This is a genomic window from Luteimonas qiangzhengi, from assembly GCF_039548515.1.
Lineage (GTDB): Bacteria > Pseudomonadota > Gammaproteobacteria > Xanthomonadales > Xanthomonadaceae > Luteimonas.
The window spans coordinates 1-55,164 of the sequence record NZ_JBCLVE010000014.1; the positions used below are offsets into that span (position 1 = coordinate 1).

The window sequence follows — 55,164 nt, forward strand, 5'->3', positions numbered from 1 at the left end:
CGTTCTTCTCTCCTTTCCTCTTCTTGCCGCTCTTTTTTTTTTTTCTCCCCCCCCCCCCCCCCCAGCGCGCTATCCGGTGCTGCTGCAATCCGTTGCCCACGGCACCGCCCAGGGGCAGTGGGACATGCTGCTGACTTCCAGCGGCGCCTGTCTGACTCTCGATGCCGATGGCCGCACCCGTGATGGCGCGGCAACGCTGCTGGACGTCCCTTTCCTGGACGCGCTGGATGCACAGTGGCGCGAGCTCCGGACCCCACGCGTGGAGCCTCGCTGGCCCTTCTGCGGCGGCTGGGCGCTGCTGCTGGGCTATGAGCTGGCCGGCCAGGTCGAACCGGTCCTGCGCCTGCCGCCGGCGCCAGGCAGCCTGCCGGCTGCCGTTGCGCTGCGCTGCCCAGCAGCGGTGCTGCGTGATCGGGGCAGCGGTGAATGCGTGGCGGTCGCCGAGCCCGGCCACGAAGACCTGCTCGAACAAATCGTGGCCGATGCCTCGACAGCTGCAGCACAGCCATTGCTGCAGCCGTGGGCGCCGCCGGTCGATCTGGTTGAAGACGATCCCGCAGCGTTTACCGCAGGGGTGGAAAGGATCCTGGCCTACCTGGCCGCTGGAGACGTGTTTCAGGTCAATCTTTCCCGCGCATGGCAGGCGCGCTTCGCCACCTCGCCGGAGCCAGCTGCCGTCTATGCGCGGCTGCGTGAAGCAAGCCCCGCGCCTTTTTCCGGCCTGTTCTGCGGTGAGGGCTGGGCGGTGGCCAGCGCTTCGCCCGAGCGCCTGGTTTCGGTGCGCGGCGAGGTGGTCGAGACCCGCCCGATCGCGGGCACCCGGCCGCGCCTGCCGGGTGACGACGATGTGCTGCGGGTGCAGGAGATGGTGGCCGACCCCAAGGAGCGTGCCGAACACGTGATGCTGGTGGACCTGGAGCGCAACGACCTGGGCCGGGTGTGTACCGCGGGCAGCGTGGAGGTCGACGAGCTGATGACGGTCGAAAGCTACGCCCAGGTGCACCACATCGTCAGCAACGTGCGCGGACGCCTGCGCGACGATGCCAGCCCGGGCCAGGTGATCGCCGCGGTGTTCCCGGGGGGCAGCATCACCGGCTGTCCAAAGGTGCGCTGCATGCAGATCATCGCCGAGCTGGAGGGCGTTGGTCGCGGTGCGTACACCGGGGCGATGGGCTGGTTGAACCGCGATGGAGACATGGACCTGAACATCCTGATCCGCAGTGCCGAGCTGGAAGGCGACACGCTGCGCTTCCGCACTGGCGCCGGCATCGTTGCCGACTCCACGCCCGACCGCGAACTGGCCGAAACCCGCGCCAAAGCCCGCGGCATGCTCCTCGCCCTGTCCCCCCGGCTGTCGGTATCCTGACGCGATGATCTTCTTCTCCAATACGTGGCAGGGACGCCGGTGAGCAGGCGCGGGTTTGGCATCGGGCTGTTCTTCGTGATTTCCGCGCTGCTGGCCGGCGTGCTGGCGTACCTGGCGTGGAACCACCACCAGGGCTTCGCCAACGGACCGCTGTCGGGCATCGACGAGGGCGACACCGTGATGGTCGAGCGCGGGGATTCGTTCCTGCGCGTGCTCGGCAGGCTGCGCGAAGCCGGCATCAGCGATGGCCACCGGGTGGAATGGCAGCTGCTGGCGCGGCGGCTGGAAGCCGGTGACCGGCTGCAGGTGGGCGAATACCGGCTCGATCCCGGCATGAGCGCAACGGATCTGCTGGTCAAAATGCGCGATGGCCGCGTCATCCGCCACCGCTTCACTATTGTCGAAGGCTGGAACATCCGCGAGCTGCGCGCCGCACTGAGCCGCGCCACGCCGCTGCTGCAGGAAACCGTCGACCTGGACGATGCGGCGCTGATGGACGTGCTCGGCCGTCCGGGCGTGCATCCGGAAGGCCGGTTCCTGCCCGAAACCTACCTCTACACCCGCGGTGACAGCGACCTGGACCTGCTACAGCGGGCCGCAGACGCGCTCGACACGGCGCTTGCACAGGCGTGGGAAAAGCGCGCCGATGGGCTGCCGCTGGAGACGGCCGAGGACGCGCTGGTCCTGGCTTCGATCATCGAGAAGGAAACCGGCATTGCCGGTGAGCGCGGCCAGATTGCCGGTGTGTTCACCCGTCGGCTGCAGCGCGGTATGCGCCTGCAGACCGACCCGACCGTGATCTACGGTATGGGCAGTGCCTACGACGGCAACATCCGTCGCACTGACCTGCGGACCGATACCCCCTACAACACCTACACCCGCGACGGCCTGCCGCCGACCCCGATCGCCATGGCCGGGGCCGACGCCATCCGCGCCGCCACCCGACCCGAGGCGGGAGATGCGCTGTATTTCGTGGCGGTCGGCGATGACAGCGGGCGCCACGTGTTTTCCCGCACCTATGCCGAGCATCAGGTCGCAGTGCGCGAATACGTGCGTCGTTATCGGGAGCGCTTCGGATCAGGGGCCCAGTCGCAATGAATCCCCTGCCGACCCACCCGCGCTTCGTCAGCCTGGAAGGCGGCGAGGGCGCCGGCAAGACCACGGTGCTGGGCAGCCTGCGCCATGCCTTGGCGGCCGGCGGCGACGAGGTGGTGCTGACCCGCGAGCCGGGCGGAACGCCGCTGGCCGAAACCATTCGCACCCTGCTGCTGGACCCCGGACACGAACCGGCTGCGGCGGAGACCGAACTGCTGCTGATGTTCGCCGCCCGAGCCCAGCACGTGCGTGAGGTGATCCGTCCGGCGCTGCAGCGCGGTGCCTGGGTGCTGTGTGACCGCTTCACCGACTCCAGCTATGCCTATCAGGGCGGCGGCCGGGGACTGGATGCGGACCTGATTGAAACCCTGGAACGCAGCGTGGTTGGCCTGCGTCCCGGCCTGACCCTGCTGCTGGATCTGGACGTGGTGACCGGACGAGAGCGCACCCGCGGCCGCGACCTGGTGCCTGATCGTATTGAGCGTGAGCGCGACGGCTTCTTCGAGCGGGTACGCGCGGTGTTCCGCGATCGTGCCGCGGCGGAGCCCGCACGGTTCCGGGTGATCGATGCCGCCCAGCCCGTGGAAGCCGTGGCCGCGGCCGCCCTGGCCGCGCTGCAGGGCTGGCGGGAGGCCCAATGAACAATACGCACGAGCAAGCACTGACGCCCTGGCAACAGCGCGTGTATGACCAGGCCGCTGCATCGCTGGATGCTGGCCGCATGGGCCATGCGCTGCTGTTCAGCGGGCCGGCCATGCTGGGCAAGCGCCGGGTGGCCGAACGCCTGGCTGCGCGGCTGCTGTGCCAGGCGCCCGATCACGGTGCGCGTCCCTGTGGGGGCTGCCGGGGCTGCAGCCTGTTCCAGGCGCGCTCGCAGAAGGAGCCGCTGGAACAGCGTCCTGATGGCTCCCTGTCCCACCCCTGGGGGCACCCGGCGCACCCGGACGCGATCTTCGTGGGCCATGCCTGGCGTATCACGCCGTCGCCGCCCAGGCAGATGACGGTGATCCCGGTGGACCAGGTGCGCGCACTGTCCGAGCGCCTGGCCACCACGCCGCAGTATGGCGGGGTCAAGGTTGCCATCATCGATCCGGCCGAGGACATGAACACCAACGCCGCCAACGCGCTGCTCAAAACGCTGGAAGAGCCCGTGCCAGGGCGTTACCTGTGGCTTTTGAGCGCCAATCCGGCGGGGCTGCCTGCCACCATCCGCAGCCGCTGCCAGCGGCTTGAATTCCGCCTGCCGTCCTTGGCTGAGGGCCTGGCGTGGCTGCAGCAGCAGGGCCATGCAGCGACCGCGGCGGCCGAAGCCCTGGATGCCGCCCGCGGCCATCCAGGGCTGGCGGACTCCTGGCTGCGCGACGGTGGCATCGAGCTGCGGCGTGAAGTGGCAGCCGACCTGGCGGGCCTGGCGCGCGGTGAGCTGGCGCCATCGGAGGCGGCCAAGCGCTGGGTCGACGACGACATGGGCGCCCAGCGCCTGCGCCATGCAGCCGACTTCGTCCTGACCCGGGCGGCGGGCTTGACCGACCCCCGGTCTGGCCGCAGTCTTGCTGACTGGTTTGATGAAGCCAACCGGACCCGTGACCTGCTGCGTACCACCGTGCGCGCGGACCTGGCGGTGGGCGCACTGCTGCTGCAATGGCATGACCTGACCGCGGCCCACCGCGAGCCGGGTAGGAGGAGGTAGACATGGGGGCAACCGTACCGGGCATGCGCCAGGGGATCCTGTCGCTGGTGCTCAAAGACAAGGCCGGGCTGTACAACGCCTACATGCCGTATCTCAAGCACGGCGGCATCTTCGTGCCGACGCCCAAGCGTTACTTCCTCGGTGACGAGGTGTTCGTGCTGCTGACCCTGCCTGAAACCCAGGACCGGGTGCCGGTCGCCGGCAAGGTGGTCTGGGTGACGCCTGTCGGTGCCCAGGGCAACCGGACCGCAGGCGTTGGCGTGCAGTTTGCCGACAGCAACGAGGGGGAAGCGGCCAAGGGCCGCATCGAGACCCTGCTGGCTGGCACTCTTAATTCGGATAAGCCGACCCACACGATGTAGGTCGGCTCCTGATGCCGGTGCCTAATCGGTGATCAGGCCACCGACGCTTCCCGCAGGGCCGGGTTGTCCCAGCCCGGACGCGGGGCGAAGCGGTCGCCGTAGCGGCCCTGCAGCGCCTTCAGCCGCTCCAGCAGCTTGTCGGCACCCACGGTGCGGATGTGCTGGATCGGTCCGCCGCGGAAGGGCGCGAAGCCGGTGCCGAAGATCACCCCCGCATCGAGCAGGTCGGCGTCTTCCACCACGCCCTCGTGCAGCGCCGCCACCGCTTCGTTGAGCATGGCCAGCACCAGCCGGTCTTCCAGGTCCTCGGGAGCCTGGAAGTCCTTGGGCAGTTCGGGCTTTTTGGCCTTGCCGTTTTCCCAGGCGTACAGGCCCTGACCGTCCTTCTTGCCGCGCTTGCCGGCTTCTGGAGGCGTCGCCAGCGCAGGCGGGATATCCAGTCCGAGGAACGGCGCCAGTTCGCGGCCCACGCCCGAGGCGATGTCCAGCCCGACGGTATCGATCAGTTCGATCGGACCCATGGGCATGCCGAACTTCACCGCGGCCTTGTCGATTGCCGCGCCCGGGATGCCTTCCGAGTACGCGGTGGCCGCTTCCAGCATGTACGGGAACAGCAGGCGGTTGACCAGGAAGCCCGGCGTGCCTGCCACCGGCACCGGCAGCTTTCCGATCGCGCGGCAGAACGCGGCCAGCCGTTGGGCAGTGGCCGGGTCCATCGCCTCGTGACACACAATCTCCACCAGCGGCATCTTTGCCACCGGGTTGAAGTAGTGCAGGCCGGCGAACCGTGCCGGCTGCTGCAGGCCGTTGGCCAGTTCCGCAAGCGGGATGGAAGACGTGTTACTGGTCAGTAACGCGCCCGGAGCGAGCTTCGGCTCCACCTGTGCATACAGACCGCGCTTGGCGTCGGCATCCTCGATGATCGCCTCGATCACCAGGTCCGCTTCGGCCAGCCCGGCACCTTCCAGGTCCGACTTCAGTCGTGCGGCCACTTCCGGCCGTTTGGCATCGTCCTTGACGCGCTTGGCAAACAGCTCCTGTGCGCGCTCAAGGGCCTTGTCGATGTACGGCTGCTCGCGGTCCTGCAGGGTCACCTGCATGCCGCGGTAGGCCGACCACGCGGCGATGTCGCCGCCCATGACGCCGGCGCCGATCACGTGCAGTCGCTGCACGTTGTGTTCGCCGCTGCCCTGGGCCTTCAGCCGCTCCTGCAGGAAGTACACGCGGGTGAGGTTGCGCGCGGTCGATGTGCCGGCCAGCTTGACCACCGACCTGCGCTCGGCATCCAGCAGTGACCCGGTTCCACCGCCGCTGCGGCGCCAGGTTTCGATCAGCGAATACGGCGCGGGGTAGTGGTCCTTGCGCGCCTTGCCGGCGACCTGCTTGACCAGGATCGGCGCCAGCACCTGGCGCACCGGCCACAGGTTGGTGGCCCAGCCCATGAAGCGCTGCTTGAACGGGCGCGTGGCGCCCTTGAGCGCCAGCCCGGCAGCCGTGTCCACCAGCAGCGCGGGTTCGGCCATCTTGTCCACCAGCCCGATTGCCCGCGCCGCTTTGGCCGACAGGGCGCGGCCGGTCAGCATCATGTCGAACGCGGACGGCGCGCCGACCAGTCGCGGCAGCCGCACGCTGCCACCCCAGCCGGGATAGATGCCCAGGTTGACTTCCGGCAGGCCGATGCGGGTTGAGTCATCGCTGCTGGCCACCCGGTAATCGCACGCCAGTGCAATCTCGGTGCCGCCGCCCATGCAGAAGCCGTGGATCGCAGCCACCGTGGGGCAGGGCAGCTCGGCCAGGCGCTGGAACACCTGCTGGCCGCGGCGGATCGAGTCGCTGATGGTGCCCTTCGCATCGAACTCGCGAAATTCGCGGATATCCGCGCCGGCGATGAAGCCCTTGGCTTTCGCCGAACGCAGTACCAGTGCCCTGGGAGGATCCAGGGCCAGGCGTTCCAGCAAGCTGTCCAGCTCGAGCAGCACGTCCTGGGAGAACGTGTTGACCGACTCGCCCTCGCGGTCGAGCGAGAGCACCAGCACGGCGTCTTCGCGCTGCTCGGCTTTCCAATGGCTGAAACGCAGTCCGTCGAGGCCTGCAATCATGCGACACCATCCGTCAGGGTATGGGAAACCCCCTATGATCCAGAGGTCGCTCACCCTGCGTCAAATCCTGCCATGCGATGGTAGGTCGGTGTTTCCCATCTGTCGGGGGTTGCCTGAGCGGTCCCGCGCCCCCAGTTTGAATCATTCACAGTAGGCGGACAGCCCCGTCCAGCCTGCTTTCCGGCCGCAGCGCCCGGCAGATTGCCGGTCAAGAAAGGAGCCCGGCCCGATGGCCGATAACGACACCCAGCAGTTGGACCAGGAACTGGTCAAACGCGTGCAGAGCGGCGATATGGCCGCCTTTGACCTGCTGGTGCGCAAATACCAGCATCGGATTGCTGGCCTGATCGGTCGTTACGTGGCGGACTGGAGCGAATGCCAGGACGTGGCCCAGGAAACGTTCATCCGCGCCTACCGGGCGATCGGCAGCTTCCGCGGCGATGCGCAGTTCTACACCTGGCTGCATCGCATTGCGGTCAATACCGCCAAGAACCATCTGGTCTCCCTTGGCCGTCGGCCGCCGGGCTCGGACATAGACGTATCCGATGCCGAACAGTTCGATTCGGGCGTGCGATTGCGCGACAGCGACACCCCGGAACGGGAAATGATGCGCCAGCAGATGGAACAAACGGTGCTGCACGCTGTCGAACAATTGCCTGAAGAGCTTCGGGTCGCAATCACACTGCGTGAGGTCGACGGCCTGAGCTACGACGAAATCGCCCAGAGGATGGGCTGCCCGGTTGGGACGGTGCGTTCGCGCATCTTCCGCGCCCGGGAGGCAATCGATGAGGAACTCAAACCACTGATGGACAGTGAAACCAGCTCGGAGCGCGCTACACGATGACGCAACACGAAGACAGCGACAGCATCCAGATCCTGCCGGATGCGGACAAACTCGATCGTTACCATCGCCAGCAACTGTCGGCGATGCTTGATGGCGAGCTGTCACCGGACCAGGCGCGCTTCATGCTGCGCCGTTTGCAGCATGACGTGGAGCTGGCCGAGCGCTGGGAGCGCTGGCAGATGTCCGGTGACGTGCTGCGCGGGCAGCGCAACGCGCTGCTGCCGGCAGATTTCGCCAGCCGCGTGTCCATGGCGATCACCGATGAGCAGTCACAGCCTGTCCAGCAGCCGGCCCGCAGCGGTGGGCAACGCGTGCTGCGCTGGGGCGGGGGAGCGGCGCTGGCGGCTTCGGTGGCCATGGCCGCACTGCTGGTCGGCCGCCAGGGCGGACCAATGCCCGAACAGGCGCCCGTGCAGGCCGTGCCCGCGCTGGCTGCCAGTGCCGAGGCTGCCCCGCAGGAGCCGGCTCCAACCCGGACCGGGCCCATCCTGGCCGAAGCGCCGCGCAGTGACGCAGACGCGCTCGACGTGCAGCAGCAGGCGGAACCTGCAGTTGCGGCGTCGCGCGCCAGCGCTCGTGCGGCCAGTGTGCCGCCACAGCAAATGATCGCAGCGGCCGCTCCGGCTGCAGCTCCCGCACCGCTGGATATGCCCACTCCGCGCGAAGCCGTCGTGGTGCCATTCCCGGCAATGCGGGACAGCGCTGTGGCCCTGCTGCCCGCGGCGTCGGATGGAATTGGTGCGGATCCGTTCCAGTCACTGCCAATGACCGTCGGCAGCCGGCCCTGGCCGCGCGCGGCAGTGTCGGGCACCGGCAATGCCTACGCGGTGGGCCTGGGTCAGGCAATTCAGCCCGCAGCGACCTGGCTGATGCCGTCCCTGACGGAGCCGCAGGCCGCGGCAGAGCGGTTCGGACTTGCGCCGGACGTGGCGGCAAGCATGGTGGGCAGGCGCGCTGAGACGGCCATTGGCGCCGGTGCCGTTCGCGGTGCGCAGGCGCCGGTCGTGCCCGCGTCCGGGCAGCAGGTCGATCCCGATATCGGCCCGCGCTGAGCGGCTTCGCGCTGCGCCGTTTCCCTTACTGATTATTTGAGGACACTTCCAGGATGAAAGCCCGTATTCCTGTTTTGATGCTTGTGCTGGTCACCGCGGCGACAACCGCAGCCGTGATCCTGCCTTCTGCCACCGCCGAGCCTGCAGCCCAGGAGAGCACGAGCGCGCAGGTCACCCAGGCCGCGGCTCCCGAGCTGGTGACCGGTCTGCCGGACTTCACCCGGCTGGTCGAGCAGGTGGGGCCGGGCGTGGTCAGCATCGAGGCCACCATCACCGGCCGCACGGCCCAGCGCAGGGCGCCGAACCAGGACATGTTCCCGGAAATCTTCCGGCGTTTCTTCGGCCCGGGTTTTTCGATGCCCGATATGCCTGATGGCCCCCAGGCACCGGCGCCGCGCGGCATGTCCATGGGCACCGGCTTCCTGATCAGCGACGACGGCTACCTGTTGACCAATCACCACGTGATCGCCAATGCGGACGAGGTGCGTGTGCGCTTGCACGATCAGCGCCAGTACGACGCGGAGGTGGTCGGCAGCGACGAGCAGTCCGACGTGGCCGTGCTCAAGATCAACGCGGACGACCTGACCGTGCTGCGCCCCGGCGATGCCGGCCGCGTGCGTGCCGGCCAGTGGGCGGTGGCGATCGGATCGCCGTTCGGCCTGGAGCAGTCGGTCACCGCCGGCATCGTCAGCGCGGTCGGCCGATCCAACCGCTATGCGAACCAGCAGTACGTGCCGTTCATCCAGACCGACGTGGCGATCAACCGCGGCAACTCGGGCGGTCCGCTGCTCAACACCCGCGGCGAGGTCATCGGCATCAACTCGCAGATCTTCAGCAACAGCGGCGGCTACCAGGGCGTCAGCTTCGCCATCCCGATCGATATCGCCATGAACGTGGCCGAACAGATCAAGGACACCGGCAGCGTGCAGCGCGGCCTGGTGGGCGTGAACGTGGAGCCGGTGAGCAGGGAGGCGATGGCCGGCTTCGATCTGCCCGATACCCGCGGTGCGCTGGTAATCGGCGTGCAGCCGGGCAGTCCGGCCGAGGACGCCGGGATCGAGATCGGCGACGTGATCCGCGGCGTCGATGGCACGGCCATTGTCCAGGCCAGCGACCTGCCGCCGATCGTGGGCAACATGGCGCCGGGCACAAAGGTGCGCCTGGAAGTGTTCCGCGAAGGCCGGACGCGCAACTTCACCGTGACCCTGGCCGCGCTGGATGATGCTGCCTCGGCTGCCGCCGCTTCCGGCCCCGCACGTGGACAGGATGGGCGTGCGGACGCGACCGCATCCAGCAACCCGCTGGGGCTGGTGGCCAGTGACCTCACCGAGGCCCAGCGCCGTCAGGCGGGCCTGGCGGACGGCGAGGGCGTGCGCATCGTGCGGGTGGAAGGCTTGGCCGCGCGCAGCGCCGGCATCCAGCCCGGCGATGTGATCTCGCGGGTTGGCCGCACCGCGATTGGCAGCGTTCAGGACCTGGAGCGCCAGCTGCGTGACGTCAAACCCGGGCAGACGGTGATGCTGCTGCGCCATCGCGGCGGCGGCGCCGAGTTCGTGGCGGTGACCCTGCGCGACGCCGACGGCTGAACCCCGGTCTGGCGCTTCGGCGCCACGCTGTAACCAGCGCCCGTTCCTGTTGCAGGGACGGGCGCTTTGCTATGCGATAATGCTTCGTTTCCCCCGCCACCTCGCGACAGTGACGCCTGCCCAATGAGTGATCCGATGCGGAACATCCGCAACTTTTCCATCATCGCCCACGTTGACCATGGCAAGTCGACTCTGGCCGACCGCATCATCCAGCTGTGTGGAGGATTGACTGCGCGCGAGATGGAACAGCAGGTACTCGACAACAATCCGATCGAACGCGAGCGCGGCATCACCATCAAGGCCCAGTCCGTATCCGTGCCGTACACGGCCAAGGATGGACAGACCTACCACCTGAACTTCATCGACACCCCCGGGCACGTGGACTTCAGCTATGAGGTCAGCCGCTCGCTGGCGGCCTGTGAAGGCGCGCTGCTGGTGGTCGATGCGGCCCAGGGTGTGGAAGCCCAGTCGGTGGCCAACTGCTACACCGCGGTCGAGCAGGGCCTGGAAGTGATTCCGGTGCTGAACAAGATCGACCTGCCCACGGCCGATCCGGAGCGGGCCAAGGAAGAGATCGAGGCGGTGATCGGCATCGACGCCTCCGACGCGATCGCGGTCAGCGCAAAGACCGGCTTGAACATTGAAGACGTGCTGGAAGCCATCGTCACCCGCATTCCGGCGCCCCAGCGTGGCGATACCGACAAGCTGCAGGCGCTGATCATCGATTCCTGGTTCGACAACTACCTGGGCGTGGTGTCGCTGGTGCGGGTGGTGCAGGGCGAGATCAGGAGCGGCGACAAGCTGCGGGTGATGTCCACCGGACGCAGCCATCAGGTGGACGGCGTGGGCGTGTTCACCCCCAAGCGCAAGGTCACCGGCAAGCTGTCGGCGGGCGAGGTGGGCTGGGTCACGGCCAGCATCAAGGATGTGCACGGCGCTCCCGTCGGCGACACTCTGACCCAGGCCGGTGATCCGGCCGAAAAGCCGCTGCCGGGTTTCCAGGAAATGCAGCCGCGGGTGTTCGCCGGACTGTTTCCAGTCGACGCCGATGACTATCCGGACCTGCGCGAGGCGCTGGACAAGCTGCGCCTGAACGACGCGGCCCTGCGCTTTGAGCCCGAGAGTTCCGAAGCGATGGGCTTCGGCTTCCGCTGCGGCTTCCTGGGCATGCTGCACATGGAAATCGTGCAGGAGCGGCTGGAGCGCGAATACGACCTGAACCTGATCACCACCGCGCCCACGGTGATCTACGAGGTGCTCAAGGTCGACGGCGAGGTGCTGCCGCTGGACAACCCGGCCGATCTGCCGCCGTCCAACCTGGTAGAAGAGGTTCGCGAGCCGATCATCCGCGCCAACATCCTCACCCCGCCCGACTACGTCGGCTCGGTGATCACCCTGTGCGAAGAGAAGCGCGGTAGCCAGATCGGCATCCAGTACCTGGGCAGCCAGGTGCAGGTGAGCTACGAGCTGCCGATGGCCGAGGTGGTGCTGGACTTCTTCGACCGGCTCAAATCGGTCAGTCGCGGGTATGCATCGCTCGATTACCACTTCCTTCGTTTTGACCCGGGTCCGTTCGTGCGCGTGGACGTCCTGATCAACGGCGACAAGGTGGATGCGCTGTCGCTTATCGTCCACCGCAGCCACGCCGACCGGCGCGGCCGGGACCTGACCGAGAAGATGAAGGAATTGATCCCGCGCCAGCAGTTTGACGTGGCGATCCAGGCCGCGATCGGTTCGCAGGTCATCGCCCGCACCACGGTCAAAGCGCTGCGCAAGAACGTGCTGGCCAAGTGCTATGGTGGCGACATTTCACGCAAGAAGAAGCTTCTGGAAAAACAGAAGGCAGGCAAGAAGCGGATGAAGCAGGTGGGCAGTGTGGAGATCCCGCAGGAGGCCTTCCTGGCCGTGCTCAACACCGGCCGCGATTCGTGATTGCTCCCAAGGAGCTCCAATGAAATGGTTTGAAATCGGCCTGGTTGTACTGACCTTCACAACCGGCATCATCTGGCTGCTGGACAAGCTGGTATTCGCCAAGCGGCGCGCGGCGAAAGCGGGGCTCCTGGAAGAGAGGGAGCCGATCGCGGTCGATTACTCCAAGGCGTTCTTCCCGGTGCTGATCGTGGTGCTGATCCTGCGCAGCTTCGTGGCCGAGCCGTTCCGCATTCCGTCCAGCTCGATGATGCCGACCCTGCTGATCGGCGATTTCATCCTGGTCAACAAGTTTTCCTACGGGCTGCGCCTGCCGATCAACAACAAGAAAGTGATCGCGATTGGCGAGCCCAAGCGCGGTGACGTGGTGGTATTCCGACCGCCTCACCAGCCCGAGCAGGACTGGATCAAGCGCGTGATCGGTATTCCGGGCGACACGATCGACTACGTGGACAACACCGTTTATGTGAACGGAACCGCCTTCGAATACGTGCCGGTCGGTGATTACCAGGGGCGTGGCCGTGGGCGCGATATGAACGGCGCGCAGCTGCTGGAGGAAACGGTCTCTGGCCGCGGGCGCAGCCACCAGGTGCTGGAAACCACCCTGCCGATCGCCGATCCGGCCGAGCGCGGCCCGTGGACGGTGCCCGAGGGTCACTATTTCGTGATGGGCGACAACCGCGACAGGAGCGATGACAGCCGCTTCTGGGGTACGCTTCCCGAGAGCCAGCTGCGCGGTAAAGCGTTCCTGATCTGGATGAACTGGGACGGCGATGCCGGGGGTGTCGGCTTCGATCGGATCGGTAACCGGATTCCGTGACAGCGCAAGGCAGCAACGCTTTCCTGGGGAGAGGAACAATGAAGCGCAAACAAAAGGGCATGACCCTGCTCGGGTTCGTGATCGTGTTGTCCGTGGTGGGCTTTTTCGCCTACGTGGCCATGCGGCTGTTCCCGATGTATTCGGAGTATTACAGCGTGCGTTCGGCGATGAAGGGGCTGGCCAACGAGCCGGGCATCGCCACCCAGGATCCGGCCAGGATCCACGACCTGTTTTTCCGCCGGCTGTACATCAGCTATTCGGAAAACGTGAAGAAAGAGCACGTGAAGCTCCGTCGGGTCGATAACGGCTGGGAAATGAACGTCGAGTACGAAGTGCGTCGTCCGCTGGTCGGCAACCTCGATGTGGTGGGCAAGTTCAATTCAGTGCAGATGCTGACGCGTGCCGGCAGCATCGATTGATTTCGCCGGACACCGCTTCAATGACCAGGGCCTGCTTTCGCAGGCCCTGACGCATCGCAGTGCCGGGGCGCCGCACAACGAGCGCCTGGAATTCCTCGGCGATGCGCTGCTGGGCCTGATCGCTGCCGAAGCGCTGTACCAGCGCTGGCCTCGGGCCGATGAAGGCGCCATGACCCGCGCCCGCGCCGAACTCGTACGCGAATCCACCCTGGCCAAAATCGCACGCAGGCTCGACCTGGGGCCGCGCCTGGTGCTGGGCCCCGGCGAGATGAAATCCGGTGGTCATCGCCGCGATTCGATCCTTTCCGACGCGCTGGAAGCGGTGATCGCCGCGATCTACCTGGATGCCGGGATGGACGCCTGCCGCGCCGTGGTGCTGGGCTGGCTGGAACCCGAACTCGGGGCGCTGGCGATGGGCAAGGTGGAAAAGGACCCCAAGACCAGGCTGCAGGAGTGGCTGCAGGGGCGACAGCATCCGCTGCCCAGCTACGAACTGCTTGGTGAATCCGGATCCGACCACGACAGGACCTTTCTCGTGCGCTGCAGCACAACGCAGCCGGCGGCCACTGCCGAGGGCGAGGGTGGCTCGCGTCGCGCGGCTGAACAGCAGGCCGCAGAAAATGTGCTCGCCCAGCTCGAGACCCGTCCTACAATGGGCGCATGACAAATCCAGCCCCCCATCGTGCCGGCCACGTGGCCGTGATCGGCCGCCCCAACGTCGGCAAATCCACCCTGGTCAACGCCCTGGTAGGGGCCAAGATCAGCATCGTCTCCAACCGCCCGCAGACCACCCGCCACCGGATGCTTGGCATTGCCACCTTCCCGGCCGGCCAGCTGGTGCTCGTGGACACGCCCGGGCTGCACCGCGACCACGGCAAATCCACCGCCAGCGCCATGCACCGCTGGATGAATCGTTCCGCGCGCGGAGCGCTGGAGGGCGTGGACGCCGCGATGCTGGTGGTGCACGCAGGCCGCTGGGAAGACGAGGACAGCGCGGCCTATGACACCCTGCGCCAGGCCGGCGTGCCGGTCATGCTGGTGGTGAACCAGGTCGACCGGATCCAGGACAAGGCGTCGCTGCTGCCGTACCTGGCCAAAGTCAACGAAGGGCGCGAGTTCTCCAGTGTGCATCCGGTCTCCGCGCTCAAACGCAAGGGGCTGGACGGACTGGTGGACAGTGCCCTTGCGCTGCTGCCAGAGCAGCCGGCGCTCTACGGTGAAGATGAAATCACCGACCGGAGCCAGCGCTTCCTGGCGGCGGAGCTGTTGCGCGAGCAGTTGATGCGCCAGCTGGGCGCTGAACTGCCCTATGCCACCACGGTGGAGCTTGAGTCCTTCGTCGAGGAGCCCTCGCCCAAGGGCGGCGTGCTGCTGCGCATTGGCGCGGTGATCTGGGTGGAGCGCGAAGGCCAGAAGGCGATCGTGATCGGCAAGGGCGGCGAGCGTCTGCGCGAGATCGGAACCCGGGCGCGCGAGCACATGGAGCGCCTGTTCGGCTCCAGGGTATTCCTGCAGACCTGGGTGCGGGTACGCCAGGGCTGGTCCGACGACGAGGCGGCGCTGCGGGCGTTCGGTTACGAGGAGCCGTAATTGCGCTACCTCGCCGAGCCCGCCTACGTGTTGCATGCGCGGCGCTGGCGGGAGACCAGCCTGATGGTCGAAGTGTTGAGCGCGAACCACGGCAGGCTGGGGCTGGTGGCGCGCGGGGTGACCGGGCCGAAGCGCCAGGCCCTGCGGGCAGCGCTGCAGCCGCTGCAATACATCAGGGTGAACGCCACCCAGCGCGGCGAGCTGGCGTGGCTCAATTCCGCCGAACAGATTGACAGCGCGCCGATGCTGGTCGGCGAGGCCAGCATGGCGGGTTTCTATCTGGGCGAACTGCTGCTGCGGCTGGTGCCGCGGCAGGATCCGCAGCCGCAGGTGTATGCGCTGTACGGACAGGTGCGCGAACGCCTGCGACAGCTTGAACCACTCGCATGGACGCTGCGCCGTTTCGAACGCGACCTGCTGGAAGCGCTTGGAGTCGGATTCGACTTCAGCGTGGATGCCGAGGGCGCCCCGCTGGATCCGGCAGGTCGCTACCGGGTTGAGCCCGAGGTCGGACTGTGGCGGGTGCGCGATCAGCGCGCCGGTGAGCGCAGCGATGCATCCGGGCGCGGCCTGCTGGCGCTGGCGGCCGATACGCTGCCCGAACGGGAAGACATGCCGGGCCTGCGTCGCGCGCTGCGCGAAACGCTCACCCACCACCTGGGTGGGCGCGGGCTCAAATCCTGGGAGCTGATGGGAGAGCTGGGGCGGATCAGCAGGCAGTGACTTCCGCCGCCTCGATGAAAGTCTGCAGGCGAGTGGGACAGTGGGGCGCGTCACGCAGCGCCTGCCCGGCAGCGTCCAGGCGCGCGGCGCCAACGAAACCGCAGCTGGCACGGAGCCTGTGCAGGGTGTCGTGCATGGCAGCGTGGTTGCCGGCCTGGGCCGCGGCCATGATCGCGTCGCGGGCGGGGGGCAGTTCGGCCAGAAACAGTCCGCGCAGGGCATCGACGTTGTCGCGGCTGCCGCCGAGTGCGGCGATCGCCGCCGCGTCGTCCCATACCGGCAGCTCGGTGGACCCGTAGCCGGCTGCGCTCTCGCCGATGGGCAGCGGTGCAGGAGCCTGGGCCAGCGCGGCGCTGACGGCCTGGCGCCATGCGCCGGCACTCAGGGGTTTGACCACCACGTTGGTAAAGCCCTGGGCCAATAAACGTTCGCGTTCCCCGGTCTCGACCGCGGCGGTATGGACCAGGGCCGGCGTGGACAGGCCGCGACTGCGCAGCTCGGCCAGCAGCCCGCCACCGGTACCGTCAGGCAGGTTGGCGTCGAACAGCCACAGGGCGTGACTGCCATCTGCGGCGAGCTCCCGGCCCTGAGCGATGGTTTGCGCGATGTCGATTTCCACGGGCAGTTCCGCCAGCGCGGTGGCCAGGAACATCCGGCTCGTGGGCTCATCCTCAAGCAGCAGCAGTCTCGGCTTCATTGTCCGCACCCGTTCCCTCGGTATGCTCGCAGCATGGTGCGTTGCATCCTACTACTGCTGGGAACAATCCTGCTGGCATGGGCGCCATCGGGGCAGGCGCGCGTGTTGGAAGCGCGGATCGATCGCATCGACAGTCCGGTCGCGGTGCTCGAGCAGGTGACCGCAAGGCTGGAGTGGCCGGAGCGGTCCGAACAGGGCCGGCTGCGCCTGACCGTGGGCCATGTGGCGGCAGCGGATCTGGGCTACGCGTTTCAGGACCTCACCTGGGAGTGTCCGTTGCAGCGGGACGCCAGCGGACAGGGCGGTTGGCTCTGTGAAGGCGTGCTTCGATCAGGGCCAGGGCCGGGTATGCGCCTGGCGGTGGACCTGGGTGCGACCGGGATCCATGCCGCGCTGGGCGCGGGTGATTCACGGATCGACCTGGCCCATGACACGCGTACCCCTGACCTGACCCGGATCGAGCTGGCCCGGGTGCCGTTGGCTTGGGCCCAGGCGCTGGTGGCGCAGGCGTGGGAGGCTGCGCAACTGGGTGCGGGCAGCCTGGATGGCAGCATGCGGATCAGCGCGCCGACCGGCGGGACGCTGGGGCTGGATGCGCAGCTGCGATTTGCCCAGGGCGCGTTCGAAACGGCCGATGCCAGCGCTGCCGGGGAAGGATTGGAGGCGCGGGTGGAAGTGGGCTTCCGCAGCCCCGGGGGCCGCAATCTCGTGGTGGTGGACGGTGAGCTGGGCGGCGGCGCACTGCTGTTTGGGAATGCGTTCATCGACTTGCCGGACACACCGGTGCCGTTGCGGGTGGCCGCGGCGCGGGAAGCGCCCTCATCCGGCTGGACGCTGGAGCGATTCAGCTGGCAGGACGGTACGACCCTGGCAGCGCATGGCTCGGCGGAATTCACGCCCGATGCCGGCCTGAAGACATTGGATGTGGAGCTGGTCAGCGACGACACGACCCTGCTGCCGGCGCGCTACCTGTCCGGCTGGCTCGCGTTGGCGGGCCTGGCCGATCTGCAGATGACCGGTGGGCTGGATGCGCGCGTTGGCCTGGACCCGCAGGGCGTCCGGCACGGCCGTCTGCGACTGGATGATCTGGATCTGCTGGGGCAGGGTGGCCGGTTTGCATTCGAGGGCCTGGATGGCGAAGTCGCACTGCCGTCTGGCACCCCCGCAGACAGCATGCTGCAGTGGCGTACGGCCGCGGTGAGTGGGCTGACGTTCGGACCAGCGCAGCTTGCGCTGCAGGGGCTCGACGGAGAGCTTCGCCTGCGCGAGGCGGCCAGGGTGGAACTGCTGGGCGGAAAGGTGGTGTTGGATCCGCTGTCCCTGCGCCTGCCGGTGGCGGGGCAGCGATTACGGCTGGATTTCGCCCTGGCAGTGGAGGATGTCGAGGTCGAGCAGCTTTCGGCCGCTTTCGGCTGGCCGGCCTTTGGCGGCAGGTTGAGCGGCCGGATCCCGACCGGGCGCTATGAGAATGAGCGGCTGGAGTTCGAAGGTGGACTGTCTGTCGATGTGTTCGACGGCCGGATCGACGTGGGCTCGCTGTCCATGGACCGGCCTTTCGGCGTCGCACCAACCCTGTCGGCGGACCTGAAACTGCATGAGCTGGATCTGTTTGCGATCACCGAGGTGTTCGATATGGGCCACATCACCGGTCGGCTGTCGGGCCACATGGACGGTCTGCGGCTGGTGGACTGGCAGCTGTCCGCGTTTGATGCCGAGCTGGGCACGGTGCCCCGGCGCGGCGTACGCCAGCGGATCAGCCAGCGGGCGGTGCAGAACATTTCCAGCGTGGGCAACGGCTCGCTGATGGGCGGCCTGCAGGGGCAGCTGATCGGGTTCTTCGATGACTTCGGCTATTCGCGCATCGGTCTCAGCTGCCGTCTGGCCAACGGGGTCTGCCGGATGGGCGGCCTGCGTTCAGCGGGCAACACATTTACTATCGTTCAAGGTGCCGGCATCCCGCGGCTGCAGGTGGTCGGCCACAACCGCAACGTTGACTGGCAGACGCTGGTGGAACGGGTTGCGGCGGTGATCGGCGGCGACGTGACGCCGGTGGTGGATTGACGCGGGCATTGATGCCCGCATCCTGGAATCGAATGGAGATGGATCAATGAAACGCTGGCTGGGTTCGGGTTTTGCCGCAGTGCTGTTGTTGACGGCCTGCGTGACCATCAACGTGCATTTTCCGGCGGTGGAGGCGCGCGAAGCGGCCCGCGAATTCGTTGATGACGTGATCGGACGCCCGGCTGAGGTTCCGGCCGATGACGACCTGCTGTTCCCCGACGGGCAGGGCGGTATGGCCCTGGCGCCGGTTCGGTTCGACCCGCTGGCATTGCTTGGCATTGGCACCGCACACGCGCAGAGTCCGGATATCACCGTCAGCACGCCGGCGATCGACGCGATCCGGGCGCGCATGCGCGACCGGTTCCGCAACACCCTGCGGCCACATTTCGACAGCGGTGCGCTGGGTTTTGGCAACGATGGTTCGGTCCAGGTGCGCGATGCTGGTGCGATCCCGCTGTCTGCGCGGGTGGCGGCAAACCAGGCGGTGGCGGAACAGAACCGTGATGCGCGTGCCGTGTACCGGGAAATCGCGGTCGCCAACGGCCGGCCGGAGTGGGAAGGACAGATCCGCGGTGTGTTTGCGCGGCAGTGGATCGAGCGCGCGCGGGCCGGGTGGTGGTACCAGGATTCAGGCGGAAGCTGGCGGCAGAAATGACCGGCTGCATGCGTCCGGCCCGACAGCGACACGGTGCTGGGTGAGACAATAGCGGGCCTTCCTTTATCCAAGTGACGCAGTGGCCCGCATAGACCAGACGCCGTTTGAAATCGAAATCATGGAGTTGGGCCACGACGGCCGTGGCGTAGCCCGTCGTGACAACGGCCGGACCGTGCTGGTCGCAGGCGCACTGCCGGGCGAGCGCGTGCTGGCGAAGCAGACGCGGCGCACGCGCGAGGCGGATCTGGCGACCACCGTGGAGGTGCTGCACGCTTCTCCCGACCGCGTAGAGCCGCGCTGCCCACATTTCGGCGTCTGTGGGGGCTGCGTGTTGCAGCACCTGGATGGAGCCCAGCAGATCCTGGTCAAGCAGGCCCGCCTGCTGGAGCAGTTCGGCGAGTCCGGCGTGACCCCGGAGACCGTGCTGGAGCCGCTGGTCGACGCGGCCTGGGGCTACCGCCGCAAAGGTCGGCTGTCCGTGCGCCGGGTGCGGAAGAAGGACAAGACCCTGGTCGGTTTCCGCGAACTGGATCCACGTTTCGTTGCCGATCTTGCCGAGTGCCATACCGCCATCCCGCAGGTGGGTATGAGGATCGCCGCGCTGTCGGTGCTGATCGAATCGCTGCAAGCGCGGCAGGTGATCCCGCAGGTCGAATTCATCGCCGGTGATGCGGCCGTCGCGCTGATCATCCGCCATATGGAGCCGCTGGTTGCGGACGACCTGACGGCATTGGAAGCGTTCGGCCGCGAGCACGATCTGGCCATCTTCCTGCAGCCGGGCGGCGTGGATTCCGTGCACCCGCTGTGGCCTGCGGTACCGCCGGAGCTGTCGTTCCGGCTGGAGCCCTGGGATGTGGAGCTTGGCTTCCAGCCGTTGGATTTCATCCAGGTCAACGCCGGGCTCAATCAGAAAATGATCGCGCTGGCGCTCGAGCTGCTGGACGTGGGGCCGGGGCAGCGCGTGCTGGATCTGTTCTGCGGCCTGGGCAACTTCACCCTGCCGCTGGCGCGCACCGCGGCCGAGGTGGTGGGCGTTGAGGGAGATCCCGGGCTGGTGGCGCGGGCACGCGCCAATGCGCAGCGCAACGGGCTGGGACACGTACAGTTCCATGCCGCCGATCTCACCCAGGACCAGAGCGCAGCCGAGTGGATGGTGCAGGGCTTTGACCGCCTGCTGCTGGATCCGCCGCGATCGGGCGCGATCGACGTGCTGAAGCAGCTGCCGCTGGAGCGCTTCGGGCGAATCGTCTACGTGAGCTGCCACCCCGATACGCTGGCCCGCGATGCCGCCTATCTGGTCAACGAGCGCGGCTGGAAGCTGCGCAAAGCCGGGGTGATGGACATGTTCCCGCATACGGCGCATGTGGAATCGATCGCAATGTTCGAGCGGGGTTGAGGAGTCCGCATGGCCATTGAAATCGAACGCAAGTTCCTGGTGACCGGCAGCGGGTGGCGCGAGGCCGCGGAGCGGTCCGAGGCTATGGCGCAGGGGTATCTCAACCAGGTCGACAAGCTGGCGGGCGGCGATCTGGCCAGCGTGCGGGTGCGTCTGGAAGGGCCGCGCGCGGCGCTCAACATCAAGTCCTGCGAAGCCGGGCGCAGCCGCCAGGAGTTCGAATACCCGCTGCCGGTCGATGATGCGCGCGCGCTGCTGGCGCTGTGCACCGGCGGCAAGGTGCAGAAGCAGCGCCACTATGTCCGCCACGGCGCCCATCTGTGGGAGGTGGACGAGTTCGAAGGTGACAATGCCGGGCTGGTGGTGGCGGAAATCGAGCTGGGCGGGGTGGATGAAGAGTTCCAGCGACCCGACTGGCTGGGTGCCGAGGTCACCGACTTCCATCGCTATTACAACATCGCCCTGTCCAAGCGTCCTTTCACTGCATGGAGCGACGCGGAGAGGCAGGGCCCCGAGGAGGATGGCGATGCGCGTTGATGTCTGGTCGGACCTGGTGTGCCCGTTCTGCTGGATCGGTATTACCCACTTCCGCCGCGGCCTGGCACTGCTGGGCAGTGACGCACCGAAGGTGGAGCTGCGCTGGCGGGCCTTCATGCTTGATCCTGACGCGGATGCGACGCCCGTGCCGTTGGCCGAGGCCTATGCACAGAAGTTTGGTGGCGAAGATCAGGCCAGGGCCATGTTCGAACGGGTGGAATCCGCCGGCCGCGAAGCCGGTCTGCCGATCGACCTCGGCCGGGGACAGGTGCGTGTCACGACCCTCCCTGCGCACCGGTTGATGTGGCTGGCGCGCCAGCAGCAGGTCGATGTCGACGCCGTTGCCGACGCCCTGTTCCACGCCCATTTTGCCGAAGGCCTCAGCCTTGCCGATCCTGCCACCCTGGTGAGGGCCGGAGCTGCGGGCGGGCTGGCGGAAGAATCCGTCCACGCCCTGCTGGCAGGAGCCGACGGCGAGCAGGACGTCCGCAACGACATGGGCCAGGCCCGGCAGATCGGCATTTCCGCAGTGCCTTTTTTCGTGCTGGACGGTCGGCTTGCCGTGCGCGGCGCGCAGCCGCCCGAAGCGTTCGCCGATGCCATCCGTCAGGCCCTGGCCCTGCCGCCGCCATCCCATCTGACACAATGACCACAGTGATGCCGCACCGGTATCAACGGAGGAAAACCGCATGCTCGTGATCGGCGTTGCCGGCACCGAATTGACCCCGGCAGAGCGCGAGTGGCTGCAGCATGACGCCTGCGCCGGCGTGATCCTGTTCACCCGCAATTTCGCCTCGCGCGCGCAGGTGGCCGACCTGGCCGCCGCGATCCGCGAGGCCGCTCCGCGCCCGCAGCTGGTCTGCGTGGATCAGGAGGGCGGCCGGGTGCAGCGCTTTCGCGAGGGCTATAGCGCGCTGCCCCCGCTTGAAGTCTTCGGCAGGCAATACGCCACCGATCCGCAGGCGGCACTGAGGGCAGCACGCGAGCATGCCTGGCTGATGGCCGGCGAGATCCTCGCCACCGGCGTGGACCTGAGCTTCGCACCGGTGGTTGATCTTGGTCGCGGCAACCTGGCCATCGGCGACCGCGCCTTCCACGAACGTCCGGAAGTGGTGGCCGAACTCACCCGTGCCTATGTCGAAGGCATGCACGCCGCCGGCATGGCCGCCACGCTGAAACACTTCCCGGGCCATGGGTCGGTGCGGGAAGACACCCACTTCGACCACGCCATCGATGACCGGCCGCTGGAAGTCATCCGTGCCGAGGATCTGGTGCCGTTCGCCGCCGGTATCCAGGCCGGTGCCGACGCGGTGATGCTGGCCCACGTGGTCTATCCGCAGGTCGCGCCGGAGCCCGCGGGCTACTCCCCGCGCTGGATCAACGGCATCCTGCGTGAGGACGTGTCCAAGGGTGGCCTGGGCTTCCGCGGCGTGGTGTTCTCCGACGACATCGGCATGGCTGCCGCCCACGGCGTAGGCGGAATCAAGGCCCGGGTGGATGCGCACCTGGACGCCGGTTGCGACGTGGTGCTGGTCTGCCACCCGGAGCTGGTGCCCGAATCGCTGGCGGCGGTGGAAGGCCGCAGCCTCAACACCATGGCGCTTGCCGGACTGATCGGGCGCGGCGCGCTGGGCTGGGACGGATTGATCGCCGATGCGCGTTACACCGATGCGCAGGACATGCTGACAGCACACGGGAGAAGCGTGGCATGAGCACCAAACAGTTGGCCGATGTGCTGCGCGATGCAGACCTGCTTTTCGACCAGCAGGCGCTGGACGACGCGATCGGCGAAATGGCCGATGAGATCGTGGTCGATTACGCCGATGACGAGGTCCCGCCGCTGTTCATTACCGTAATGAAGGGCGGGCTGCATTTCGCGGCCAAGCTCTCATTCGCGCTTGGCGAGCGTGGGCTGGATGTGGAGTTCGATTACCTGCATGCCACCCGCTATCGCGGCCGCACCTCCGGGTCGGGCCTTGCCTGGCTGCACCGGCCAGAGACGCCGATGCGCGGACGCCGGGTACTGCTGGTCGATGACATCCTCGACGAGGGCCACACCCTGCAGGCCGTGCAGCGCTGGTGCGAGGACCAGAATGCCGGGGATGTACGCATCGCCGTGCTCACCGACAAGGTGCATGACCGGCGGGTTGAAGGCGTGGAAGCGGACTACTGCGGCGTGGAATTGCCGGACCGCTACGTCTTCGGGTATGGCATGGATTATCAGGAGCAGGGGCGCAACCTGCCCGCGATCTACGCCGTGGCCGAGTGAGCGACATGACGGACAAGGCGCCCGTGCTGGCGGTGATCGGTGGCACCGGCCTTTATCGGCTGGACGGTCTGGAAGATGTGCGCACCGTGCAGCCGCACACGCCCTACGGCGAGCCGTCGGGGCCGGTGCGCATCGGCACGATCGACGGGCAGCAGGTCGTTTTCCTGGCCAGGCACGGCGAGGAGCATTCGGTCCCGCCGCATCGCATCAACTACCGGGCCAACCTGGCCGCGCTGCACGCCCTGGGCGCCCGGCGCGTGCTTGCGCTCAACACCGTAGGCGGGATCGGTGACGCGTACGGGCCGCGGGTGCTTGCCTGTCCGGACCAGATCATCGATTACACCTGGGGCAGGATCTCGACCCTGTGCGAAGAGCCCGGCACCGAGGTGCTGCACGTCGACTTCGGCGATCCGTATACGCCCGCCCTGCGGGAGAACGTAATGCAGGCGGCCCATCAAGCTGGCGTGCAGATGGTGGATGGTGGCTGTTACGGCGCCACCCAGGGACCGAGGCTTGAAACGAAAGCCGAGATCGAGCGCATGCGCCGCGATGGCTGTGACCTGGTGGGCATGACAGGCATGCCGGAAGCCGCACTGGCACGCGAACTGGGGCTGGATTACGCCAGTATCGCCATCGTTGCGAACTGGGCCGCCGGTTGCGGAGGTTCCGTGGACGAGATCACGCTTCAGGAGGTACTGGATAACGTGGAGGTCGCTTCGTCCTGCCTTCCGGATCTGCTGCGCGAGCTGTTGAAACAACATAGACGTTGATGTTGTCAACGTTGCTTTGCATACTCGGCTGGCGCGGCAGTGGGAAACGCGCGCGCATTCGTAATCCAGACGAGGTGGAAAGTTCATGCAATACGGCACAGTGAAGTGGTTCAACGACGCCAAGGGATTTGGCTTCATCGCTCCGGAAGATGGAAGCTCGGACGTGTTCGTCCACTACAGCGCCATCTCCTCCGATGGCTTCCGCAGCCTGCAGGAAGGCCAGCGCGTCAGCTATGAAGTCACCCAGGGCCCGAAAGGCGCCCAGGCCTCGGCGGTGACGCCGGTCGCTTGACCGGACCGCTTTCAGGTCACCTGGAACCCCGCATCCGTGCGGGGTTCTTTTTTGCTCAGAGCCAATCCTGCAGCGAGATGCCCAGGCCGATGTAGGTGGCCCTGTGGTTGTAGTCGATCATGCTTTCTCCATAGCCATTGAATACCTGCACGTGGCCGCGGAACGCGCGATGGATCGGGAAGCCCCAGTCGAACTGCAGCGCCCCGTGTGAGCGGTCGCCGCCGCGCAGTGAATGGCGTGCCATCAGCGTGTAGCGGTGACCACCCCGCGCATGGGTCAGCGTCAGGTCGCCGCGGCCCATGTAATCGGCCATGTCCGGGTTGTCGTCGTCGCTGCCATCGGAGATGCGTATCCACGGGCGAACCATCAGGGCCCAGTCCTCGCGGTCGAAGCCGAAGTTGAACATCACCCGGTTCCAGCTGCGGGACAGCGGGTCACCGCGACCATTGGACTGATGGTTGATGCCCACCGCCGCCATCCGTCCGCGCCAGCCGCCGGGCAGGCCATAGCCGTTGCGGAACACCAGCAGCGCCTCGGGCTCGTAGTTGGTCTCGCGGAACGGGCGCGACTGCTCGCTGTCGTAGACCTGCCAACGCGAGCTCTGGGTGTAGCCCAGCCACAGGTCGCCGTTGTTGCCGAAGATGTTTTCCAGCGCCTTGGTCTTGAAGCTGATCTGGAACTTGGCTTCCAGGCTGTCCAGATCCTGCGGGTCGGTGACCGTGTTTTCCGGGTTGGGTGATTGCGGTGTTGGATTGGTGCTGCTGGTCCAGAACGCAGGCAGCAGGTACACCGGCTTGTAGGCACGGAAGTTGAACAGTCCAAGCTTTGAACCTGCAGCCAGCTCCCAGCGCGTATCCAGCAACGAGCCCTGGCCCACGTTGGCGATCGCCTCGGCGCGTGGGTCGCTGCTGTCGTAGACGAACATGCTGTCGATCGCCTGGCGCGCGCGTTCGCGACGGGTCGCGTTGGATTCGGCAACGCCGGCCTCGGGCGCCTGCACCTGCTGCGCCTCTGCGGCAGCGTCCGCCGCCGCGTCTGCCAGGGCCACGCTGGGTGCCTGCCTGTTGGCGAACGTGTCATAGCAGGCCAGGCGCAAGGCATCGGTGCCGATCGCTGCGCAGGCCTCCAGGCTGGAGGGTGCTTCCTGGGCGGATGCAGGTGCGGCCCCAAGGGACAGGCCGATGGCGAGGGTGAGGCCGGAAACGGTTTTCATCGGTGTGGATCCTGAATGCAGAAAATGCGCTACGCCAACAGCCAGACCAGCGCGAAGATGCCGATCATCGCAAAGGAAAGGGTCAGCTTCAGCCCTATCGCGATCACGATGCCCACCCAGGTGCCAACGCCGACCCTGGCTGCCTGGCTGATCCCGTGCCGGTTCACGCTGCGCAGGTGCGCCAGCTCGCCAATGACGGCGCCGACGAATGGGCCTACGAATACGCCGATCAGGCCAAAGAACAGGCCGACAAAGGTACCGATCACAGCCCCGGCGAGCGCCTTGCCACTCGCCCCGACCCTGCGCGCGCCCATGGCGCTGGCCCACAGGTCCACCAGCAGAGAGAGCAGGGTCAGGGCACCCAGCACCACAAGGGTGACGACGCCGACCCGGGTGAATCCGTCGGCCCAGGCGGCCAGCAGCATGCCCGCGTACACCAGCGGTACGCCGGGCAGGGCAGGCAGCACGGCGCCGGCGAGCCCGGCCAGCGCCAGGATCGCCGCGATCACGTACCAGAGGAGAGTCAGATCCATCGCATGGATGGCGTGTCCGTTACTGGGCCCAGGCGCGGCCGTTCTGGATGCGCACGTAGGACCCCTCGCGCAGGCCATCCAGTTCGTCCTGGGTCACCACGGTGCTGCGCCCGTCATCCATACGCACGTGCACGCGATAGACCGCGCCGCCTTCAACGCGGTTCTGGATGGCGTTGCCTGCCACCGCGCCAGCGACCGCACCACCGGCGGTCGCCACGTTGCGCCGGCCGTCGCTGTCGGTATTGCGGCGTGCCAGTTCCTTGCCCGCCACCGCGCCAACCACGCCGCCCAGCACCGGCCCGACCACGTTGGGCGAGTTGGTGGTTCCGGCGCGCTCAATGCGGGTCACCGTGCCGCAGGAGTCACAGGCACGGCTGCCGTAACCGGGGGAGTTTCCGTATCCCGGTCCGTAGCTGCCGGCGGGGGTGGCGCAGCCGGCCAGGGCAAGGGAAGCGGCAACTGCGGCCGCGGCGCTGATGTGGCGGAAATTCATGGCAGGACTCCTCGTCTGTTCGGTCGACTTCGACGATAGGAAGTCGACGGTGAACGCCGCGCCAACCCCGTGCGCCGGGTCGATGACGTGCAGCCGGCATTCAGCACCCGGCCGCGGCATCCTCAGCTGCGGAAATCGCGGTGACAGTCACGGCAGGAGTCCTGCAGCTGCTTGTTGGTGGTCTGCAGGCCAGCGCAGTTCAGCGGTGGCGATTGCAGCGCTGCATCCAGGTTCGCGCGCATGCGGGCGGCATGGCGGACAAAGGGCTCGCGATGGGCCAGGCGCGGGAAGGCCGGCTCCAGGTCCTCCGCCAGTACGCGCAGTGCGCGCAGATGCGGCAGCACATCGGTCGCATTGCAGCGGTTCTCTTCTGCACGCTGGTGCAGCCGGGTCATGTGCCACTCCTGCACGTGCATCACGCTGGAAGCAAAGTGGTCGCTGCGTGCCTGTATCGCCCGGATCACCACCACGGTTGCAAAGATGCCCACCGCCAGGCCAAGTGCGAATACGACCAGATAACGCGTGGCGGCGGACGGCTTCCGGTCGGGCGAAGGCATGGGCAGGTTGGGCATGGAATGGTCCGGATGGTTGGCAGGTCGCCATAGTATGGCCAACGGATGCGACGGATCGCCCGGCAGCACTCTAAAATGTGCGCATGGAATCTGATTGGATGGACCGCTTCGGCGGCATTGACCGCCTCTACGGCAGCGGCACCGTGGCACGCCTCTCGCGAATGCAGGTGGCGGTGGTCGGCCTGGGTGGCGTCGGCTCGTGGGTGGCCGAAGCGCTCGCCCGCAGTGGGGTGGGGCGCCTGGTACTGATCGATGCGGATGATCTGTGCGTGTCCAATACCAATCGCCAGCTGCCGGCGCTGCAGGGTCAGTACGGGCGCGGCAAGGCCGAGGCAATGGCTGAGCGCTGCCTGGCGATCAATCCGTTGGCCACGGTGGAACCAGTTGCCAGCTTCCTGACGCCCGGCAACCTTGACGAGCTGCTTGATCGTGGCCACGACCTGGTCGTGGATGCCTGCGACAGCCTGCGCACCAAGGTGGAAGCCATCGCCTGGTGCCGGCGGCGCAAACTGCCGGTGATCACCGTCGGATCGGCCGGAGGGCGGATCGATCCGACCCTGGTGCGGATCCGGGATCTGTCGCGCACCGAGCACGACGCCATGCTGGCCCTGGTACGGAAAAAATTGCGGGGGGATTTCAACTTCCCGCGCGGCCCCAAACGCTACTTCGGGGTCCCGGCGGTGTACTCGCTGGAAAACGTCCGCTACCAGCAGGGCGATGGCAGCGTGTGCGGCCTGCGTCCGCAGCTCGATCCGGATGCCGCCCTCAAACTGGATTGCGGCACCGGGCTGGGGGCGGCTACCCATCTCACCGGCACGTTTGCATTCGCGGCGGTGGGCAAGGTGCTTGAGATCCTGCTCAGGCCGCCAGCGGAAGCTTGAACAGGCGCCGGGCGTTGGCGGTGGTGGCAGCGGCGATCTCTTCGCGGTCCTGATCGCGCAGCCCGGCGATCACGTCCAGCACGCGCACCAGCAGTGCCGGTTCGTTGCGCCCGCCACGGTTGTCGGCATCGGGCTGGTCCGGCGCGTCGGTTTCCAGCAGCAGCTGATCCAGCGGCATCGTTGCCACCAGCCGCCGCAGCCGACGTGCGCGCTCATAGGTGACCGGGCCGCCCAGACCGATCATGAAACCCAGATCCCACAGTTGGCGGGCCTGTTCCGGACTGCCTGAAAAGCTGTGCACCACCCCGCGCAGGTTTCCCACCCGGCGGATCGCGCCAATGGTGGCGTCCACCGCCCGCCGGGCGTGCACGATCACCGGCAGGTCATGGTCGCGCGCCAATTCCAGCTGGGCGTCGAAGTAGTACTGCTGGGCATCACGGTCCAGTTCTTCGATGAAGTAGTCCAGCCCGCACTCACCCACGGCCACGGGCTGGTCGCGCTCGATCCAGGTCGCCAGTGCGTCAAGGTGCGCGACCTGGTGCTGGTCCAGGAACACGGGATGCAGGCCGTAGGCCGGGTGCAGCCCGGGTGCGCTGGCGCACACCTCGCGCAGCTTGGGCCAGGCATCGGCGTGGGTGGCCGGCACCACCTGCTCGCCGACCCCGGCTGCCTGCGCGCGCTCGATCACGGCTCTGCGATCAGGATCGAATGCGTCTGCGTCCAGGTGGCAGTGGCTGTCGATGAGAAACGTCATGCCGGCTCTCAGCGCTCGCGTGTGGCCTGGCCGTCGATGGGTGGTTGGCTGCCACGGTCGGCGGGGCGTTTGCCGCGCCGCTTCCAGTTGGCCAGCAGCAGGGTCCCCATCCCCAGCAGCAGCTCATCGATCAGTGGGATCGGGTCGGGAATCAGCACGGACAGCGCAAACAGTGTTGCCATGACCATGAACAGTCGCGGGTAGCTGAGGCGGCCGAGCCAGCGCAGCAGTGGGGCCAGCAGCAGGTGACGCATGGCGGAGTTCTCCAATGCGGTTGATGGTGGTCACGCTATCACGCTGTGGTGGGTTCGAAATTCATGCCTGCGTCACTTTCAGCGCTCGCAGCCGTGTGCGGTTCAGGTTGGAAATGGTGGAATCGGACTGCATGCAACGCAGGCGATGTGTCTGCACGAATCACAAGGAGCGCGACATGAAAAACAACACCCTCGCAATCGCTTTGGCATCGCTGCTGGTGGGCGGCGTGGCCGTGGCCGCGTTCCAGAACAACACCCGCGACGAAGTCACGGGCGCCGACCTTGTGGGCAACGATGCAGCCGCCTCCGCGGACGCCATCGACACAGCGGCAGGTATTGATTCGATCCCGGTCTCCGGCCGTCTTGATTACGCCGACGTACTGGACGTGCGTGCGGTAACGGAGCAGCAGGACTTCTATGCCCAGGTGCTGGGCGTTGAGCCGGTGAGCGAAACCACTACCTCCAGTACGCCGCGCCAGGTGTGCCAGGACGTGGTGGTCCAATACGCGGCTCCGACCCGCGACCCCAACCGCGTTGCCGGCACCACGATCGGCGCGGTGGTGGGCGGCGCGCTGGGCAACCAGGTGGGCGGCGGCGATGGACGCAAGCTGGCCACGGTGGGTGGCGCAGTAGGCGGGGCATTTGCGGGCCGCGCCATCCAGGGTCGGCAGCAGGCCAACAACGTACAGACTGTGACGGAGCAGGAATGCCGCACCGTGCAGGACACCTCGCAGTCGTCGCGGGTGGTGGCCTACAACGTGACCTATCGCAACCCCGATGGATCCACCGGCACCATGCGTACCGGCAGCGAGCCGGGCGAGCGCATCAAGCTGGGTACGGAAGAGGTGCCGGTCGCGTGGGACGTCACCTATGACTACGAAGGCGATGAGCGCACGGTGCGCATGCAGCAGCAGCCCGGTGATCGGCTGCCGGTGCTGGATGGGCAGGTGGTGCTGCAGACCGCTGCCGCCAACCAGGGCGACGAAGGGACACGTCAGTAACCGTTTCCTGACGATGGCTGGACAGGACGGGGCTGGAGAAATCCAGCCCCGTTTTGGTGTGCGGGTACCCACCAAAGGCAGGGCCCAAAGGAAGGACGGATCGATACAATGGGCGTTTCCACCAACTTCCAGAGTGCCATGGCCCTGAATCCCCTTGATCTCTACGACGTCCGTTCCCTGCTCACCGACGAAGAGCGTGCGGTCCAGGACACCGTGGCACGCTTCACCGACGAGAAGGTGCTGCCGATCATCGGCGAATGCTTCGACGAGGGGCGTTTCCCGAAGGAGCTGATCCCCGAGATCGCGGGCCTGGGCCTGCTGGGCGCGACCCTGCCGGCCGAGTACGGCGGCTCGGAGCTGGGCGATGTCAGCTACGGCCTGATCTGCCAGGAACTCGAGCGCGGTGATTCCGGCCTGCGCAGCTTCGCCAGCGTGCAGTCCTCGCTGTGCATGTACCCGATCTTCGCCTACGGCACCGAGGAGCAGAAGCAGCGCTGGCTGCCTGACATGGCCGCGGGCAAGGTGATCGGCTGCTTCGGCCTGACCGAAGCCCACGGTGGTTCCGATCCGGCCAGCATGAAGACCCATGCCAGGCGCGACGGCGACGACTGGATCCTCAACGGCTCCAAGATGTGGATCACCAACGGCAACCTGGCCGATATCGCCATCGTCTGGGCGCAGACCGATGACGGCATCCAGGGCTTCGTGGTCGAGAAGGACTTCGCCGGTTACAAGGCGCAGGAGGTCAAGCACAAGATGAGCCTGCGCGCGTCGGTGACCAGCGCGCTGTTCTTTGACGAAGTGCGCGTGCCGGAAGCCAATCGCCTGCCGAACGTGAAAGGCCTGCGCGGCCCGCTGGGCTGCCTGACCCAGGCCCGCTACGGCATCACCTGGGGCCCGATCGGTGCGGCTGTCGCCTGCCTGGACGAGGCGCTGGGATATTCCAAAGAACGCATGCTGTTTGGTCGCCCGGTGGCGGCCACCCAGAGCGCGCAGATCAAGATGGCCGACTGGGCCCGCCGCATCACCGGCGCGCAGCTGCTGAGCCTGCAGCTGGGTCGCCTGAAGGAAGCCGGCAAAATGCAGCCGACCCAGGTGAGCGTGGCCAAGTGGAACAACTGCCGCATGGCGATCGACATCGCCCGCGAAGCCCGCGACCTGCTGGGCGGCGCCGGCATCACCACCGAGCACTCGCCCATCCGCCACGCGCTGAACCTGGAATCGGTGATCACTTACGAGGGCACCGAGACCGTGCACCAGCTGGTGGTTGGCCGCGAGCTGACCGGTATCAACGCGTTCTGATCCGTCGTCGCCGACGCCGGGCCGGCTGGTCCCATCGGGATCAGTCGTTCCGGCGCACGGTGGCGCCTGCCCTACGAGAGAGCACGATGTTCGCAAAGGTTCCCAATCCCATTCCCGCCCGCATGAGGGGCCTCAACCGCGCCGAGATCTGCGACGTGAACTTCCAGGAGTTCGTGCGCGATTGGGAGGGCAGCGCCGCGCGCGCGCCGTCGCCGGACGCTGCGGTGCTGGAGGGCAGCGCCCTTGATGCACGCGGCTTTCGCGAACTGTTCGAGTCGCAGCTGATCAGCCGCCACCTGGACCTGATGGCCCGCGTGCTGCGGGTGCAGAACAAGGTTTTCTACACCATCGGCTCGTCCGGACACGAGGGCAACGCGATGGTCGCGCGGCTGACGCGGCATACCGATCCGGCCTTCCTGCATTATCGCTCCGGCGGCTTCATGGCCGAGCGCTTCCGCAAGCTGCCCGGGATGGACCCGGTAATGGATTCGGCACTGTCGTTCGCCGCGTCCAAGGACGACCCCGCATCCGGCGGACGCCACAAGGTGTGGGGCAGCAAGCCGTTGTGGGTGCTGCCGCAGACTTCCACCATCGCCTCGCACCTGCCCAAGGCCATGGGCACCGCCGTGGCGATCGAACAGGGCCGGCGCATCGGCCACCAGCTGCCGGTGCCCGATGACAGCATCGTGGTGTGCTCGTTCGGCGATGCCTCGAGCAACCACGCGACCGCCCAGACGACGTTCAACGCCGCCGCTTGGACCGCCTACCAGGGCCTGCCGGCACCGGTGCTGTTCGTGTGCGAAGACAATGGCATCGGCATCTCGGTCAAGACGCCGGACGGCTGGATCGCACGCAATTTCCGCGACCGCCCGGACCTGGATTACTTCCACGCCGACGGCTTGGACCTTGCCGAAGGCTATGGGCAGGTGCAGCAGGCGGTGGAGCACTGCCGTCGTACGCGCCGGCCGACGTTCCTGCACCTGCGCACCACGCGGATCATGGGCCACGCCGGTACGGACTTTGAAATCGAATGGCGCAGCATCGAGGAGTTGTGCGGGGTGGAGGCGACCGATCCGCTGCTGCGCTCGGCCGTCATCGCGCTTGAATCGGGCCTGATGTCGAAGGACGAGGTGCTTGATCTCTACGAAGCGACCCGCGCCAAGTGCTTCGCCGCCGCCGAGGATGCCGATAGCAGGCCGCGGCTCGAATCACTTGAAGAGGTGATTGCTCCGCTGGCGCCGTTCACTCCGTCGGCGGTCCAGGCCGAGGCAGGGCGTGCCGATTATGGCGAGCGCCGGCTGCAGGCGTTTGGCAGCGAAGCCAAACTGCCGGAGAATCTGCCGCCCAAGCATCTGGCCATCCAGATCAACCAGGGCCTGCACGACCTGTTCGCCAAGTACCCGGAGAGCCTGCTGTTTGGCGAAGACGTGGCCCGCAAGGGCGGCGTATACACGGTCACCAAGGGGCTGCAGAAGGCGTTCGGGCCGCGCCGGGTATTCAACACCCTGCTGGATGAAACCATCATCCTCGGCCTGGCGCAGGGCTACGCCAACATGGACATGCTGCCGCTGCCCGAGATCCAGTACCTGGCGTACTTCCACAACGCCGGCGACCAGATCCGCGGCGAGGCGGCCAGCCTGCAGTTCTTCTCCAACGGCCAGTACCGCAACCCGATGGTGATGCGGATTGCATCGCTGGGTTACCAGCGCGGTTTCGGCGGGCACTTCCACAACGACAATTCGATTACCGCGCTGCGCGACATCCCGGGCCTGGTGATCGGCTGCCCGAGCCGCGGCGATGATGCGGTCACCATGCTGCGCACCCTGACCGCGCTGGCGAAGGTGGACGGCCGGGTCTGTGCGTTCCTGGAACCGATCGCGCTGTACATGACCAAGGATCTTTACGAGGCAGGAGACGGCGGATGGCTGACGTCTTTCCCGGCCCCGGGCGAGGCGATGGAGTTTGGCGCCGAGCGTGTCTACAACCCGGAAGCCACCGACTGCGTGATCCTGACGTTTGGCAACGGCGTGCCGATGAGCCTGCGCGCTGCCCGCGACATCGAGGCAAAGCGCGGCTGGAAGGTGCGGGTCGTTGATCTGCGCTGGCTGCTGCCGCTCAACGAGGAAGCCATTGCGCGCCACGTAGGCGAATGCGCGCGCACGATCGTGGTCGATGAAGGCCGGCGCAGCGCGGGGATCGGCGAGGGCGTCATTACTGCCATCACCGAAGCCGGGCTCGGGGATCGCCCGCTGCAACGCGTGGTGGGAGCGGACACGTTCACCCCGCTGGCGGGTGCTGCGTTCCTGGTGATTCCGTCCGAAGCCGATATCGTCCAGGCCGCTGACGAGCTTTTGTAGGAACGCGCCACGCGCGCGAAACCGCGTGACGCCTGTCCCCCGGCTGATCGCCGCAACATCGAGGGTCCGGTGGGTCAGCGCCTGTCAGGACTGTCGGCGACATGGACGTCGCCGACAAGCGTACATGGACGTATTCACAGCGTGTCCTGACAGGCGCTGACCCGCCGGACCGCCACCGGCAACCCAATCGTCACGCGGCTTCGCGCGCATGGCGCGCTCCTACAGCGGGGCTTCGAGGTATCTCGGGCCCCGCCTGGTGCTCAGTCGGCGAACTGCACCCGCACTTCAACCCTGCGGTTCGGGGCCAGACAATCGATCACCTGCTGGCCGCCGCGGCCTTCGCATTCAACCACCGGTTCGACCGCTCCGCGTCCGACCGCGGTGATCCGCTCTTCGGCAACGCCATGTCCGATCAGGTAGTCACGCACCGCATTGGCACGCTGGCTGGATACGGTCTGGTTGGCCACCGCGGTTCCCAGCCGGTCGCTGTGTCCGATCACGTGCACGATCTCCACCGGGCGTTCGGCCAGCCTGGTGGCCAGCTCGTCCAGAGCAACCCGGCCTTCGGGCCTCAGGTCTTCGATGCTGGACTTGCCAAAGGCGAACATGCCGTCAGCCGACAGTCGTTCCAGGAACGAGGACGGCAGCGGCTGCGTGTCCTGCACTTCCGGTGCCGGTTCCTGTTCCGGCGTGGTGCTGCAGGCACTCGCCAGTACCACGCAGCCAGCCGCTGCCAGCGTCAGCCAAGGCTTGATCGTCATAGTTCCTTCTCCCCCATTTCCATGTCTGTTTGAATCCCACCTGTCGGTCGGAGCATAGCAGCCACGGTTTGCGGTTTGGATAGCCCCGGAAAGGGCGAAGGGGATGGGCAGGCGGAGGTGTCAGCAGGGGCGTTTCAGCGCGCCAGACCGTCTTCCAGCGGCGCCGTCCGGCAGGTAATCCCGGCGATGGTGAGTGTGGCTTCTTCCAGCTCCAGCGGCAGGACCGCCAGGGCCTCAGTGCCGGTAGCGCACACCACCCGCCCGATCTCGCGTTCGCCCGACGTCACCGCATCGCCGGAAGCGACGGCTGAGTCAACTTGCAGCCGTACAAGCCCGCGTTTTGCCTGGCCCAGGAAGTGCGTGCGGGCAACGATCTCCTGGCCGGGGTAGCAGCCCTTCTTCACGCTGTAGGCGCGCAGGCGCTGCAGCGACAGCTGCTGTGGGGTCCACTTTTCGGTCTGGTCAGGATCAAGCCGCGGCCAGCCGTGGGCCAGGTCGAACCTGCTCCACCGGCCGGCTGTGTCATCGTTGGCCGGGGCGGTAGCCGAACCAAGGCGCAGGGTGCGGGTTCCCGCGGGAGTGCCCATGTCCAGGTCCACGCCGCTGTCGGCATCGCCGGCAAACGCAGCGCCTGCCGCCTGCTCCGGCGCAGTGAAAGCGGCGGCGGCATGGACTGCCTCCAGCGGGCGCAGCTTCACCTTGGTGCGGAATACAAAGCGCTGCAGCTGCTCGGCTAGCTCCGCCGGGTCAGCATCCGGCAGCACCAGCCACAGGCGTTCGGCATCAAAACGCAGCAGGGCGAACAGGGCCACGATGCGCCCCTTCGGGGTCAGCCATCCACTCCATTGCCAGTGTCCGTCAGCCAGTCCGTCCACATCATTGGTGAACTGGGCTTGGGCAAAGCTCGCTGCATCCCGACCTTCCAGGGCCAGTACGCGGTGCCCGGGCAGGGCGGAGAAATGATCAGGCAGTGATGGCGACTTGTCGGACATGGGGGCGGGACTTAGACTTGAAGAGGTGAAAGACCCGGCCATCATAGGCGATAGCAACGCCGCACCCGAACAGGACCAGCCCGTGGAACCGGTGCCTGAGCCTGAGCGGCCGCGGGAAATTGGCGGTCGGGGAGGGCCGGACCCGACCCGTTACGGGGATTGGGAAAAGAACGGCCGCTGCATTGATTTTTAAGGCGGCACCGTCCGCCACCTGCCACGCGGCCCGCGTTCCGGCGGCCGCCCAGCGAGGATCTGTCCTGCGATGAGTCACGATCAACGTCCGCTGTCCCCTTTCATGTTGGGGCAGACATACCGTTTCCAGATCACTACGGTGATGTCCTTTCTGCACCGCGCCACCGGCGTCGTGTTGTCCGTGGGGGCGCTGGGCATGGCCTGGTGGCTGCTGGCGGTCGCCCAGGGCGGCGAGGCGTACGCCACCGTCTCCGCTTGTCTCGCCTCGCCACTGGGCATGATCGCGCTTGCCGGCTTCTCGCTGTCGCTGGTGTATCACCTGCTCAACGGCATCCGTCACCTGTTCTGGGACATGGGCTACGGGATGTCGATTCCCGAACTCTACCGCTCCGGCTACGCGGTGGCGGGTCTGACGGTGGTGCTGACCGGCATCATCTGGTTCGTTGCAATGCGGGGTGGAGCATGAACAACAACAGGGTCGGCGTGGACGAGGGTCCGCGCGAGTTCCGTACGCCCCTGGCCCGCGCCCGCGGCCTGGGATCAGCCAAGTCCGGCACCAGCCACTTCTGGTGGCAGCGGGTGACCGCGGTGGCGATGATTCCGCTGGTGGCCTGGCTGCTGGGCACCTTCATCTCGCTGATCGGCGCTGACCTGGCCACCGTGCAGGAAGTGATTGCGCGGCCGTGGAACGCGATTCTGCTGGCGGCGTTTTCGCTCGCCATGTTCTGGCACATGCAGATGGGCCTTCAGGTAGTGATTGGTGACTACGTGCATTCCCGCGGCCCTGAGCGTGCCCTGCAGCTGATCGTCATTTTCGTCTGCGTGCTTGGCGCACTTGCCTCGCTGTTTGCCATCGGCCGCATCGCGCTGCTGGCCTGACCCCACTTTTTCGAAAGAGCTGCAATGACTACTGCCTATCCAATTACCGAGCACCATTACGACATGATCGTGGTCGGCGCCGGCGGCGCCGGACTGCGCGCCACCTTCGGCCTGGCCCACAAGGGCCTGAAGACCGCGTGCATCACCAAGGTCTTTCCGACCCGTTCGCACACCGTGGCCGCGCAGGGCGGGATTTCCGCTGCGCTGGGCAACATGGGCGAAGACGACTGGCGCTTCCACTTCTACGACACCATCAAGGGCTCGGACTGGCTGGGCGACCAGGACGCGATCCAGTACATGTGCCGCGAGGCCATCCCGGCGATCATCGAGCTTGAGCACCAGGGCGTGCCGTTCTCGCGCACCGAGGAAGGCAAGATCTACCAGCGGCCGTTCGGTGGCATGACCACCCATTACGGTAAGGGCACCGCGCAGCGCACCTGCGCCGCGGCCGACCGTACCGGCCACGCCATCCTGCATACGCTGTACCAGCAGTCGCTGGCCCACGACGCGGAGTTCTACGTCGAGTACTTCGCGCTGGACCTGATCATGGACGAGGAGGGCGCATGCCGCGGCGTGCTGGCCCTGGACATGTCCACCGGCACCCTGCACCTGTTCCGTGCCCACGGCGTGGTGCTGGCCACCGGCGGCTACGGCCGCGCCTACTTCTCGGCCACCTCGGCCCACACCTGCACCGGTGACGGCGGCGGCATGGCACTGCGTGCCGGGCTGGGCCTGCAGGACATGGAGTTCGTGCAGTTCCATCCCACCGGCATCTACGGTGCCGGCTGCCTGATCACCGAGGGCGTACGCGGCGAAGGCGGCATTCTGCGCAACGCCAGCGGCGAGCGCTTCATGGAGCGCTACGCGCCCAACGCCAAGGACCTGGCCAGCCGTGACGTGGTCAGCCGCTCGATGACCGTCGAGATCCGCGAAGGTCGCGGTGTGGGTGAGCACAAGGACCATATCCACCTCGACCTGACCCACCTGGATCCGGCCGACATCCACAAGAAGCTGCCGGGCATCGCCGAGAGCGCCCGCATCTTCGCCGGCGTGGACGTGGAAAAGCAGCCGATCCCGGTGATTCCCACCGTCCACTACAACATGGGCGGCGTGCCGACCAACTACCACGGCGAAGTGGTGCAGCTGAAGGACGGCAACCCGGATGCGGTGGTTCCCGGCCTGTACGCGATCGGCGAGGCCGGTTGCGTGTCGGTGCACGGTGCCAACCGCCTGGGCTCCAACTCGCTGCTCGACTTGGTGGTGTTCGGTCGCGCGGTGGCCAACCGCTGCGCCGAGACCATCAGGCCCGGCATGCCGCACAAGCGCCTGGCAGGTGACGCGTGCGAGCGCGCACTGTCCAACCTGGACCGTCTGCGCCACGCCAGCGGCAGCACCCCGACCGCCGTCATCCGCGACAACATGCAGCGCTCGATGCAGAGCCACGCCGCGGTGTTCCGCACCCAGGAAACGCTGGCCGAAGGCGTGAAACACGTGCGTGAGATCCGCGACTCGTTCGCCGACGTCAAGGTCAGTGACCGCTCGCTGGTGTGGAACTCGGACCTGATTGAAACCATGGAGCTGCAGAACCTCCTCGGCCAGGCGCTGGTGACCATCACCTCGGCGGAAAACCGCAAGGAATCGCGCGGCGCCCACGCCCGCGAGGACTTCCCCGATCGTGATGACGTCAACTGGCACAAGCACACCCTGTGCTGGCTGGAAGAAGACGGCAGCACCCGAATCGATTACCGCCCGGTGCACATGTACACACTCGACGACGAGGTCGAAGTGGTGCAGCCGCAAGCGCGCGTTTACTGACGGGAGAAAGAGACAATGGCTGAATTCACGCTCCCGAAGAACTCCAAGGTCCAGAAGGGCCGGCACTTCCCGGCAACGGGCGCCAAGCGCACCCGCACCTTCAAGATCTACCGCTGGAGTCCTGACGAGGGTCGCAACCCGAGCACCGACACCTACGAGGTGGATCTGGACAGCTGCGGGCCGATGGTTCTCGACGCGCTGATCAAGATCAAGAACGAGATCGACCCGACGCTCACGTTCCGCCGCTCCTGCCGCGAGGGTATCTGCGGCTCGTGCGCGATGAACATCGACGGCACCAACACCCTGGCCTGCACCCGCGCCATCGAGGACTGCGGCAAGCAGGAGGTTCCGATCTACCCGCTGCCGCACATGCCGGTGATCAAGGACCTGGTGCCGGACCTGACCCACTTCTTCGCCCAGTACGCGTCGATCAAACCGTGGCTGCGGACCCAGAGCAACCCGCCGCCGGACCGCGAGCGGCTGCAGTCGCCGGAAGAGCGCGACCGCCTGGACGGTCTGTACGAGTGCATCCTGTGCGCCTGCTGCAGCACCGCGTGCCCCAGCTACTGGTGGAATGGCGACCGTTACCTGGGCCCGGCGATTCTGCTGCAGGCCTATCGCTGGATCGCGGACAGCCGCGACGAGGATATCGGCGCACGGCTGGATGATCTGGAAGATCCGTTCAAGCTTTACCGCTGCCACACGATCATGAACTGCGCCCGCACCTGTCCCAAGGGGCTGAACCCGGGCAAGGCGATCGGTGAGATCAAGCGGCTGATGCTGGCTCGCCAGAGCTGAGTCGCCAGACGCCGTGACTCCTGAAGAGCAACTGGAACTGCGCCGGCTGCGCTGGCGCGCCCGGCGGGGCATGCGCGAGCTGGACGTGCTGTTCAATCGACATCTGGACCACGCCTGGGCGGCGGATTCCGAAGCCCAGCGCGAGGTTTTCCTACGCCTGTTGGCCTGCGAGGACGATAAGCTCTGGCGCTGGTTCATGGGCTACGAGGAAGTCCCCGATGCCGAGCTCAAGCAGTTCATCCAGCGGATCCTTGCATTGCCACATTGAGTGGCGGCCCTCGCGCTGGCTTTGCGTGGCCCTGATCCTGCTTGCGATGCTGGCTGCATTTGCAATCATCGCATCTGAAATGCCGCCCACGGCTGCCTGGCCGCTGGCGCTGCTGGCCTTGGCCTACGGGCTGTGGCTGGCTGCGCGGCACCATGCGCAGCCGGTGCGCCGTTTCGTGTTCGACGGACAGGATGGCCCCGTGCTGGTTGACGGCCTGCCCGTCGAGGAGGCCAGCGTGACCTGGCGCGGCGCGCTCGCTTTCGTGCGCTGGAATGACGCTACGGGGCGCACCTGGCGCATGGCCTGGTGGCCCGACACCCTGCCGGCGCCGCTGCGGCGTGAACTGAGGCTGGCCGCTCCGCTGAAGCGGGCTGCGCGAAAGGACGCTTCAGTGGCAACATAGCGGCTCTTGTGCCCGGCGCCGCCGTGGCATCCGACCTGCCTGCGAGAGCCGATGTTCAAGCCCGTCCCCGTCGCGATCGGCCTGCGCTACCTGCGCGCAAAGCGCCGCAATGGTTTTATCTCCTTCATTTCCCTGGCGTCGATCCTCGGGATCGCCATCGGCGTGGCGGTGCTGATTACCGCGCTGTCCGTGATGAGCGGGTTCCAGCGCGAGATCCGCGACCGCATGCTGGAAATGGCCGCGCACGCCACCATCAGCGCCTACGGCGAGCCGATGGAAAACTGGCAGGGCGCTGTATCCGAGGCAATGGTGGACACACGGGTGGCCGGTGCGGCGCCTTTTGTTGAAACCCAGGCACTCATCGCCGGGCCGCGCCGCGAACCCGCGATGGTGCAAGGCGTGGTGCCCGAGCACGAGCGCGAGGTCTCCAAAATCGCCGAGCGCATGGTGTCCGGTGACCTGGATGATCTTGCCCCGGGCAGCTTCAATATCGTTCTCGGCCGCGACCTGGCCCTGTGGCTGGGCGTGGGCGTGGGCGACAAGGTGGTGGTGACCACCGATTTCCAGACCACGCCGATGGGCGCCGTACCCCAGCTCAAACGCTTCACCGTCAGCGGGATCTTCCAGGTCGGCCATCAGCAGTTCGACCGCAGCCTGGCGGTGGCCAACATGGAGGACCTGCAGCGGGTGCTGCGCATAGGCGATGGGGTGACCGGGGTGCGCCTGCGCCTGCACGACATGGACCAGGCCTGGGAAGTGGCGCGCGATCTGGTGCTGCGCCTGCAGGGCCCGTACCAGGTCAGTGACTGGAGCAGCGAGAACGCCAACATGTTCCGCGCGCTGCGGCTTGAAAAAACCATGATCGCGATCCTGCTGTCGCTGATCATTGCCATGGGCGCGTTCAACCTGGTGTCTTCGCAGGTGATGCTGGTGACCGACAAGCAGGCCGACATCGCCATCCTGCGCACCCTCGGCCTGACCCCGCGCGGGGTGATGCAGACCTTCATGGTCCAGGGCAGCATGATCGGGATTTTCGGCACCGTGCTCGGGGTGGTTGGCGGCATCCTGCTCACCCTCAACCTGGAGCACATCCTGCGTGCGATCGAACGGACCTTCGACGTGGTGCTGATTCCGCCTGATGTCTACTACATCACCGGTTTGCCAACCGAGCTCAGTGCTCCCGACGTGGCGGTGATTGCAGTGGTGGCACTCGCCATGGCCCTGGTCGCCACCGTATACCCGGCCTGGCGCGCAGCGCGCACTGCACCGGCGGAGGCGCTGCGCTATGAGTGATTCCGTGATCCGGGCCGAAGCGCTGGGCAAGACCTATTCCGAAGGCGGCCTCAACACGGCGGTGTTCTCGGGGCTGGATTTTGAAGTGGCGCGCGGCGAGACCGTGGCCATCCTGGGCGCATCAGGGGCCGGAAAAAGCACGTTGCTGCACCTGCTGGGCGGGCTGGATACTCCCAGCACCGGAGAGGTGTTTGTCGACGGCCATCGCATGAGCGCGCTGTCGGATGCCGCCCGCGGCAAGCTGCGCAACCGGGCGCTGGGTTTCGTCTACCAGTTCCACCACCTGCTGCCTGAATTCACCGCGCTTGAAAACGTGATGCTCCCGGTGCTGCTTGCCGGCTCCGAGGTGAAAGAAGCCACGGCCAGGGCGCGCGCGCTGCTGGAGGCGGTCGGACTGGGACCGAGGCTTGGCCACAAGCCGGGCGAGCTGTCGGGAGGCGAACGCCAGCGGGCTGCGGTCGCGCGTGCGCTCGTCAACCGGCCAGCCTGCGTGCTCGGCGACGAGCCCACCGGCAACCTGGACGAGAAGACCGCGGCGATCGTGTTCGATCTGATGCTTGAGCTCAACCGCGAGCACCGCACCAGCCTGGTGATGGTGACCCATGACCGCAGTCTGGCGCGACGCCTTGACCGGGTGATGGAACTGCACGAAGGCAAGCTGCGGCCGCTGCCGCAAACCGGCAACTGACAGTTCTGCGCATCGCTCCCATACGCTTGCGTTTGGAAGTGTGCTAGCTTTTCCGCAAGGCACAGGTCACGCCCCCCACCGGGACCGAAGCCGACAACAGTTGCGGGCAATCTTGCCCGCTCCACCGTCTTGTCGACTTGATCAACCGGTTTTTGGGGGATGTCATCCATGCAATCGATTCAACCGCAACGCAATCTGCTGGCTGCGGCCGTTCTGGCCGGCCTGGTTGCCCTGTCCCACGCCCCCGTTGCGCAGGCGCAGGACACCCAGCCTGCGACCAGCGACCGCGAGGAACCCGCCACCCTGGCAACCATGGTGGTGACCGCGCAGAAGCGCGAAGAAGCATTGCAGGACGTGCCGATCGTGATCAACGTGCTGCCTGAGCAGCTGCTGGTTGATACCGGTGTGCGCGACATCAAGGATATGCAGGTGCTGGTGCCAGGCCTGACCGTCACCAGCACCCAGTCCGCAGCGCAGACCACTGCCCGCATCCGCGGCATCGGCACGGTGGGCGACAACCCGGGTCTTGAATCGTCCGTGGGCGTGGTGATCGACGGCGTGTACCGGGCCCGCAACAGCGTGGGTTTCGGTGACCTGGGCGAGCTTGAGCGCATCGAGGTGCTCAAGGGACCGCAGGGCACGGTGTTCGGCAAGAACACCTCGGCCGGCGTGATCAACGTGGTCACCCGCAAGCCCAGCTACACCCAGGAAGCCGAGGGCGAGGTGACCGTGGGCAACTACGGGCTGATGGGTGTGGGGGGCTCGTACAACGATGCCCTGGGTGAAAACGCCGCCTTCCGCATCTATGCAACCAAGCGCAAGCGCGACGGTGTCGACAATGTGTTCACCGCCAACGGTCCGCGTACCCAGACCGATGATGCGGACCAGAACTACCACGCGATGCGCATGCAGCTGCTGTTCGAGCCCACCGCGGACCTGAGCATCAACCTCGCCGGTGATTACGCCAGCCGTGAGGAAAGCTGCTGCGTCAGCCTGACCACCCATCGCGGCCCGACCGCGGACATCATTGATGCGCTCACTCCCGGAGGGGAGGGCATCATTCCGGTGCCGGACCTGGACCAGCGCCTGGCCTACGCCAACCGCACGTCCGAGCAGGACCTGAAGGACAAGGGCGTCTCGGCCGAGATCAACTGGACCACACCGTGGGCGAACAACGCCACGCTGACCTCAATCACCGCGGCGCGCACCTGGGATGCGATCACCAGCATCGACTTCGACTACAGCGCGGCCGACATCATGTTCCGGCCAGCGGACGAGGACTACTCGCTGGTCGCGTTCGACACCTTCAGCCAGGAACTGCGCATGACCGGCTCGACCGATCGCGTCGACTGGATGGTGGGCGTGTTTTATTCCGATGAAGACCTGGCCCGCAACGACTCCTATCACATGGGTGCTGCCTACGAGCCGTATCTGTCCACGCTGGTGGGCAGCCAGGTGCTGGCCGGTCTGTCACAGGCGGTGGCCGGGTTGCAGCAGGCGGTCGGTCCGCTGGGGCTGAGCGTCAACACCGCCAACCCGGCGACCTTCGTATCGGAGGTCACCGGTCTGCCGTTCGGCAGCAACTTCACCGGTGTCGGTGCGCACGACCGGTACGCGCAGAACGCCAAGAGCACGGCGATCTTCACCAACAACACCTTCCACGTCAGCGATGACCTGGATATCACCCTGGGCCTGCGCTACACCCACGAGAAGAAGACCCTCGATTCATCCTTCGCCAACCCCAACGGCAGCGCGGCCTGTGGCATCACCCTGTCCGATCCGGCCGCTGCAGTGGGCGGGGCGATGATCGGGCGCGTGGACGGCTTCGCCAACCTGCCGCCGGCGCTGCAGCAGCAGCTGATGGCGCAGATGCTGCCGCAGCTGCAGCCGGCGATCCAGCAGGTGGCCGGCTTCATGTGCCTGCCGTGGGCCAACGTGCTCCACAACGGTCGTGAGACCCGCCAGGAGCGGACCGAAAAGGAATGGTCGGGCACGCTGAAGGTGGCCTACGACTTCTCCGATGATGTGATGGGCTACGTCTCCGCAGCGCGTGGGTACAAGGGCGGCGGGTTCAACCTGGACCGGGTGCAGGTTGGCGTGGCTCCGCAGGACGACACCTACTTCCCGGGTGAGTTTGTGGACAGCTACGAGCTGGGCATGAAGACCACCTGGGCCGACGGCAACCTGCTGTTCAACGCGGCGCTGTTCCACCAGGAGTACGAAGACTTCCAGCTCAACAGCTTCCTCGGCACGGCCTTCGTGGTGCGCTCGATCCCCAAGGTGACTTCCACCGGTGTGGACATGGACGTGCTGTGGCAGCCGGGCGTGGAAGGGTTGATGGTGCAGGGTGGTCTGACCTATGCGAAGACCGAGTACGGCAACGACCTGATGCCCGATGCCGACCTGGCCCTGCTGCCGGGCAACCAGATGAGCTTTGCGCCCGAGTGGTCCGGCAACGCGTCGGTCACCTATGAGTGGGACATTGGCTCCAACCTGCTGGGCCGCTTCAACATCGGCGCCAAGTACATGTCCGACTACAACACCGGTTCGGACCTGGATCCGCAGAAGGAGCAGGACGCCTATACGCTGCTCAACGCCCGCCTGGGCTTCGGTCGCCAGGACCGGGGCTGGATGGTCGAGTTCTGGGGCCAGAACCTCACCGACGAGACCTACAAGCAGGTGGGCATCGATGCGCCGATCCAGGCGCAGTCGTGGAACACCTACCTTGGCGCACCGCGCACCTACGGCATGACCGTGCGCTTCCGCTACTGATCGGAGCATATTGATCAGGACGTACTGAGCCAAAAAGCCCGCGCATCCCCGGATGCGCGGGCTTTTCCGTGTGGCGCGCGGGAATGCGACAATCACCGCACACCCCCACTGAGCAGCACAGCGATGGACCAGGCCCCGGACGACCTTGTTTTGCATGAGCTGGCCAGCAAGCTGGGCGAACGGCTGCGCACAGAACACCACATGCTGGTCACCGCGGAGAGCTGCACCGGCGGCTGGATCGCGAAAACCATGACCGACATTCCCGGCTCATCGGAGTGGTTTGACTGCGGGCTGGTGGCCTACAGCTACGAGGCCAAGCAGGCGATGCTGGGCGTGCAGCCGGGAACGCTGGAAGAGCACGGTGCGGTCAGCCGCGAGACGGCGGTGGAAATGGTGTCCGGCGCGCTGGTGAATTCCGGCGCAACCGTCGCCGTGGCGGTGACCGGTATTGCCGGGCCGGGCGGCGGCACTGAAGACAAGCCGGTGGGAACCGTATGGATCGCCTGGAAGCGTCGGGCCGGGTACACCCACGCCGAACTGTTCCACTTCCCCGGCGATCGCGACGCGGTCCGGCGCCAGACCGTACTGGTGGCACTCCAGGGCCTGGACAAGCTGCTGTGAGTGCCCGCGCACCCGCGCCGACACGCGCAGGAGCAGGCTGATGTGGGAAACGCTGGGCACCGTCCGTGACCTGGGCCGGCTGCAGGAGATTGCATCGGCCCTGATCCGCTACGGCTTCGGCGAATTCGTGCAGCGGATCGGCCTGTCCGGTGCGCTCGAGCGGGCAGGGCGCCTGCTGCATTGGGGCCATGCTGACGAACGGCCACGGATGGAGCCCGCCGAGCGTTTGCGTCACGCGCTGCAGGAACTCGGCCCCACCTTCGTCAAGCTCGGCCAGGTGCTGGCCACGCGGGTGGACCTGCTGCCGCCGGAGTGGATCAACGAGCTCAGCAAGCTGCAGAACGCCGTCCCCGCACTGTCGTGGCAGGAGATCCGTCCGCAGCTGGTGGAAGACCTCGGAGACGAGCCGGACCAGGTGTTCGCGCGCATCGAGCAGGTGGCGTTTGCGGCCGGGTCGCTGGCCCAGGCCCACCGGGCGTGGCTGGGTGATGGACGCGCGGTGGTGTTGAAGGTGCGCCGCCCGGGCATCCGCGAACAGGTCGAGGCCGACCTGCGATTGCTTGCGCGTCTGGCGGAGATCATCGAAGCCCGCGCCCCGGACCTGCGCCGTTACCGCCCGACCGATATCGTTCACCAGTTCGGCACTTCGCTGCGGACCGAACTGGACTTCGCCGCCGAGTGCCGCAATGCCGAAAGGATTGCCGGGAATTTCACCGGCGACGATCGCATCGCCATTCCCGCCATCCACTGGCAGTGGACCTGCGAACGGCTGAACGTGCAGGAGTTCATGTCCGGAATCCCGGGCACGGATCTGGCCGCAGTGGATGCGCTGGGGCTGGACCGTCATGAACTGGCGCGCCGCGGTGCCGGGATCGTGCTGAAGATGGTGCTCGAGGACGGCCTGTTCCACGCCGATCCGCACCCGGGCAATATTTTCTACCTGGATGACGGCCGTATCGGCGTGATCGATTTCGGCATGGTCGGACGGGTGGGTGAGCGCCGCCGGCAGCAGGTGGCGCAGCTGCTGTACGGGATGGTGTCGCAGGATTCCGAATCCGTGGCTGACATCATGCTCGAGTGGGGCGACGGCGATGGCGATGTCGAAGAAGGCCGCCTGCAGACCGATGTGGACGCCTTCGTCGATCAGTACCGCGGGGTGCCGCTGAAAGAGCTGCGGATGGGGGCGATGCTGCTGGACGTGGCCGCCATGCTCAGGCGCAACAAGCTGTCGCTGCCGCCGGACCTGGCGCTGATGATCAAGGCTTTCCTCACGCTGGAAGGCCTGGGCCGGCAGCTGGATCCGGACTTCGACATGGCCGCCGAGGCCCAGCCCTATCTGGAGCGCGCGCTGCTGCAGCGCTATTCGCCGGCTGCGCTGGCCCGTCGCGGACGTCGTACGGTCTCCGGGGCGATGGATCTTGTGGGCTCCCTGCCGCGCGACCTGCGTCGACTGCTGCAGGCGGCGCGGCGTGGGCGCCTGCGGGCGCAGATCGAGATCACCTCACTCAAGGCCTTCGGCGACCAGGTCAACAGCGCCGCCAATCGGCTTACGGTGGGCGTGATCACCGCGGCGCTGATCGTGGGCTCTTCGATTGTGATGAACAGCGTTGCCAGCGGCGCGTCCAATCGGGCGCTGATGGCCATGGGCGTGCTCGGGTTTCTGGGGGCCGCGCTAAGCGGCGTCTGGATCGTGTTTTCCATCTGGCGCAGCGGGCGGCACCGCTGAGCGGCCCGGCGGATTTTCGTTGACGATCCCTGTGGTTAGTAGTATTACTACCCGCATGCAGATCACCGAAACCCAGCGGAATGTTCTTGCCCTGATCGCCGAGCGCATCGAGGCCGAAGGCATGCCGCCCTCGCAGACCGAAATTGCCCGCGCCTTCGGCTTCAGCGGCGTGCGCGCGGCGCAGTACCATCTGGAGGCTCTGGAGGCCGCCGGGGCGATCGAGCGCATTCCGGGCCGCGCCCGCGGCATCCGCTTGCTGGTCACGCCGGAGCAGCCGCAGGGCAGCTTTGATCTGGGAAGCGCCCCGCCGCCCGCCGACGACAACGCGCTACGCCTGCCGGTGCTGGGTGAGGTGGCTGCAGGCCGGCCCATCAGCCCTGGCGCGCCGGATTCGTTCACCGCCCTGGAAGCGGACGATTACCTGATCCTGGACCGCGTGCTGTTTTCGCCTTCGCCGGACTACCTGCTCAAGGTCAAGGGCGATTCGATGCGCGATGAAGGCATCTTCGATGGCGACCTCATTGGCGTGCACCGTACCGGTGATGCCCACTCCGGCCAGATCGTGGTAGCGCGGATCGACGAGGAAATCACCGTCAAACTGCTCAAGCTCGGCAGCAACCGGGTGCGGCTGTTGCCGCGCAATCCGGATCACGCGCCGATCGAGGTGCTGCCGGACCAGGACTTCGCAATAGAGGGCCTGTACTGCGGGCTGGTCAGGCCGAACCGGTGAACCGGCCCGGTGCCGGCTCTGTTTCTCCGGTACGTGGCGGGGCCTTTCCCTACCCGGTGCAGCGGCGTTCCCGGCTCGTAGCAGGCCGGCACATTGCCCAACATCAATTCGTGGTCGCAGCCTGTGCGACCCGCCCCAGATAGATTGACCATCAACCGGATCAACATCATTGCAGAGGAACACCAAAATGGACGAGAACAAGAAACGCGCGCTGTCAGCCGCCCTGGGCCAGATCGAAAAGCAGTTCGGCAAGGGCTCGGTCATGCGCATGGGCGACGGCATCCAGCAGACGTTCGAAGCGATTCCAACCGGTTCCCTGCAGCTTGATATGGCATTGGGGATTGGCGGCTTGCCCAAGGGCCGGGTGGTGGAGATCTACGGACCGGAGTCGTCCGGCAAGACCACGTTGACCCTGCAGACCATCGCCGAATGCCAGAAGCAGGGCGGCACTGCCGCCTTCATCGACGCCGAGCATGCGCTTGATCCCGGCTATGCAGCCAAGCTGGGTGTCAACGTTGACGACCTGCTGCTCTCGCAGCCCGACACCGGCGAACAGGCGCTGGAGATCGCCGACATGCTGGTGCGTTCGAACGCCGTGGACATCGTGGTGATCGACTCGGTCGCCGCGCTCACGCCCAAGGCCGAGATCGAAGGCGAGATGGGCGACCAGCTCCCCGGGTTGCAGGCGCGGCTGATGAGCCAGGCGCTGCGCAAGCTCACCGGCAACATCAAGCGCAGCAACTGCATGGTGTTCTTCATCAACCAGCTGCGTCACAAGATCGGCATGATGATGCCGGGCCAGAGCCCCGAGGTGACTTCCGGTGGCAATGCGCTCAAGTTCTACGCCTCGGTGCGACTGGATATCCGCCGCATTGGTGCGATCAAGAAGGGCGATGAGGTCATCGGCAACCAGACCCGTATCCGGGTGGTCAAGAACAAGATGGCTCCTCCGTTCAAGCAGGTCATTACCGAGATCCTGTACGGTCAGGGCATCAGCCGCGAAGGCGAGCTGATCGACTTGGGCGTGAACGAAAAGCTGGTTGAAAGGTCGGGTGCCTGGTACAGCTACGGTGAAGAGCGCATTGGCCAGGGCAAGGAAAATGCCCGTCAGTACCTGAAGGACAATCCCGAACTCGCCGCCCGCCTGGAAGCACAGATCCGCGAGCGGCTGATGCCCCAGCCGGTCGTCGAGGCGAAGGAAGACGAAGCGGCGCCGAAGAAAGAGGCCAAAGGGGCCAAAGAGACCAAAGAGGCCAAGGCCTGAGTTTTGTCCGGTCAGCCCTGTCCATTGATGACCCTGGTCGGCCGGCGCAATGCCGGCCGGTTGACAGGAGGGGGTAATGAGCGAGGCTGACGAGCGCGGCAAGCGGCGCCGTCGCAGGCCCGAACCCACCCCGGCCCAGCGGGCCCTCAGCCTGCTGGTGCGCCGCGAACATTCGCGCCGCGAGCTTGAACGTAAACTCCAGGCCCGCGGCGTGGGCGTGGAGGAGGCTGCCGAGGCGATTGAACGCATGCGCAGCGAAGGCTGGCAGGATGACACCCGCTTCGCGGTGAGCCTGGCCCGCAGCCGTGCCGGTACCGGCTATGGTCCGCTGCGGATCCGCCAGGAGCTTGAAATGCACCAGCTGGATGCGGGCGCGGCCGATGCGGCATTCGAGATGCTGGCCGAGGACGGCGAAGACGACTGGCAGGGCAAAGCCAGGAACCTGATCGAGCGACGCTATGGCTCGTTGGAAGATGCCGATCGGGCGCGTCGGCTCAAGGCGGCCGAATTCCTGCTGCGGCGCGGATTCGATGTGGAAACCGCCCGCCGGTGCACGGGTTTCAGTCCTGACGACTGAGTCGGGCGGAATGGGGTCCGGGGATGGGGGCCAGCCGCACGCGCTCCTGTTAACCTAGTCGTTTCGGGTCGTCAGCTCCGCGTCCTGGCCGCATCTGGTATCGGTCGGGCGCCGCACGGGCGCCCCATTCACATCTGCCGACTCCATGATGAAAACCACCTCCGATATCCGCCAGGAATTCCTCGATTTCTTCCGCGAACGCGGTCATACCATCGTGCCTTCCGCGCCGCTGGTTCCTGGCAACGATCCCACGCTGCTGTTCACCAACTCGGGCATGGTCCAGTTCAAGGACGTGTTCCTGGGCGCAGAGAAGCCTGGCTACGTGCGCGCTGCCGATGTGCAGCGCTGCCTGCGTGCCGGCGGCAAGCATAACGACCTGGATGCGGTCGGCTACACCGCCCGTCACCACACGTTCTTCGAAATGCTGGGCAACTGGTCGTTCGGTGATTACTTCAAGCGCGATGCGATTGTCTGGGCGTGGGAACTGCTGACCACGGTGTGGAAGCTGCCGCCAGAGCGCCTGCTGGCCACCGTCTATCACACCGATGAGGAGGCCTACGCCATCTGGCGTGACGAGATCGGCCTGCCGCCCGAGCGGATCATCCGCATCGGCGACAACCTGGGTGGTCCCTGGGCGTCGGACAATTTCTGGCAGATGGCCGATACCGGGCCCTGCGGTCCGAGCAGCGAGATCTTCTTCGATCACGGCCCGCACATCCCCGGCGGTCCGCCCGGGTCGCCTGACGAAGATGGCGACCGCTTCATCGAGATCTGGAACCTGGTGTTCATGCAGTTCGACCGCCAGCCCGACGGCAGCCTGCAGCCGCTGCCGGCGCCTTGCGTGGACACCGGCATGGGCCTTGAGCGCATCGCCGCGGTGCTGCAGGGCGCGCACAGCAACTACGAAATCGACCTGTTCCAGACCCTCATCGGGCGGACTGCCGAATTGACCGGCACTGCGGACCTGGACAACAAGTCGCTGCGGGTCATTGCCGACCACATCCGCGCCAGCGCGTTTCTGATCGTTGATGGCGTGCTGCCGTCCAACGAAGGGCGCGGCTACGTGCTGCGCCGGATCATCCGCCGGGCGCTGCGTCATGGCTGGATGCTCGGCGTGCGCGAGCCGTTTTTCCATCGGCTGGCGGCGACCCTCGATGAGCTGATGGGCGTGGCCTATCCCGAGCTGCGGGCGCAGCTTGCCACGGTCGAGAGGGCGCTCAAGGCGGAAGAAGAACGCTTCGCCGAAACTCTGGACGCCGGCATGCGCATCTTCGATGAAGTCGCCGAGCGCAGCGGTGGCCGTATCCCGGGCGCGGATGCCTTCCGTCTCTACGACACCTACGGTTTTCCGCTGGATCTCACCCAGGACATCGCCCGCGAGCGTGGTCTGGAAGTGGACCTGGCGGGTTTCGAAGCAGCCATGGCCAAGCAGCGCGAGACCGCGCGTGCGGCGGGCCGGTTCGGCGGCGGCACGGTGTTGCCGGCCGAACTGGTGGCGCAGCTGCAGCCCACGGAATTCCTCGGCTATGACCAGGTCCAGGCCGATGGCCTGCAGGTGCTGGCATTGCTGCACGACGGCCGCCCGGTGGATGCGATCAAGGCCGGTGACGAGGCCATCGTGATTCTGGCCCGCACCCCGTTCTACGCCGAGTCGGGCGGGCAGGTGGGTGATACCGGTGAGCTGCTGGACGGGACAGCCAGCTTCCAGGTGGACGACACGCGCAAGCTGGCTGGTCAGTTCCACGGTCACTTCGGTCGCCTGCAAAGCGGCACCCTGCACGTTGGGCAGGCGCTGTCGGGCGGCATTGACGCGACGCGCCGGGCGAGCATCGTGCTCAATCACAGCGCCACCCACCTGCTGCACGGCGCGCTGCGCGGCCTGCTGGGCACGCACGTGGCCCAGAAGGGCTCGCTGGTGGCGCCTGACCGGCTGCGCTTCGACTTCTCACACTTCAATCCGGTCACGGCTGAGGAGCTGGCGGAAGTCGAGCGCCAGGTGAACGAGGAGATCCGTGCCAACCATGCTGTCGTCATCGCCGAGATGGGCATGCAGGAGGCCATGGATGCCGGCGCCATTGCCCTGTTCGGTGAAAAGTACGGCGAACGCGTGCGGGTTGTGCAGATGGGCGGGTCAGTCGAACTGTGCGGCGGCACGCACGTGGGGCGCACCGGTGACATCGGTTTGTTCAAGCTGGTGTCGGAGGGCGGCGTATCCGCCGGGGTGCGCCGCGTGGAGGCGCTGACCGGGCAGGCGGCGCTCGACCAGGTGACGGCTGGCGAACAGCAGCTCCAGCAGGCTGCCGGCCTGCTGGGAGGCACCGTGGGCGAAGTGGGTGACAAGCTGCGGAGCCTGCTGGATCGGCAGAAGAAGCTTGAGCGCGAACTGGCCGCACACAAGGCGAAGGCAGCAACCGGCGTGACTGCGGAACTTGCCGCCGGTGCGACCGACATCGATGGGGTCAAGGTACTGGCCGCGCGTCTTGAGGGACTGGATGCCAAGGCGCTGCGCGATTCAGTCGATCAGCTCAAGGACCGGCTCAAGGACGCGGTGGTGATCCTGGCCGGCGTCAGTGACGGCAAGGCCTCGCTGATCGCCGGAGTAGGCGGGAAGGCCAGCGGCCGTATCAAGGCCGGCGACCTGTTGAAACACGTGGCTGGACAGATCGGCGGCAAGGGTGGCGGGCGGCCTGATCTGGCCCAGGGCGGCGGGCCGGACGGGGCAGAGCTGGTCAATGCCCTCTCGCAAGTGAACGAGTGGGTAAAAGAGCGTCTCCAGTAGGCCGAGCGTTACTTTTTGCCTATCTTCCGACGGGGCGCGACCGGTATCATTGCCCTTTGTCGTTCACTGATACTGCAGACTGCGTCACGGCAGGATTGCCTGGCGCGGTTGCTGGTGGGTCCTGCCATCAGTCCTTGGAGAGTTCTATGTTGATTTTGACGCGGCGCGTGGGAGAAACACTGATGATCGGTGACACCGTCACGGTCACCGTTCTGGGCGTCAAGGGGAACCAGGTCCGGATCGGGATCACCGCGCCGAAGGACGTTGCCGTCCATCGCGAGGAGATCTACCAGCGGATCCAGCGGGACGAAGCAGGTGGCGAAGCCCCATCGGACCCCGAATCCTGAAAAAGGTTTGCCGTGCAGCGGCTGACCCGGTAATATCCTGCGCCTGCTCACTGAGATTGCAGTGCGCAGGGATCGTTTCGGAGAGTTGCCCGAGTGGCTGAAGGGGCTCCCCTGCTAAGGGAGTATAGGGTTTATAGCTCTATCGAGGGTTCGAATCCCTCACTCTCCGCCAGTTTCAAAGCTTCACGGAAAAGGTTTTACTGAAACGGCGTTGACGAAAGCGCCAAGACGTTTCATAATTCCGCTTCTGCACAAAGCGCCCGTAGCTCAGCTGGATAGAGCACCAGGCTACGAACTTGGGGGTCGGAGGTTCGAATCCTTCCGGGCGCGCCATACAACGAAAGGGCCAACGGATTATCTCCGTTGGCCCTTTTTCTTTTGGGCGCGAGAGCAATCAGCTGCACCATGAGCACTGAATCCAGCGCAGCTTCACGCAGCGGACAGTATTCTGCAGCCATGAACCAGATGACCCTTACCCTGGGTGACGGCGAGCTCGAAGCGCTGAAGCGGGCCCGGGACATTCTTGAGAATCCCGGCCTCGCCGCGCAGCTGGCCAACGTGGTTGGCGCGCCAATGGAGTATGTGTTGGCCCGGCGCCTTCCGGCATCGGTGACCCGCCTGATCAACACCGCGACGCGGAGGTCGCTGGAGCAGTCGCTGCGCGTGGCCACCGCGACCCTGCGCCGTGGTGAGCTGCATGCGCCGGCGCGCACGCGCACCCACGCCTGGATGGCGGCTGCCACCGGCGCGGCGGGTGGGGCGTTCGGTCTGGCGGGGCTGGCGGTCGAGCTGCCGGTGACCACGACGATGATCCTGCGATCGATTGCCGACATCGCCCGCAGCCACGGGGAAGACCTGGATGATCCTGCGGCCACTCTGGCGTGCTTCGAGGTGCTGACCATGGGCGGGCGCAGTGCGTCCGACGACGGCACGGAGTCCGGCTACTTTGCTGCCCGCGCGGTGCTGGCGCAGCAGGTGGCGGCTGCGGCCGAATACATCGCGGTGCATGGGGTGGTGAACAACACCGGTCCCGCAATCGTGCAGCTGCTGGCGTCGGTAGGGTCGCGATTCTCGGTGAACGTGAGCCAGAAGGTGGCGGCGCAGGCGGTGCCCATTATTGGCGCGGTCAGCGGGGCCACCCTCAATACGCTCTTCATGCGCCATTTCCAGAAAATGGCCGAAGGGCACTTCATCGTCCGGGCGCTGGAGCGCAGTCACGGTGCGATCGCCGTGCGTGAGGCCTACGACGCGTTGGTCTGAGGCGCATTGCGCTGCGGTGTCCGGGGTGGCAGGCCGATTACGTAATCGGATGTCATGGACGGTGGCGACGCAAGCGTGGGCCTGGGTGAAGCGTTCCGCTCGGGGCTGCTGCGGACGGGCTTGAGGATCGGATCTCCGCATGGGGTCCAGGTCATGCTGTTTCTCACGCGCGAATGGCTGGCCTGGCTGGCCGCTGCTGCGGCGCTGCTGGACCCGGCCGACATGGCCCGTGTGCAGCGGCGGCGCAACCCGCATGAGCGCGACGAGCTGACGCTCTGCTATGCAATCCACCGGCTGGTGATCGCGACATGCCTGGATATTGAACCGGTCACGGCGCCGCTCGTGCGCGATGCGTTGGGCTGCCCGCGCGTGCCCGGCACCGGCATCAGCACCAGTCTCAGTCATTCGGGGGGCGGGTTTGCCGTGGCGGTGTCCACGGCCGGCCCGGTCGGGGTGGATATTGAGCCTGCCGGCCGCGCCGGCGTGATGCCCGAGATTGCCGACCGGGTGGCGCACCCGGAGGAAATGGCTGCCTTCAGTCGGCTGTCGCCTGCCATGAGCTCCCGGGCACTGCTTGAACTGTGGGTCCGCAAGGAAGCGCTGCTGAAGGCGGCAGGGACAGGCATGGCGCGGGAAATGCACACGTTTCGCGCGCCTGCCAACAAGGTTCTGCCGCTGCGACGGTCCGGTCCGGATCTGATCCGGCTGCAGGCGCTGGAGCTGGGACAGGACTGGGTGGCGGCGGTAGCCGCATCGCCGGAAGCAGCCGTGGAATGTGCCGCGGTAAGCCCGGGCTGGCCGCTGCGCCAGGCTTAGCCCGTTGAGTCTCAGTGGGGACCCAATTGTATGGGGCACTTGCGGAGACGGCTTATGGCCACGACTGCGGAAAGTCGCAAGGTGCGGGCGTTCCGGGCACTTTGGCTGACTGAAATGCTGGCCCTCGTTGCCGCGGTGGCGGTGGCGACGAAGCTGCCGGCGCTCTTTACCGCGACAGCCTCGGCAGCCGCGGCTGCCGACCTGCCGGAGATCGCCCGGCTCACCGGGCAGACGGCCTACTTCGGCCACGAAGCCATCCGGATCCTGCCGGTACTGCTGTTCGTGACCGGAGCGATGGCGGCGTTCGGGCTGTACCAGGTGCACGCGCGACATGCCCGTGGTGATTTCGTGTTCCGCCTGCTGCTTTCATTCGCAGCCGCGACCATCGGCCTGCTCGTGTTGCACCAGCTGGTGACAGCCACCTGGATCGAACCCGGCATCCTCGCGATGGCGCTGTTGCTGGGCCTTCTGGCAGTCGTTGGGCTGCGCATCATCACACGGCGGTATTTCCACAGCCCCGGCTTCAAGCGCAGGGTGCTGGTGTACGGCGCGGGCAGGAACGCCGACCTCA

At 66.5% G+C, this 55,164-nt stretch carries 57 protein-coding genes and 2 tRNA genes (1 of these 59 only partly in view); 49 read left to right on the top strand and 10 right to left on the bottom strand.

Annotated features, from left to right (window positions below; genetic code table 11):
• The 5 genes from WCE59_RS11570 to WCE59_RS11590 form a co-directional block, all read left to right on the top strand.
• Positions 1 to 1,366, top strand: a 1,366-nt coding sequence (locus tag WCE59_RS11570) for an aminodeoxychorismate synthase component I (RefSeq protein WP_449284158.1), incomplete at its 5' end; no start/stop codon positions are given.
• 39 nt (positions 1,367 to 1,405) lie between these two features.
• On the top strand, positions 1,406 to 2,464 hold the full coding sequence (mltG, locus tag WCE59_RS11575; RefSeq protein WP_343258929.1) for an endolytic transglycosylase MltG: 1,059 nt from the start codon (positions 1,406 to 1,408) through the stop codon (positions 2,462 to 2,464).
• The gene (gene tmk, locus WCE59_RS11580; protein ID WP_343258930.1) at positions 2,461 to 3,102 is read left to right on the top strand and encodes a dTMP kinase; all 642 of its coding nucleotides are present in this window, start codon (positions 2,461 to 2,463) and stop codon (positions 3,100 to 3,102) included. The genes mltG and tmk overlap by 4 nt, the downstream gene beginning before the upstream one ends.
• Positions 3,099 to 4,151, top strand: coding sequence for a DNA polymerase III subunit delta' (locus WCE59_RS11585; protein WP_343258931.1), 1,053 nt, complete (start codon positions 3,099 to 3,101; stop codon positions 4,149 to 4,151). Before tmk ends, WCE59_RS11585 begins: the two co-directional genes overlap by 4 nt.
• Positions 4,152 to 4,153: 2 nt before the next feature.
• Positions 4,154 to 4,513 (top strand): PilZ domain-containing protein, encoded by a 360-nt coding sequence (locus WCE59_RS11590; protein WP_343258932.1) that lies wholly within the window; start codon positions 4,154 to 4,156, stop codon positions 4,511 to 4,513.
• 32 nt (positions 4,514 to 4,545) lie between these two features.
• Here the strand turns inward: WCE59_RS11590 and WCE59_RS11595 are convergent, their stop codons facing one another.
• Positions 4,546 to 6,612: a 3-hydroxyacyl-CoA dehydrogenase NAD-binding domain-containing protein gene (locus tag WCE59_RS11595; RefSeq protein ID WP_343258933.1), complete on the bottom strand. Its 2,067-nt coding sequence runs from the start codon at positions 6,610 to 6,612 to the stop codon at positions 4,546 to 4,548.
• A gap of 229 nt (positions 6,613 to 6,841) precedes the next feature.
• On the opposite strand from WCE59_RS11595, the gene rpoE reads away from it, so the two are divergent.
• The 9 genes from rpoE to recO all read left to right on the top strand — a co-directional run bounded on the left by rpoE (position 6,842) and on the right by recO (position 15,575).
• The gene (gene rpoE / locus WCE59_RS11600; protein WP_343258934.1) at positions 6,842 to 7,456 is read left to right on the top strand and encodes an RNA polymerase sigma factor RpoE; all 615 of its coding nucleotides are present in this window, start codon (positions 6,842 to 6,844) and stop codon (positions 7,454 to 7,456) included.
• Complete coding sequence (locus WCE59_RS11605) at positions 7,453 to 8,508, top strand: sigma-E factor negative regulatory protein (protein ID WP_343258935.1); 1,056 nt, start codon at positions 7,453 to 7,455, stop codon at positions 8,506 to 8,508. The genes rpoE and WCE59_RS11605 overlap by 4 nt, the downstream gene beginning before the upstream one ends.
• Positions 8,509 to 8,561: 53 nt before the next feature.
• Positions 8,562 to 10,094 (top strand): Do family serine endopeptidase, encoded by a 1,533-nt coding sequence (locus tag WCE59_RS11610; RefSeq protein ID WP_343258936.1) that lies wholly within the window; start codon positions 8,562 to 8,564, stop codon positions 10,092 to 10,094.
• A gap of 135 nt (positions 10,095 to 10,229) precedes the next feature.
• On the top strand, positions 10,230 to 12,026 hold the full coding sequence (gene lepA / locus WCE59_RS11615; protein WP_343258986.1) for a translation elongation factor 4: 1,797 nt from the start codon (positions 10,230 to 10,232) through the stop codon (positions 12,024 to 12,026).
• A gap of 19 nt (positions 12,027 to 12,045) precedes the next feature.
• Positions 12,046 to 12,843, top strand: coding sequence for a signal peptidase I (gene lepB / locus WCE59_RS11620; protein WP_343258937.1), 798 nt, complete (start codon positions 12,046 to 12,048; stop codon positions 12,841 to 12,843).
• 38 nt (positions 12,844 to 12,881) lie between these two features.
• Positions 12,882 to 13,262 carry a DUF4845 domain-containing protein gene (locus tag WCE59_RS11625; RefSeq protein WP_343258938.1) on the top strand — a complete coding sequence of 127 codons (381 nt, stop codon included), beginning with the start codon at positions 12,882 to 12,884 and terminating at the stop codon, positions 13,260 to 13,262.
• Entirely contained in the window at positions 13,243 to 13,926 is a 684-nt protein-coding gene (gene rnc / locus WCE59_RS11630; RefSeq protein WP_343258939.1) for a ribonuclease III, read from the top strand. The genes WCE59_RS11625 and rnc overlap by 20 nt, the downstream gene beginning before the upstream one ends.
• The gene (era, locus tag WCE59_RS11635) at positions 13,923 to 14,852 is read left to right on the top strand and encodes a GTPase Era (RefSeq protein WP_343258940.1); all 930 of its coding nucleotides are present in this window, start codon (positions 13,923 to 13,925) and stop codon (positions 14,850 to 14,852) included. Before rnc ends, era begins: the two co-directional genes overlap by 4 nt.
• Positions 14,853 to 15,575: a DNA repair protein RecO gene (gene recO / locus WCE59_RS11640; protein ID WP_343258941.1), complete on the top strand. Its 723-nt coding sequence runs from the start codon at positions 14,853 to 14,855 to the stop codon at positions 15,573 to 15,575. It abuts the gene before it with no gap.
• Here the strand turns inward: recO and WCE59_RS11645 are convergent.
• Positions 15,562 to 16,272 carry a response regulator gene (locus WCE59_RS11645; protein ID WP_343258942.1) on the bottom strand — a complete coding sequence of 237 codons (711 nt, stop codon included), beginning with the start codon at positions 16,270 to 16,272 and terminating at the stop codon, positions 15,562 to 15,564. The genes recO and WCE59_RS11645 overlap by 14 nt on opposite strands.
• A 33-nt stretch (positions 16,273 to 16,305) precedes the next feature.
• Here WCE59_RS11645 and WCE59_RS11650 point away from each other — a divergent pair, with 33 nt between their 5' ends.
• The 9 genes from WCE59_RS11650 to WCE59_RS11690 all read left to right on the top strand — a co-directional run bounded on the left by WCE59_RS11650 (position 16,306) and on the right by WCE59_RS11690 (position 24,252).
• Positions 16,306 to 18,333 carry a hypothetical protein gene (locus WCE59_RS11650; protein ID WP_343258943.1) on the top strand — a complete coding sequence of 676 codons (2,028 nt, stop codon included), beginning with the start codon at positions 16,306 to 16,308 and terminating at the stop codon, positions 18,331 to 18,333.
• 46 nt (positions 18,334 to 18,379) lie between these two features.
• The gene (locus WCE59_RS11655; protein WP_343258944.1) at positions 18,380 to 18,988 is read left to right on the top strand and encodes a YdbL family protein; all 609 of its coding nucleotides are present in this window, start codon (positions 18,380 to 18,382) and stop codon (positions 18,986 to 18,988) included.
• A 79-nt stretch (positions 18,989 to 19,067) separates the two neighbouring features.
• A complete protein-coding gene (gene rlmD, locus WCE59_RS11660) occupies positions 19,068 to 20,384 on the top strand; it encodes a 23S rRNA (uracil(1939)-C(5))-methyltransferase RlmD (RefSeq protein WP_343258945.1) in 1,317 nt (438 codons plus the stop codon).
• Positions 20,385 to 20,393: 9 nt separating this feature from the next.
• Positions 20,394 to 20,921: a CYTH domain-containing protein gene (locus tag WCE59_RS11665; protein WP_343258946.1), complete on the top strand. Its 528-nt coding sequence runs from the start codon at positions 20,394 to 20,396 to the stop codon at positions 20,919 to 20,921.
• Complete coding sequence (locus tag WCE59_RS11670; RefSeq protein WP_343258947.1) at positions 20,911 to 21,570, top strand: DsbA family oxidoreductase; 660 nt, start codon at positions 20,911 to 20,913, stop codon at positions 21,568 to 21,570. Before WCE59_RS11665 ends, WCE59_RS11670 begins: the two co-directional genes overlap by 11 nt.
• 40 nt (positions 21,571 to 21,610) lie before the next feature.
• On the top strand, positions 21,611 to 22,633 hold the full coding sequence (gene nagZ / locus WCE59_RS11675; RefSeq protein ID WP_343258948.1) for a beta-N-acetylhexosaminidase: 1,023 nt from the start codon (positions 21,611 to 21,613) through the stop codon (positions 22,631 to 22,633).
• A complete protein-coding gene (locus WCE59_RS11680; protein WP_343258949.1) occupies positions 22,630 to 23,190 on the top strand; it encodes a hypoxanthine-guanine phosphoribosyltransferase in 561 nt (186 codons plus the stop codon). Before nagZ ends, WCE59_RS11680 begins: the two co-directional genes overlap by 4 nt.
• Positions 23,191 to 23,195: 5 nt before the next feature.
• Positions 23,196 to 23,960 carry an S-methyl-5'-thioinosine phosphorylase gene (locus WCE59_RS11685; RefSeq protein WP_343258987.1) on the top strand — a complete coding sequence of 255 codons (765 nt, stop codon included), beginning with the start codon at positions 23,196 to 23,198 and terminating at the stop codon, positions 23,958 to 23,960.
• An 85-nt stretch (positions 23,961 to 24,045) separates the two neighbouring features.
• Complete coding sequence (locus tag WCE59_RS11690) at positions 24,046 to 24,252, top strand: cold-shock protein (RefSeq protein WP_343258950.1); 207 nt, start codon at positions 24,046 to 24,048, stop codon at positions 24,250 to 24,252.
• A gap of 55 nt (positions 24,253 to 24,307) precedes the next feature.
• Here the strand turns inward: WCE59_RS11690 and WCE59_RS11695 are convergent, their stop codons facing one another.
• The 4 genes from WCE59_RS11695 to WCE59_RS11710 form a co-directional block, all read right to left on the bottom strand.
• Positions 24,308 to 25,465 carry a phospholipase A gene (locus tag WCE59_RS11695; protein ID WP_343258951.1) on the bottom strand — a complete coding sequence of 386 codons (1,158 nt, stop codon included), beginning with the start codon at positions 25,463 to 25,465 and terminating at the stop codon, positions 24,308 to 24,310.
• 29 nt (positions 25,466 to 25,494) lie between these two features.
• On the bottom strand, positions 25,495 to 25,998 hold the full coding sequence (locus WCE59_RS11700) for a DUF456 domain-containing protein (RefSeq protein ID WP_343258952.1): 504 nt from the start codon (positions 25,996 to 25,998) through the stop codon (positions 25,495 to 25,497).
• Between the two features lie 19 nt (positions 25,999 to 26,017).
• Positions 26,018 to 26,491, bottom strand: coding sequence for a peptidoglycan-associated outer membrane lipoprotein precursor (locus tag WCE59_RS11705; protein ID WP_343258953.1), 474 nt, complete (start codon positions 26,489 to 26,491; stop codon positions 26,018 to 26,020).
• A gap of 122 nt (positions 26,492 to 26,613) precedes the next feature.
• Positions 26,614 to 27,063 (bottom strand): hypothetical protein, encoded by a 450-nt coding sequence (locus tag WCE59_RS11710; protein WP_343258954.1) that lies wholly within the window; start codon positions 27,061 to 27,063, stop codon positions 26,614 to 26,616.
• Between the two features lie 83 nt (positions 27,064 to 27,146).
• Here WCE59_RS11710 and WCE59_RS11715 point away from each other — a divergent pair, with 83 nt between their 5' ends.
• Entirely contained in the window at positions 27,147 to 27,944 is a 798-nt protein-coding gene (locus tag WCE59_RS11715; protein ID WP_343258955.1) for a tRNA threonylcarbamoyladenosine dehydratase, read from the top strand.
• Here the strand turns inward: WCE59_RS11715 and WCE59_RS11720 are convergent.
• Positions 27,922 to 28,698, bottom strand: a complete 777-nt coding sequence (locus WCE59_RS11720) for a TatD family hydrolase (protein WP_343258956.1) — start codon at positions 28,696 to 28,698, stop codon at positions 27,922 to 27,924. The genes WCE59_RS11715 and WCE59_RS11720 overlap by 23 nt on opposite strands.
• Before the next feature lie 8 nt (positions 28,699 to 28,706).
• Entirely contained in the window at positions 28,707 to 28,952 is a 246-nt protein-coding gene (locus tag WCE59_RS11725) for a DUF6116 family protein (RefSeq protein ID WP_343258957.1), read from the bottom strand.
• Positions 28,953 to 29,128: 176 nt separating this feature from the next.
• On the opposite strand from WCE59_RS11725, the gene WCE59_RS11730 reads away from it, so the two are divergent.
• From WCE59_RS11730 to WCE59_RS11740, 3 genes are all read left to right on the top strand, one after another.
• Positions 29,129 to 29,953, top strand: a complete 825-nt coding sequence (locus tag WCE59_RS11730) for a glycine zipper 2TM domain-containing protein (protein ID WP_343258958.1) — start codon at positions 29,129 to 29,131, stop codon at positions 29,951 to 29,953.
• 138 nt (positions 29,954 to 30,091) lie between these two features.
• Positions 30,092 to 31,255, top strand: coding sequence for an acyl-CoA dehydrogenase family protein (locus WCE59_RS11735; protein WP_343258988.1), 1,164 nt, complete (start codon positions 30,092 to 30,094; stop codon positions 31,253 to 31,255).
• Between the two features lie 122 nt (positions 31,256 to 31,377).
• Positions 31,378 to 33,612 carry a thiamine pyrophosphate-dependent enzyme gene (locus WCE59_RS11740; RefSeq protein ID WP_449284159.1) on the top strand — a complete coding sequence of 745 codons (2,235 nt, stop codon included), beginning with the start codon at positions 31,378 to 31,380 and terminating at the stop codon, positions 33,610 to 33,612.
• Between the two features lie 260 nt (positions 33,613 to 33,872).
• Here the strand turns inward: WCE59_RS11740 and WCE59_RS11745 are convergent, their stop codons facing one another.
• Both WCE59_RS11745 and ygfZ read right to left on the bottom strand, forming a co-directional pair.
• The gene (locus tag WCE59_RS11745; protein WP_343258960.1) at positions 33,873 to 34,373 is read right to left on the bottom strand and encodes an OmpA family protein; all 501 of its coding nucleotides are present in this window, start codon (positions 34,371 to 34,373) and stop codon (positions 33,873 to 33,875) included.
• Positions 34,374 to 34,507: 134 nt separating this feature from the next.
• Positions 34,508 to 35,365, bottom strand: a complete 858-nt coding sequence (gene ygfZ, locus WCE59_RS11750; protein WP_343258961.1) for a CAF17-like 4Fe-4S cluster assembly/insertion protein YgfZ — start codon at positions 35,363 to 35,365, stop codon at positions 34,508 to 34,510.
• Between ygfZ and WCE59_RS11755 the strand changes: the two genes are divergently transcribed.
• The 22 genes from WCE59_RS11755 to WCE59_RS11860 all read left to right on the top strand — a co-directional run.
• Entirely contained in the window at positions 35,364 to 35,558 is a 195-nt protein-coding gene (locus WCE59_RS11755; RefSeq protein ID WP_343258989.1) for a DUF1674 domain-containing protein, read from the top strand. The genes ygfZ and WCE59_RS11755 overlap by 2 nt on opposite strands.
• A gap of 69 nt (positions 35,559 to 35,627) precedes the next feature.
• The gene (gene sdhC, locus WCE59_RS11760) at positions 35,628 to 36,023 is read left to right on the top strand and encodes a succinate dehydrogenase, cytochrome b556 subunit (RefSeq protein ID WP_343258962.1); all 396 of its coding nucleotides are present in this window, start codon (positions 35,628 to 35,630) and stop codon (positions 36,021 to 36,023) included.
• Positions 36,020 to 36,436 (top strand): succinate dehydrogenase, hydrophobic membrane anchor protein, encoded by a 417-nt coding sequence (gene sdhD, locus WCE59_RS11765; RefSeq protein WP_343258963.1) that lies wholly within the window; start codon positions 36,020 to 36,022, stop codon positions 36,434 to 36,436. The genes sdhC and sdhD overlap by 4 nt, the downstream gene beginning before the upstream one ends.
• 24 nt (positions 36,437 to 36,460) lie before the next feature.
• The gene (gene sdhA / locus WCE59_RS11770) at positions 36,461 to 38,251 is read left to right on the top strand and encodes a succinate dehydrogenase flavoprotein subunit (RefSeq protein ID WP_343258964.1); all 1,791 of its coding nucleotides are present in this window, start codon (positions 36,461 to 36,463) and stop codon (positions 38,249 to 38,251) included.
• A gap of 15 nt (positions 38,252 to 38,266) precedes the next feature.
• On the top strand, positions 38,267 to 39,049 hold the full coding sequence (locus WCE59_RS11775) for a succinate dehydrogenase iron-sulfur subunit (RefSeq protein WP_343258965.1): 783 nt from the start codon (positions 38,267 to 38,269) through the stop codon (positions 39,047 to 39,049).
• 70 nt (positions 39,050 to 39,119) lie between these two features.
• Positions 39,120 to 39,317: an FAD assembly factor SdhE gene (locus WCE59_RS11780; RefSeq protein WP_449284162.1), complete on the top strand. Its 198-nt coding sequence runs from the start codon at positions 39,120 to 39,122 to the stop codon at positions 39,315 to 39,317.
• Positions 39,318 to 39,342: 25 nt separating this feature from the next.
• Entirely contained in the window at positions 39,343 to 39,720 is a 378-nt protein-coding gene (locus tag WCE59_RS11785) for a hypothetical protein (RefSeq protein WP_343258967.1), read from the top strand.
• Positions 39,721 to 39,771: 51 nt separating this feature from the next.
• Positions 39,772 to 41,013, top strand: coding sequence for a lipoprotein-releasing ABC transporter permease subunit (locus tag WCE59_RS11790; protein WP_343258968.1), 1,242 nt, complete (start codon positions 39,772 to 39,774; stop codon positions 41,011 to 41,013).
• Positions 41,006 to 41,701 (top strand): lipoprotein-releasing ABC transporter ATP-binding protein LolD, encoded by a 696-nt coding sequence (lolD, locus tag WCE59_RS11795; protein ID WP_343258969.1) that lies wholly within the window; start codon positions 41,006 to 41,008, stop codon positions 41,699 to 41,701. The genes WCE59_RS11790 and lolD overlap by 8 nt, the downstream gene beginning before the upstream one ends.
• Positions 41,702 to 41,869: 168 nt before the next feature.
• Positions 41,870 to 44,473: a TonB-dependent receptor gene (locus WCE59_RS11800; RefSeq protein ID WP_343258970.1), complete on the top strand. Its 2,604-nt coding sequence runs from the start codon at positions 41,870 to 41,872 to the stop codon at positions 44,471 to 44,473.
• A 123-nt stretch (positions 44,474 to 44,596) separates the two neighbouring features.
• Positions 44,597 to 45,094, top strand: a complete 498-nt coding sequence (locus WCE59_RS11805; RefSeq protein WP_343258971.1) for a CinA family protein — start codon at positions 44,597 to 44,599, stop codon at positions 45,092 to 45,094.
• Between the two features lie 40 nt (positions 45,095 to 45,134).
• Positions 45,135 to 46,820, top strand: coding sequence for an ABC1 kinase family protein (locus tag WCE59_RS11810; RefSeq protein WP_343258972.1), 1,686 nt, complete (start codon positions 45,135 to 45,137; stop codon positions 46,818 to 46,820).
• 55 nt (positions 46,821 to 46,875) lie between these two features.
• Positions 46,876 to 47,550 (top strand): transcriptional repressor LexA, encoded by a 675-nt coding sequence (gene lexA, locus WCE59_RS11815; protein WP_343258973.1) that lies wholly within the window; start codon positions 46,876 to 46,878, stop codon positions 47,548 to 47,550.
• A gap of 187 nt (positions 47,551 to 47,737) precedes the next feature.
• Complete coding sequence (recA, locus tag WCE59_RS11820) at positions 47,738 to 48,814, top strand: recombinase RecA (protein ID WP_343258974.1); 1,077 nt, start codon at positions 47,738 to 47,740, stop codon at positions 48,812 to 48,814.
• A gap of 76 nt (positions 48,815 to 48,890) precedes the next feature.
• Positions 48,891 to 49,391, top strand: coding sequence for a regulatory protein RecX (locus tag WCE59_RS11825; protein WP_343258975.1), 501 nt, complete (start codon positions 48,891 to 48,893; stop codon positions 49,389 to 49,391).
• Between the two features lie 145 nt (positions 49,392 to 49,536).
• Positions 49,537 to 52,170, top strand: coding sequence for an alanine--tRNA ligase (gene alaS / locus WCE59_RS11830; protein WP_449284160.1), 2,634 nt, complete (start codon positions 49,537 to 49,539; stop codon positions 52,168 to 52,170).
• Between the two features lie 146 nt (positions 52,171 to 52,316).
• Entirely contained in the window at positions 52,317 to 52,517 is a 201-nt protein-coding gene (gene csrA / locus WCE59_RS11835; RefSeq protein ID WP_343258977.1) for a carbon storage regulator CsrA, read from the top strand.
• 79 nt (positions 52,518 to 52,596) lie between these two features.
• Positions 52,597 to 52,689 (top strand) — tRNA-Ser (locus WCE59_RS11840).
• 84 nt (positions 52,690 to 52,773) lie between these two features.
• Positions 52,774 to 52,850: transfer RNA gene (locus WCE59_RS11845), tRNA-Arg, on the top strand.
• Between the two features lie 123 nt (positions 52,851 to 52,973).
• On the top strand, positions 52,974 to 53,777 hold the full coding sequence (locus WCE59_RS11850; RefSeq protein WP_449284161.1) for an EcsC family protein: 804 nt from the start codon (positions 52,974 to 52,976) through the stop codon (positions 53,775 to 53,777).
• 153 nt (positions 53,778 to 53,930) lie between these two features.
• Entirely contained in the window at positions 53,931 to 54,593 is a 663-nt protein-coding gene (locus WCE59_RS11855; RefSeq protein ID WP_343258978.1) for a 4'-phosphopantetheinyl transferase family protein, read from the top strand.
• Between the two features lie 54 nt (positions 54,594 to 54,647).
• Positions 54,648 to 55,164: the start of a TIGR03013 family XrtA/PEP-CTERM system glycosyltransferase gene (locus WCE59_RS11860; RefSeq protein ID WP_343258979.1), read on the top strand. 926 nt of this gene lie beyond the right edge of the window; the window shows 517 of its 1,443 coding nt (coding positions 1-517); the start codon lies at positions 54,648 to 54,650; the stop codon falls past the right edge of the window.

What these genes read in the sequence shown, in the direction of transcription:
- tmk (WP_343258930.1), top strand. Translation starts at nt 2,461, where the DNA reads ATGAATCCCCTGCCGACCCACCCGCGCTTCGTCAGCCTGGAAGGCGGC.
- WCE59_RS11585 (WP_343258931.1), top strand. Translation starts at nt 3,099, where the DNA reads ATGAACAATACGCACGAGCAAGCACTGACGCCCTGGCAACAGCGCGTG.
- WCE59_RS11590 (WP_343258932.1), top strand. Translation starts at nt 4,154, where the DNA reads ATGGGGGCAACCGTACCGGGCATGCGCCAGGGGATCCTGTCGCTGGTG.
- WCE59_RS11595 (WP_343258933.1), bottom strand. Translation starts at nt 6,612, where the DNA reads ATGATTGCAGGCCTCGACGGACTGCGTTTCAGCCATTGGAAAGCCGAG.
- rpoE (WP_343258934.1), top strand. Translation starts at nt 6,842, where the DNA reads ATGGCCGATAACGACACCCAGCAGTTGGACCAGGAACTGGTCAAACGC.
- WCE59_RS11605 (WP_343258935.1), top strand. Translation starts at nt 7,453, where the DNA reads ATGACGCAACACGAAGACAGCGACAGCATCCAGATCCTGCCGGATGCG.
- WCE59_RS11610 (WP_343258936.1), top strand. Translation starts at nt 8,562, where the DNA reads ATGAAAGCCCGTATTCCTGTTTTGATGCTTGTGCTGGTCACCGCGGCG.
- lepA (WP_343258986.1), top strand. Translation starts at nt 10,230, where the DNA reads ATGCGGAACATCCGCAACTTTTCCATCATCGCCCACGTTGACCATGGC.
- lepB (WP_343258937.1), top strand. Translation starts at nt 12,046, where the DNA reads ATGAAATGGTTTGAAATCGGCCTGGTTGTACTGACCTTCACAACCGGC.
- WCE59_RS11625 (WP_343258938.1), top strand. Translation starts at nt 12,882, where the DNA reads ATGAAGCGCAAACAAAAGGGCATGACCCTGCTCGGGTTCGTGATCGTG.
- era (WP_343258940.1), top strand. Translation starts at nt 13,923, where the DNA reads ATGACAAATCCAGCCCCCCATCGTGCCGGCCACGTGGCCGTGATCGGC.
- WCE59_RS11645 (WP_343258942.1), bottom strand. Translation starts at nt 16,272, where the DNA reads ATGAAGCCGAGACTGCTGCTGCTTGAGGATGAGCCCACGAGCCGGATG.
- WCE59_RS11650 (WP_343258943.1), top strand. Translation starts at nt 16,306, where the DNA reads ATGGTGCGTTGCATCCTACTACTGCTGGGAACAATCCTGCTGGCATGG.
- WCE59_RS11655 (WP_343258944.1), top strand. Translation starts at nt 18,380, where the DNA reads ATGAAACGCTGGCTGGGTTCGGGTTTTGCCGCAGTGCTGTTGTTGACG.
- WCE59_RS11665 (WP_343258946.1), top strand. Translation starts at nt 20,394, where the DNA reads ATGGCCATTGAAATCGAACGCAAGTTCCTGGTGACCGGCAGCGGGTGG.
- WCE59_RS11670 (WP_343258947.1), top strand. Translation starts at nt 20,911, where the DNA reads ATGCGCGTTGATGTCTGGTCGGACCTGGTGTGCCCGTTCTGCTGGATC.
- nagZ (WP_343258948.1), top strand. Translation starts at nt 21,611, where the DNA reads ATGCTCGTGATCGGCGTTGCCGGCACCGAATTGACCCCGGCAGAGCGC.
- WCE59_RS11680 (WP_343258949.1), top strand. Translation starts at nt 22,630, where the DNA reads ATGAGCACCAAACAGTTGGCCGATGTGCTGCGCGATGCAGACCTGCTT.
- WCE59_RS11685 (WP_343258987.1), top strand. Translation starts at nt 23,196, where the DNA reads ATGACGGACAAGGCGCCCGTGCTGGCGGTGATCGGTGGCACCGGCCTT.
- WCE59_RS11690 (WP_343258950.1), top strand. Translation starts at nt 24,046, where the DNA reads ATGCAATACGGCACAGTGAAGTGGTTCAACGACGCCAAGGGATTTGGC.
- WCE59_RS11695 (WP_343258951.1), bottom strand. Translation starts at nt 25,465, where the DNA reads ATGAAAACCGTTTCCGGCCTCACCCTCGCCATCGGCCTGTCCCTTGGG.
- WCE59_RS11700 (WP_343258952.1), bottom strand. Translation starts at nt 25,998, where the DNA reads ATGGATCTGACTCTCCTCTGGTACGTGATCGCGGCGATCCTGGCGCTG.
- WCE59_RS11705 (WP_343258953.1), bottom strand. Translation starts at nt 26,491, where the DNA reads ATGAATTTCCGCCACATCAGCGCCGCGGCCGCAGTTGCCGCTTCCCTT.
- WCE59_RS11710 (WP_343258954.1), bottom strand. Translation starts at nt 27,063, where the DNA reads ATGCCCAACCTGCCCATGCCTTCGCCCGACCGGAAGCCGTCCGCCGCC.
- WCE59_RS11715 (WP_343258955.1), top strand. Translation starts at nt 27,147, where the DNA reads ATGGAATCTGATTGGATGGACCGCTTCGGCGGCATTGACCGCCTCTAC.
- WCE59_RS11720 (WP_343258956.1), bottom strand. Translation starts at nt 28,698, where the DNA reads ATGACGTTTCTCATCGACAGCCACTGCCACCTGGACGCAGACGCATTC.
- WCE59_RS11725 (WP_343258957.1), bottom strand. Translation starts at nt 28,952, where the DNA reads ATGCGTCACCTGCTGCTGGCCCCACTGCTGCGCTGGCTCGGCCGCCTC.
- WCE59_RS11730 (WP_343258958.1), top strand. Translation starts at nt 29,129, where the DNA reads ATGAAAAACAACACCCTCGCAATCGCTTTGGCATCGCTGCTGGTGGGC.
- WCE59_RS11735 (WP_343258988.1), top strand. Translation starts at nt 30,092, where the DNA reads ATGGCCCTGAATCCCCTTGATCTCTACGACGTCCGTTCCCTGCTCACC.
- WCE59_RS11740 (WP_449284159.1), top strand. Translation starts at nt 31,378, where the DNA reads ATGAGGGGCCTCAACCGCGCCGAGATCTGCGACGTGAACTTCCAGGAG.
- WCE59_RS11745 (WP_343258960.1), bottom strand. Translation starts at nt 34,373, where the DNA reads ATGACGATCAAGCCTTGGCTGACGCTGGCAGCGGCTGGCTGCGTGGTA.
- WCE59_RS11755 (WP_343258989.1), top strand. Translation starts at nt 35,364, where the DNA reads ATGGGGGCGGGACTTAGACTTGAAGAGGTGAAAGACCCGGCCATCATA.
- ygfZ (WP_343258961.1), bottom strand. Translation starts at nt 35,365, where the DNA reads ATGTCCGACAAGTCGCCATCACTGCCTGATCATTTCTCCGCCCTGCCC.
- sdhC (WP_343258962.1), top strand. Translation starts at nt 35,628, where the DNA reads ATGAGTCACGATCAACGTCCGCTGTCCCCTTTCATGTTGGGGCAGACA.
- sdhD (WP_343258963.1), top strand. Translation starts at nt 36,020, where the DNA reads ATGAACAACAACAGGGTCGGCGTGGACGAGGGTCCGCGCGAGTTCCGT.
- sdhA (WP_343258964.1), top strand. Translation starts at nt 36,461, where the DNA reads ATGACTACTGCCTATCCAATTACCGAGCACCATTACGACATGATCGTG.
- WCE59_RS11775 (WP_343258965.1), top strand. Translation starts at nt 38,267, where the DNA reads ATGGCTGAATTCACGCTCCCGAAGAACTCCAAGGTCCAGAAGGGCCGG.
- WCE59_RS11780 (WP_449284162.1), top strand. Translation starts at nt 39,120, where the DNA reads ATGCGCGAGCTGGACGTGCTGTTCAATCGACATCTGGACCACGCCTGG.
- WCE59_RS11790 (WP_343258968.1), top strand. Translation starts at nt 39,772, where the DNA reads ATGTTCAAGCCCGTCCCCGTCGCGATCGGCCTGCGCTACCTGCGCGCA.
- lolD (WP_343258969.1), top strand. Translation starts at nt 41,006, where the DNA reads ATGAGTGATTCCGTGATCCGGGCCGAAGCGCTGGGCAAGACCTATTCC.
- WCE59_RS11800 (WP_343258970.1), top strand. Translation starts at nt 41,870, where the DNA reads ATGCAATCGATTCAACCGCAACGCAATCTGCTGGCTGCGGCCGTTCTG.
- WCE59_RS11805 (WP_343258971.1), top strand. Translation starts at nt 44,597, where the DNA reads ATGGACCAGGCCCCGGACGACCTTGTTTTGCATGAGCTGGCCAGCAAG.
- WCE59_RS11810 (WP_343258972.1), top strand. Translation starts at nt 45,135, where the DNA reads ATGTGGGAAACGCTGGGCACCGTCCGTGACCTGGGCCGGCTGCAGGAG.
- lexA (WP_343258973.1), top strand. Translation starts at nt 46,876, where the DNA reads ATGCAGATCACCGAAACCCAGCGGAATGTTCTTGCCCTGATCGCCGAG.
- recA (WP_343258974.1), top strand. Translation starts at nt 47,738, where the DNA reads ATGGACGAGAACAAGAAACGCGCGCTGTCAGCCGCCCTGGGCCAGATC.
- WCE59_RS11825 (WP_343258975.1), top strand. Translation starts at nt 48,891, where the DNA reads ATGAGCGAGGCTGACGAGCGCGGCAAGCGGCGCCGTCGCAGGCCCGAA.
- alaS (WP_449284160.1), top strand. Translation starts at nt 49,537, where the DNA reads ATGATGAAAACCACCTCCGATATCCGCCAGGAATTCCTCGATTTCTTC.
- csrA (WP_343258977.1), top strand. Translation starts at nt 52,317, where the DNA reads ATGTTGATTTTGACGCGGCGCGTGGGAGAAACACTGATGATCGGTGAC.
- WCE59_RS11850 (WP_449284161.1), top strand. Translation starts at nt 52,974, where the DNA reads ATGAACCAGATGACCCTTACCCTGGGTGACGGCGAGCTCGAAGCGCTG.
- WCE59_RS11855 (WP_343258978.1), top strand. Translation starts at nt 53,931, where the DNA reads ATGCTGTTTCTCACGCGCGAATGGCTGGCCTGGCTGGCCGCTGCTGCG.